The 47,798-nt window shown below is 72.3% G+C and carries 46 protein-coding genes; 23 read left to right on the plus strand and 23 right to left on the minus strand.

Translation table 11 applies throughout. The features are described 5' to 3' along the window. Positions 1-224, plus strand: a 224-nt coding sequence (locus VIB11_RS08960) for a DUF2784 family protein (RefSeq protein WP_332030428.1), incomplete at its 5' end; no start/stop codon positions are given. Here VIB11_RS08960 and VIB11_RS08965 read toward each other — a convergent pair. The 4 genes from VIB11_RS08965 to VIB11_RS08980 form a co-directional block, all read right to left on the minus strand. After that, entirely contained in the window at positions 148-1,506 is a 1,359-nt protein-coding gene (locus VIB11_RS08965; RefSeq protein WP_332030430.1) for an MATE family efflux transporter, read from the minus strand. The genes VIB11_RS08960 and VIB11_RS08965 overlap by 77 nt on opposite strands. 20 nt (positions 1,507-1,526) lie before the next feature. After that, positions 1,527-2,186 carry a TetR/AcrR family transcriptional regulator gene (locus tag VIB11_RS08970; protein WP_332030432.1) on the minus strand — a complete coding sequence of 220 codons (660 nt, stop codon included), beginning with the start codon at positions 2,184-2,186 and terminating at the stop codon, positions 1,527-1,529. A gap of 83 nt (positions 2,187-2,269) precedes the next feature. Beyond that, positions 2,270-4,768 (minus strand): glycoside hydrolase family 3 protein, encoded by a 2,499-nt coding sequence (locus VIB11_RS08975; protein ID WP_332030434.1) that lies wholly within the window; start codon positions 4,766-4,768, stop codon positions 2,270-2,272. Positions 4,769-4,770: 2 nt separating this feature from the next. Then, positions 4,771-6,069, minus strand: a complete 1,299-nt coding sequence (locus VIB11_RS08980; protein WP_332030436.1) for an MFS transporter — start codon at positions 6,067-6,069, stop codon at positions 4,771-4,773. Positions 6,070-6,238: 169 nt separating this feature from the next. Here VIB11_RS08980 and VIB11_RS08985 point away from each other — a divergent pair, with 169 nt between their 5' ends. Further along, entirely contained in the window at positions 6,239-7,036 is a 798-nt protein-coding gene (locus VIB11_RS08985) for a PIG-L deacetylase family protein (RefSeq protein ID WP_332030511.1), read from the plus strand. A 78-nt stretch (positions 7,037-7,114) separates the two neighbouring features. Here the strand turns inward: VIB11_RS08985 and VIB11_RS08990 are convergent, their stop codons facing one another. The 4 genes from VIB11_RS08990 to VIB11_RS09005 form a co-directional block, all read right to left on the minus strand. Beyond that, entirely contained in the window at positions 7,115-7,861 is a 747-nt protein-coding gene (locus tag VIB11_RS08990) for a cobalamin B12-binding domain-containing protein (RefSeq protein ID WP_332030438.1), read from the minus strand. A gap of 54 nt (positions 7,862-7,915) precedes the next feature. Continuing rightward, the gene (locus VIB11_RS08995; protein WP_332030440.1) at positions 7,916-8,608 is read right to left on the minus strand and encodes a DNA alkylation repair protein; all 693 of its coding nucleotides are present in this window, start codon (positions 8,606-8,608) and stop codon (positions 7,916-7,918) included. Positions 8,609-8,723: 115 nt separating this feature from the next. After that, on the minus strand, positions 8,724-9,332 hold the full coding sequence (locus VIB11_RS09000; RefSeq protein WP_332030442.1) for a DapH/DapD/GlmU-related protein: 609 nt from the start codon (positions 9,330-9,332) through the stop codon (positions 8,724-8,726). A gap of 60 nt (positions 9,333-9,392) precedes the next feature. Further along, the gene (locus tag VIB11_RS09005) at positions 9,393-9,665 is read right to left on the minus strand and encodes a DUF2277 domain-containing protein (RefSeq protein WP_332030444.1); all 273 of its coding nucleotides are present in this window, start codon (positions 9,663-9,665) and stop codon (positions 9,393-9,395) included. Between the two features lie 358 nt (positions 9,666-10,023). On the opposite strand from VIB11_RS09005, the gene dnaB reads away from it, so the two are divergent. From dnaB to VIB11_RS09025, 4 genes are all read left to right on the plus strand, one after another. Then, positions 10,024-11,391 (plus strand): replicative DNA helicase, encoded by a 1,368-nt coding sequence (gene dnaB / locus VIB11_RS09010; RefSeq protein ID WP_414695795.1) that lies wholly within the window; start codon positions 10,024-10,026, stop codon positions 11,389-11,391. Positions 11,392-11,671: 280 nt separating this feature from the next. Next, a complete protein-coding gene (locus VIB11_RS09015) occupies positions 11,672-12,157 on the plus strand; it encodes a hypothetical protein (RefSeq protein ID WP_332030446.1) in 486 nt (161 codons plus the stop codon). Next, positions 12,154-12,564, plus strand: coding sequence for a hypothetical protein (locus VIB11_RS09020; protein ID WP_332030448.1), 411 nt, complete (start codon positions 12,154-12,156; stop codon positions 12,562-12,564). Before VIB11_RS09015 ends, VIB11_RS09020 begins: the two co-directional genes overlap by 4 nt. Before the next feature lie 113 nt (positions 12,565-12,677). Further along, complete coding sequence (locus VIB11_RS09025) at positions 12,678-13,136, plus strand: PH domain-containing protein (protein ID WP_332030450.1); 459 nt, start codon at positions 12,678-12,680, stop codon at positions 13,134-13,136. Positions 13,137-13,304: 168 nt separating this feature from the next. On the opposite strand, the gene VIB11_RS09030 is transcribed toward VIB11_RS09025, so the two are convergent. From VIB11_RS09030 to VIB11_RS09045, 4 genes are all read right to left on the minus strand, one after another. Beyond that, positions 13,305-14,021: an MBL fold metallo-hydrolase gene (locus VIB11_RS09030; RefSeq protein WP_332030452.1), complete on the minus strand. Its 717-nt coding sequence runs from the start codon at positions 14,019-14,021 to the stop codon at positions 13,305-13,307. Positions 14,022-14,109: 88 nt separating this feature from the next. Then, positions 14,110-15,021 (minus strand): hypothetical protein, encoded by a 912-nt coding sequence (locus tag VIB11_RS09035; protein WP_332030453.1) that lies wholly within the window; start codon positions 15,019-15,021, stop codon positions 14,110-14,112. A gap of 129 nt (positions 15,022-15,150) precedes the next feature. Beyond that, complete coding sequence (locus VIB11_RS09040; RefSeq protein WP_332030455.1) at positions 15,151-16,131, minus strand: LCP family protein; 981 nt, start codon at positions 16,129-16,131, stop codon at positions 15,151-15,153. 67 nt (positions 16,132-16,198) lie between these two features. Then, positions 16,199-16,672, minus strand: a complete 474-nt coding sequence (locus tag VIB11_RS09045; RefSeq protein ID WP_332030457.1) for a VOC family protein — start codon at positions 16,670-16,672, stop codon at positions 16,199-16,201. 112 nt (positions 16,673-16,784) lie between these two features. On the opposite strand from VIB11_RS09045, the gene VIB11_RS09050 reads away from it, so the two are divergent. The 5 genes from VIB11_RS09050 to VIB11_RS09070 all read left to right on the plus strand — a co-directional run bounded on the left by VIB11_RS09050 (position 16,785) and on the right by VIB11_RS09070 (position 21,936). Then, positions 16,785-17,834: a GNAT family N-acetyltransferase gene (locus VIB11_RS09050; RefSeq protein WP_332030459.1), complete on the plus strand. Its 1,050-nt coding sequence runs from the start codon at positions 16,785-16,787 to the stop codon at positions 17,832-17,834. After that, positions 17,831-18,694 carry an SMP-30/gluconolactonase/LRE family protein gene (locus tag VIB11_RS09055; RefSeq protein ID WP_332030461.1) on the plus strand — a complete coding sequence of 288 codons (864 nt, stop codon included), beginning with the start codon at positions 17,831-17,833 and terminating at the stop codon, positions 18,692-18,694. Before VIB11_RS09050 ends, VIB11_RS09055 begins: the two co-directional genes overlap by 4 nt. 10 nt (positions 18,695-18,704) lie before the next feature. Beyond that, a complete protein-coding gene (locus tag VIB11_RS09060; RefSeq protein ID WP_332030463.1) occupies positions 18,705-19,652 on the plus strand; it encodes a hypothetical protein in 948 nt (315 codons plus the stop codon). Positions 19,653-19,699: 47 nt separating this feature from the next. Beyond that, positions 19,700-20,815 (plus strand): lysylphosphatidylglycerol synthase transmembrane domain-containing protein, encoded by a 1,116-nt coding sequence (locus VIB11_RS09065; protein WP_332030465.1) that lies wholly within the window; start codon positions 19,700-19,702, stop codon positions 20,813-20,815. Positions 20,816-20,901: 86 nt separating this feature from the next. Then, positions 20,902-21,936 carry a flippase-like domain-containing protein gene (locus VIB11_RS09070; protein ID WP_332030467.1) on the plus strand — a complete coding sequence of 345 codons (1,035 nt, stop codon included), beginning with the start codon at positions 20,902-20,904 and terminating at the stop codon, positions 21,934-21,936. A gap of 77 nt (positions 21,937-22,013) precedes the next feature. Here the strand turns inward: VIB11_RS09070 and VIB11_RS09075 are convergent, their stop codons facing one another. The 5 genes from VIB11_RS09075 to VIB11_RS09095 form a co-directional block, all read right to left on the minus strand. Beyond that, entirely contained in the window at positions 22,014-22,280 is a 267-nt protein-coding gene (locus VIB11_RS09075) for a metal-sensitive transcriptional regulator (RefSeq protein ID WP_332030469.1), read from the minus strand. A 49-nt stretch (positions 22,281-22,329) separates the two neighbouring features. Beyond that, positions 22,330-22,695 carry a thioredoxin gene (trxA, locus tag VIB11_RS09080; protein ID WP_332030471.1) on the minus strand — a complete coding sequence of 122 codons (366 nt, stop codon included), beginning with the start codon at positions 22,693-22,695 and terminating at the stop codon, positions 22,330-22,332. A 126-nt stretch (positions 22,696-22,821) separates the two neighbouring features. Further along, a complete protein-coding gene (locus tag VIB11_RS09085) occupies positions 22,822-23,394 on the minus strand; it encodes a rhodanese-like domain-containing protein (protein WP_332030473.1) in 573 nt (190 codons plus the stop codon). A gap of 81 nt (positions 23,395-23,475) precedes the next feature. After that, entirely contained in the window at positions 23,476-24,828 is a 1,353-nt protein-coding gene (locus VIB11_RS09090) for an MBL fold metallo-hydrolase (RefSeq protein WP_332030475.1), read from the minus strand. Between the two features lie 81 nt (positions 24,829-24,909). After that, on the minus strand, positions 24,910-25,230 hold the full coding sequence (locus VIB11_RS09095) for a rhodanese-like domain-containing protein (protein WP_332030477.1): 321 nt from the start codon (positions 25,228-25,230) through the stop codon (positions 24,910-24,912). A 158-nt stretch (positions 25,231-25,388) separates the two neighbouring features. On the opposite strand from VIB11_RS09095, the gene VIB11_RS09100 reads away from it, so the two are divergent. Beyond that, positions 25,389-25,559: a hypothetical protein gene (locus VIB11_RS09100; protein ID WP_332030478.1), complete on the plus strand. Its 171-nt coding sequence runs from the start codon at positions 25,389-25,391 to the stop codon at positions 25,557-25,559. A gap of 240 nt (positions 25,560-25,799) precedes the next feature. On the opposite strand, the gene VIB11_RS09105 is transcribed toward VIB11_RS09100, so the two are convergent. Beyond that, a complete protein-coding gene (locus VIB11_RS09105; RefSeq protein ID WP_332030480.1) occupies positions 25,800-27,077 on the minus strand; it encodes an FAD-dependent oxidoreductase in 1,278 nt (425 codons plus the stop codon). 130 nt (positions 27,078-27,207) lie between these two features. On the opposite strand from VIB11_RS09105, the gene VIB11_RS09110 reads away from it, so the two are divergent. From VIB11_RS09110 to VIB11_RS09160, 11 genes are all read left to right on the plus strand, one after another. Further along, a complete protein-coding gene (locus tag VIB11_RS09110; protein WP_332030482.1) occupies positions 27,208-28,887 on the plus strand; it encodes a PucR family transcriptional regulator in 1,680 nt (559 codons plus the stop codon). 95 nt (positions 28,888-28,982) lie between these two features. Continuing rightward, positions 28,983-30,020, plus strand: coding sequence for a LacI family DNA-binding transcriptional regulator (locus VIB11_RS09115; protein WP_332030484.1), 1,038 nt, complete (start codon positions 28,983-28,985; stop codon positions 30,018-30,020). A 73-nt stretch (positions 30,021-30,093) separates the two neighbouring features. Beyond that, complete coding sequence (locus tag VIB11_RS09120) at positions 30,094-31,374, plus strand: sugar ABC transporter substrate-binding protein (protein ID WP_332030486.1); 1,281 nt, start codon at positions 30,094-30,096, stop codon at positions 31,372-31,374. 3 nt (positions 31,375-31,377) lie between these two features. Beyond that, a complete protein-coding gene (locus VIB11_RS09125; RefSeq protein ID WP_332030488.1) occupies positions 31,378-32,334 on the plus strand; it encodes a sugar ABC transporter permease in 957 nt (318 codons plus the stop codon). Positions 32,335-32,343: 9 nt separating this feature from the next. Continuing rightward, positions 32,344-33,168 (plus strand): carbohydrate ABC transporter permease, encoded by an 825-nt coding sequence (locus VIB11_RS09130; protein ID WP_332030490.1) that lies wholly within the window; start codon positions 32,344-32,346, stop codon positions 33,166-33,168. 14 nt (positions 33,169-33,182) lie between these two features. Beyond that, entirely contained in the window at positions 33,183-34,814 is a 1,632-nt protein-coding gene (locus VIB11_RS09135) for a glucoamylase family protein (protein ID WP_414695794.1), read from the plus strand. Beyond that, a complete protein-coding gene (locus tag VIB11_RS09140; protein WP_332030494.1) occupies positions 34,814-36,661 on the plus strand; it encodes a glycoside hydrolase family 3 protein in 1,848 nt (615 codons plus the stop codon). Before VIB11_RS09135 ends, VIB11_RS09140 begins: the two co-directional genes overlap by 1 nt. 235 nt (positions 36,662-36,896) lie before the next feature. Continuing rightward, entirely contained in the window at positions 36,897-38,084 is a 1,188-nt protein-coding gene (locus tag VIB11_RS09145; RefSeq protein ID WP_332030496.1) for an ROK family transcriptional regulator, read from the plus strand. A 102-nt stretch (positions 38,085-38,186) separates the two neighbouring features. After that, positions 38,187-39,278 carry a substrate-binding domain-containing protein gene (locus VIB11_RS09150; RefSeq protein ID WP_332030497.1) on the plus strand — a complete coding sequence of 364 codons (1,092 nt, stop codon included), beginning with the start codon at positions 38,187-38,189 and terminating at the stop codon, positions 39,276-39,278. Between the two features lie 95 nt (positions 39,279-39,373). After that, entirely contained in the window at positions 39,374-40,174 is an 801-nt protein-coding gene (locus tag VIB11_RS09155) for an ATP-binding cassette domain-containing protein (RefSeq protein ID WP_332030499.1), read from the plus strand. After that, entirely contained in the window at positions 40,174-41,448 is a 1,275-nt protein-coding gene (locus VIB11_RS09160) for a sugar ABC transporter permease (RefSeq protein ID WP_332030501.1), read from the plus strand. The genes VIB11_RS09155 and VIB11_RS09160 overlap by 1 nt, the downstream gene beginning before the upstream one ends. A 77-nt stretch (positions 41,449-41,525) precedes the next feature. Here VIB11_RS09160 and VIB11_RS09165 read toward each other — a convergent pair whose 3' ends face one another. The 5 genes from VIB11_RS09165 to VIB11_RS09185 all read right to left on the minus strand — a co-directional run bounded on the left by VIB11_RS09165 (position 41,526) and on the right by VIB11_RS09185 (position 47,780). Beyond that, positions 41,526-42,935 (minus strand): xylulokinase, encoded by a 1,410-nt coding sequence (locus tag VIB11_RS09165; protein ID WP_332030503.1) that lies wholly within the window; start codon positions 42,933-42,935, stop codon positions 41,526-41,528. A 93-nt stretch (positions 42,936-43,028) separates the two neighbouring features. Further along, positions 43,029-44,534 (minus strand): mannitol dehydrogenase family protein, encoded by a 1,506-nt coding sequence (locus VIB11_RS09170; protein WP_332030505.1) that lies wholly within the window; start codon positions 44,532-44,534, stop codon positions 43,029-43,031. Positions 44,535-44,581: 47 nt separating this feature from the next. Next, positions 44,582-45,496: a carbohydrate ABC transporter permease gene (locus VIB11_RS09175; RefSeq protein WP_332030507.1), complete on the minus strand. Its 915-nt coding sequence runs from the start codon at positions 45,494-45,496 to the stop codon at positions 44,582-44,584. Further along, positions 45,493-46,419 carry a sugar ABC transporter permease gene (locus VIB11_RS09180; protein WP_332030509.1) on the minus strand — a complete coding sequence of 309 codons (927 nt, stop codon included), beginning with the start codon at positions 46,417-46,419 and terminating at the stop codon, positions 45,493-45,495. Before VIB11_RS09180 ends, VIB11_RS09175 begins: the two co-directional genes overlap by 4 nt. After that, positions 46,419-47,780 (minus strand): sugar ABC transporter substrate-binding protein, encoded by a 1,362-nt coding sequence (locus VIB11_RS09185; protein ID WP_332030515.1) that lies wholly within the window; start codon positions 47,778-47,780, stop codon positions 46,419-46,421. The genes VIB11_RS09180 and VIB11_RS09185 overlap by 1 nt, the downstream gene beginning before the upstream one ends. Positions 47,781-47,798: the final 18 nt, after the last annotated feature.

Consider the following 47,798-nt stretch of genomic DNA (forward strand, 5'->3'; position numbering starts at 1 on the left):
GCGGCGGCGAGCAGCCGCTGTCGGGCACCGGGTTCATCGACCACTACCTCGAGAACGTCGTCTACCCGGAGCGCTACACCCGCCAGATCCAGGTGCTCGCGGCGGTGGTCGTGGCGGCCTCGTGGGCTGGCGTGGTGGTGCGACGGACTAGCGCGAGGCGCCGGTCACGAGCCAGTGGTCGGAGCGGATCCGCCACCAGAACAGCGCGCCGCGGATCGCCATGAAGGCGGTGAAGGCCACCCACAGCGCAGCCAGGGCGACAACCTGACCGTCGGTGCCGCCGTCGCCGAGCAGGGTCTCGGCGGCGGCGTGCACGCCGAGCGCCAGCGGGAGGTAGAGCACCAGGGTGGCGACCATGGCCTTCGCCAGCCAGCGCCCGTCGCCGGCCCCGATCAGCACACCGTCGACGACGAAGACGTAGCCCGACAGCGGCTGCCCGAGGGCCACGACCACCAGTGCGGCGGCCAGTGCCGAGCGCACCGCCTCGTCGGTGGTGAACGCGGCCGGCAGCACCCGGTGGACCGCCAGCAGCAGCACGCCGAGCACCGCGCCGCCCCAGACGCCCCACCGCACCATCGTGGACGTGGCGGAGCGGGCCGCGACCACGTCACCGGCCCCGAGCGCCTTGCCGGTGAGTGCCTGGGCCGCGATGGCGAGGGCGTCGAGGGCGAAGACGAGGAAGGACCACACCGTCGCCGCGACCTGGTGCGCGGCCAGCGGCACGTCGCCGAGCCCGGCCGCGACCCAGGTGGTGACGAGCAGGATGGCGCGCAGCGCGAGCGTGCGCACGAGCAGCGGTATGCCGCTCACGGCCGCCCGCAGGACGCGTACGGGGTGCGGGTGGAGGCTGGCGGCGGCGCGCTCGGCGTGGCGGACCAGGACGACGACCAGACCGGTCGCCATGCCGGTCTGGGCGAGGACGGTGCCCCACGCCGACCCGGCGATGCCCCAGCCCAGGCCGTAGACGAACGCCACGTTGAGGGCGATGTTCGACGTGAAACCAGCCACCGAGGCGACCAGCGGGGTGCGGGTGTCCTGCAGGCCACGGAGCACGCCGGTCGCCGCGAGGGCGACGAGCATGGCGGGGATGCCGAGGGCGGAGATGCGCAGGTAGGTCGTGGCGTGGCCGAGGGCCGACGGCGACGCGCCGAAGACGCGGCACAGGGGTTCGGCGGCGAGGGCGACTGCGGCGGCCACGACCGCGCCGATGGCAACTGCCAGCCACGTGCCGTCGATGCCGGCCTCGAGGGCCCCGCGCTCCGAGCCGGCGCCGACCTGCCGGGCCACGATCGAGGTCGTCCCGTAGGCCAGGAAGACGAAGAGGTTCGCGGCCGTCAGGAGGGTGGCGCTCGCGACCCCGAGCCCGGCGAGCTGCGCGGTGCCGAGGTGGCCGATGATCGCCGAGTCCGCGAGCAGGAAGAGGGGCTCCGCGACCAGGGCCAGGAACGCGGGCACCGCCAGCCGCAGGATCTCCCGGCTCTGGGTGGTGGTCGCCGGGCTGCTCATCGACCTGTGCTCATCGACCGCTACCCGTCGACCCGGGCCGGCAGCTCCCAGCGCTCGCGGACCGTGCGCGCGAAGGCGGCGAAGTCCGCGGCCATGTCCTCGCCCTCGGGGTCCATCAGCCACTGGATCTGCAGGCCGTCCATGACGGCGAGGGTCACCCGGGCGATGCGCTCGACGGGCGCGTCAGGGGCGCAGGTCCCGTCGGCCTGCGCCTGGCGCAGCCCGGACACGAGCATCTCCGCGGCGGCACGGTGGTGCTGTCGCAGCCAGTCGTGCCCCGGGTGGTCGGCGTCGATGGCCTCGCCGGCCATCGCGGTGAAGAGGCGCACGAACGGCTCGCGCCCGGTGTTGTGCTCGACGAGTCGCACGAGGGCGTCGAGGACCTCCCAGCCCCTCGGCTCCCGGTCGTCGCCCAGGGCGGCCATGTCCTGCTCGTCCCGGCGGGCCAGCACCCCGGCCAGCAGCAGCTCCTTGGAGGGGAAGTGGTGGAGCAGCCCGGTCTGGCTCAACCCCGCCGCCTCGGCGACGCTGACCATCGAGGTCGCCCGGTAGCCGGTCTCGGCGAAGAGGTCGGCCGCCGCCGCGAGGATGCGCTCGCGGGTCTCCGCGGCGTCACTGCCACGGGGTCGCCCGCGTCCCCGGCGGGCGGGGCGCGGCTGCGGTTCGGTGGTGGTCGCCACGCGCTGAGGGTATGCCGCGGGCGGGCTCCCGCTCGAACCCGGGCGCGCGCGGCGGCGGCCCGGGCTCGAACGGGGTCCGGCCATCAGCCCAGTGGGAGCCGGTGGCGGACGTCGCCGAGGCCCCGGGCGACGATTAGCTCGCCGCCGTCGGCCAGCCGGGCCCAGCCGTCGGCCTCGGCGTCCCAGCGGCGCCACAGCCGGGCGTCGCAGTCGACCGAGGCGGTGGCGGAGCCGCCCGACGGGACGTCCACGGCGGCCCAGCCCACGAGCCGCACCGGCTGGTCGCCCTCGGCCGGCTGCAGGTAGACCTGCACGACCTCGCGGGAGTCACGGTCGGACGTGTTCCGCACCGTCACCTCGACCCGCGGTGCGCCGTCGTCGCCCGCGCCCGCGACCACTGCCTCGGGGTAGTCCCACGAGCCGTAGCCGAGGCCGTGCCCGAGCCACCAGGCCGGTGCCTTGGCGCGCCCGGCGTGGAAGCCGCGGTAGCCGACGAACGTCCCGTCGGTGTACTCGAGCTCCAGGTCGGTCGGCACGACGTCCCACGCCGGGGCCTCGCCGTCCGCGGCCGGGTAGGAGGTGACCAGGCGTCCGGCGGGCTCCCGCACGCCGAGCAGGGCGTCCGCCACGGCATAGCCGCCCTCCTGGCCCGGCAGCCCGACCACGACGATCGCGTCGACCTCGTCGGCCCACGGCATCAGGACCGGGGTGGCCGCGTTGACGACGACCACCGTGCGCTGCGCCGCGGCGGCAACGGCGGACACCAGGGCGTCCTGCGCCCCGGGCAGCGCCAGGGTGTGCTTGTCGACCGCCTCGGTCTCCTGCTCCTCGGTCAGTCCGACGACGACGACGGCCGTCCCGGCCGAGCGGGCCGCCTCCACTGCTGCGCTGATCGACTGCTCCGCGGGTGCAGGGGCCGGGTGTGCCACCAGGCTCTTCACGCCCATGCCGGAGGCGATGAGGTGCGACAGCTGGCCGATCCTGCCGTCGGGACCGGGCACCGGCTCGGAGCGGACGAGGGTGAGGGTTGCCTCGACGAGGGCACCGGCCGCGAGGTCGACCTGCTCGGTCCAGGCGGGCGGCTTGAGCATGGACTCGCCGGGGTCGTGGCCCTCGGCCACCAGCCTCGTGCCGGCCACCTCGGTCCCGTCGACGCTGATCCGCCACTCGCCGACGCCGAGGGCGCCGAGCCGGGTGGGGCCCCCCTCGCGAACGCGGGCCGCGAGCGTGACCCTGGCCGCCGGTCGAGGGAGCTCGTCGTCCCAGCCCACGCTGACGCTGGTGACGCTGCTGTGTTCCTGCGCCATGAGCTCGCCGTCCGCGTCGTAGTAGCTGACCCGTATCCCGGGCCTGCCCGTCTCCGGGTCGCTGACGAAGGCCGGGTCGGCGGCGACCGGCCGGTCGCGGACCTCGACGCCGTCGACGACGACGAGCCGGTCGCCGAGCACCTCACCGAGGCCGGCGGCGATGGAGACCTGGTGCGGCGGGTTGACCTGGGCGGATCCGCCCCCCATGCAGATGGTCTCGACGGCGTGGCGGCCGACGAGGGCGACGCTGCCGGAGGCTCCGCCCTCCCCTCCCGGAGCCAGGGGGAGCACGCCGTTGTTGGCCAGGACGACCATGCCGTCGGTGGCCAGCCGGCGCAGCTGGGCCCGCCGCTCGGGCGCGTCCGGGGCCGTGGAGGAGGCCGGCCACTGCCGGTGGTCCTCGGGGCCGCCGAGCGCGCCGACGCGCTCCGCGAGCCGGAGCAGGCGGCACACGTGCTCGTCGACGACCGACTCGGGCACGGCACCGGACTCGACGTCGGCCACGAGCGCCTCGCCCCACGGCCCGTCCGGGCCCGGCATGACGAGGTCGAGGCCGCCGAGGGCAGCCGGGGCGGAGGTCTTGGTGGCGAACCAGTCGCTCATGAGCAGGCCGTCCCAGCCCCACTCGCCCTTGACCACCTCGTTGTTGACGTGGCCCTGCTCGGTGGCGGCGACGCCGTTGACGTCGTTGTAGGCGGCCATGATCGACCAGGGGTTCGACTCCTCGACAGCGATCTCGAACGGCAGCAGGTAGACCTCGCGCAGCGCCTCCTCGGAGACCACGGAGTCCATGTAGTTGCGCTCCGTCTCGGACTCGTTCGCGACGAGGTGCTTCAGGCAGGCCCCGATCCCCTTGCCCTGCAGGCCCTGGACGTAGGCAGCGGCGAGCTTCCCGGTGAGCAGCGGGTCCTCGGAGTACTGCTCGAAGAGCCGCCCACCCAGGGGCGAGCGGTGCAGGTTGATCGTCGGGCCGAGCACGACGTGGATCTGCTGCCGCTCCGCCTCCTCCGCGAGCATGCCGCCGACCTCGCGGGCGGACTCCTCGCTCCAGGCCGAGGCGAGCACGGTGGCGTTGGGGAAGAGCGCCACCTCCGCCCCGCCGGTGAACTTCAGGCCACGAACGCCGGTCGGGCCGTCGGAGAAGGCCATCGGCGCCAGGCCGATCGAGTCCTCGCCCCACAGGGTGAAGGCGGTCTCGCCGGTGAGCAGGCGCACCTTGGTGCGCAGGTCGAGCTTCGCCACCAGCACGGCATACGGGTTGTTGAGGTGGTTCATCGTCACTTCACTTTCCGGATGGGGAGGACGACAGCGGCGCCGACGAGCGCGATCAGTGCCGCTGTCCACAGCATGAGGGTGTAGTTGGGGCCGGCGGAACCCACGCCGACGCCGAGGAGCAGCGAGCCCAGGAAGGGCGCCGCGGACTGCGGGATGGCGTTGGCCATGTTGAAGACGCCGAGGTCCTTGCCCGAGTCGTCGCGGTTCGGGAGCACCTCGAGCACGAGGGCCATGTCGACGCTCATGTAGATCCCGAACGCGAGGCCCATGATCGCCTCGACCCAGTAGAACCCGGAGACCGTGTCGGCGTGCGCGAGCAGGGCGACGCCGACGCCGAAGAGCAGCGTCGACGAGGCGACCAGCATCTTCCGCCGTCCGGTGCGGTCGGAGACCACGCCCGCAGCCCAGCCGGCGACGACGAGCACGGCGGTGTAGATGAGGATGCCCGTCGCGATCGCCTGCGCGGCCTCCGCCTCGGAGAGCTCCACCCGGTCGACGAGGAAGTTCAGCCGGAAGGTCGTGAACAGGAAGCTGCTGAGGAAGATGAGGAAGCGCGACCACCAGGCGAAGCCGAAGTCGGGGTGCCTGACGGGACTGACCCAGAAGGTCTCGGCGATGGTCCTGGCGTCCAGGCGCGGGGGTGGGGTCTCGAGCACCGGGTCGGGCAGGACGAGGGCGAACACCACCATGCCGAGGACGCCGATCGCCGCCGGCACCATGAACAGGCCGAGCATGTCGTCGGTCAGCCGCGTGGCGAGCTGGGCCGCGGCGAGGACGGCGACGTTCTGCATGATCCCCACCATCGCGGAGACCTTGGCGTGCTGCTTCTCGGGCAGCTGGTCGGCGAGGGTCGCGATGAACGGCGCGAAGGCGGCGTTGGCGCCGAGCTGGGCGATGAACCAGCCGAGGGCCAGGACGGGGACCGAGCCGGCCTGGGAGATGAGCAGCAGCGCCGCCGCCATGACCAGGACGCCGCCGACCAGCCAGGGCCTGCGGCGTCCGAAGCGGGAGGTCGTGCGGTCCGAGAGGCGGCCGAAGACGGCGTTGCCGAGGAAGGCCGCGACCGCGCCGACACCGAGGACCACTCCGAGGGCACTGGTGCGCCCGGTCGGGTCGGCGACCAGGGTGTTGACCTTGAGGGCCATGCTCACGATCACGGGGCCGAGCAGGGCCACGAAGAGGCCGAACTGCGCGAACCCGAGGGCGCCCACGAACAACGGGGACTTGGGTTCGGTGGGCTTCTCGCCGCACCGGAGCGGCCGCCGCTCGGCCGTCAGGGTGGTGTGGGTGGGAATGGTCATCGTCGACTCCGGTTCCGGGCCCGGCTTCCTTGTCGGGCGTCTGTTCCCAGAGCAGCAGGCTGCAGCAGATATTAAAATAGAGCCTATTAACTATTTATCATTTCGTGACCTTCTCGACCCCTTCCGGGTATGCCGCCCGGGCGCCCCGGCCGCGCGGCATCATGGCCGTGTGCCCACGATCGTGTACGTCCACGCCCACCCCGATGACGAGGCCTCCCAGACCTCTGGGTCGATGGCGCGTGCGGCGGCCGAGGGCCACCGGGTGGTCGTCGTCTTCGCGACCAACGGCGACCACGGCGAGCTCGCCCTCGACCTCGCCGACGGCGAGACGGTGGCCGACCGGCGCCGCCGCGAGGCCCAGGCCTCGGCGAACGTGCTCGGGGTGGCTCGGGTGGAGTGGTTGGGCTACGCCGACTCCGGCATGAACGGCTGGGAGCAGAACCACCACCCCGGGGCGTTCCTGCAGGCCGACCTCGACGAGGCGGCCCGTCGCCTCGCGCGCATCCTCGACGACGAGGCCGCCGACGTCGTGGTGGGCTACGACTGGCACGGCGGGTACGGCCACCCCGACCACGTCAAGGTGCACCAGCTCGTCCACCGGGCCACCTCGCTGTCGGTGGCGCGGGCCAGGGTGTTGGAGTCGACCTTCAACCGGGACGTGCTGCGACGCATGTACGACGCGGCTGTTGCGGCGGGCGAGGCCGCGGCCAACTGGGACCCCGACGCCCCGATGGACGACGGCAACCCGCTCGGCACCCCCGAGGCGGAGATCCACCTGCAGGTCGACGTGACCGACTACCTGCCCCAGCGCCGCGCGTCGATGGAGGCGCACCGCAGCCAGGCCACCGACATCGAGGGGTTCCTGGGCATGCCGGAGGACGTGTTCGCGGCGTTCTTCGGGACCGAGCACTACGTCGAGCCCGGCCGCGAGCCGGGCATGCGCCGGGGGTGGTTCTTCGACGACTGAGTCCGGTCGGGCGCGAGCGGCCCCGGCGCAGCGTCGTCGTGCCGTGAGAGGGATGCCGCTGCGATCCGGTGCGGTTCGTCAGCTGGCCTCGGACTGCATGCCGGGGGTGTCTGCGGAGGCCTGGGCCGCCATCTCGGCCTCCTCGCGCCGGCTCGCGGCGAGGTCCCTGGTCGCGACGTGGCTCGACGCGACCTGCTCGGCGGCACTCACCGGGTCGCCGGGCAGGTAGGTCGCGCCGATGGCCTCGGCGAAGGCCCAGCTGGCTCCCTCGCCGGCCACGGCCAGCGGTGCCACCCGGGAGAGCTGGGCCAGCTCCCACCGCCGAGAGCTCAGCCCCCGAGCCGTGGTCGACGCGAGCACCACGAGCTCGGGTGGGCTGACCTTGGCGAGGCCGATGAGGTCGTGCACCGGGGTGTGCGCCCCGAAGAAGCGGACCCGCCAGCCGCCGCGGTGCAGGGCGATCCCGAAGGGGAACAGCGGCAGGTCGTGCAGCTCGCCCGGCGGGCAGGCGAGCCAGACCATCGGGCCGAGGCCGCTGCTCCAGCCGCGCGAGAGTGCGGTGAGCCGCGCCCGCACCACCTGGGTGATGAAGTGCTCCTGGGCGACGGTGAGGATCCCCGTGGACCAGTCCTCGCCCACCTCGTGCATCAGCGGCATGACGACCTCGCGGAGCGCGTCCTCGACCCCCATGTCGGCGAGGCAGCAGTCGAGCAGCTCCTCCGCGGCCTCTTCGTCCAGGAGGCGGACCGCTTCGGCCAGGGTGGTGTGCCACAGGGCAGCGGGATTCCCGGAGGGGGCTGCGAGGGTGGCGGGAGTGTCGGACACCGACGCAGCATAACCGGCGTTTGTGCAGGTCAGGGGCTTAGGGTGCGCACTTTCTCAGAGGTGCTTGAGTGCCTCGCGGCGGGAGAGGCCCGAGAGGCGGTCCCCGTAGGCGGCGACGGTCTCGCGGACCCACTCCGGGTCGGTGCGGGCGTACTGCCGCAGGGCCCAGCCGATCGCCTTGCGGACCCAGAACGAGCCGTCGGCCAGGTTGGGCTCCACGCACGCGCGCAGCAGGGCGGTGTCGGTGTCGTGCCTGAACGTCAGCTGGCTGAGGATCGCGGTCCGGCGCACCCACAGGTCCGCGTCGGTCGACCAGGCCCGCACCACCGGCGCCACCGCGTCGTGGTGCGCCCGGAGGATGGGGCCGACCCGGTTGGACGCGACGGGGTCGACGAGGTCCCACCAGGCGCCGGTCCGCACGAGGTGCTCGTAGAGCGGAACGGCCTCGGGGTCCTGCCATGCGCGGTAGGCGCGGTGCCCCGTGAGCGCGATCGCGGCATACCGCTCCTCGCGGTGGGTGGCGGAGTCCCAGAGGTCCCGGACCGCGGCGTCCCACTCGCCCCGGGCGGCGATCCGGTGTGCCGGGTCGGCCAGGATCGGCCGCAGCAGCGCCGTGAGCTCCGCCGAGGAGATGCCGCGGAAGGGTATCTCGGACTTCATGTACCGCTGCTGGGCCACGGCCCGCTCGGGGTCGCCGGCCGCCGCCACGGCCCTGCGGATCGCCTGGACAACGTCGGACCCGGTCACCGGGCCAGCCTGTCAGCCCCGACCGACGCGCGCTCGGCCGTCCGGGTGCGCTGGCCAGAGGTCGGGAGCACGGCCCCCTCCGTTGCGCCAGCCACCGACAGCCGGGCCGGCTCGGTCAGCTCCCGGCTGGGGCTCCGCCGTCGCCGAGGCTCCGCACCACGCGGGCCGGGTTCCCGACGGCGACGACGTTCGCAGGCAGGTCGCGGGTCACCACGGCGCCGGCTCCCACCACGGTGTTCTCGCCGATGGTGACCCCGGGCAGCACGATCGCGCCCCCGCCGAGCCAGACGTTGTCGCCGATGACGATCGGCTTGGCGGCCTCCCACTTGTCCCGCCGGGGCCCGGGCTCGAGGGGGTGCGTCGGTGTGAGCAGCTGGACGTTCGGGCCGATCTGGACGTCGTCGCCGATGGTGATCGGGGCGACGTCGAGGGCCACGAGGCCGAAGTTGGCGAAGCAGCGCGCGCCGATCCGGATGTTGCTCCCGTAGTCCACATGGAGCGGCGGGCGGATGTGGGTGCCCTCGCCGATCGAGCCGAGCAGCTCCGCGAGGATGCGGTCGCGCAGGGGGCCCTGGCGGACGGAGGTGGCGTTGAAGGCTGCGGCGAGGTCGAGCGCGGCCGAGGCCGCCTCGAAGATGGCGGGGTCGTCGGCGATGTAGAGGTCGCCGGCGAGCATCCGCTCGTGCATCGTGCGCGTGTCGTCGGGGCTCGCAGGGTCCGTCATGGTGAGGACGCTAGGCCACCGGCATCCGGCCGTCGCGAGGGCGTGGGTGTGCCGCGCGGCTCAGGCCGTGGCATAGCGCGCCTGTGCGCGGGCCCGGGCCTTGGCGGCCTCGGTCTCGCGGTCCTTGGGTGGCGCGCTGGTGGTGAGGTGGTCGAGCAGGTGCTGGGTCGCGTGGGCCACCGCCTCCACCGCGGCGTCGAAGGCTGCCTGGTTGGCCTGGCTCGGGCGAGTGCTGCCGCTGACCTTGCGGACGTACTGCAGCGCTGCCGCGCGGACCTCGTCGGAGGTGGCCGGGGGCTCGAAGTTGTGGAGCTGACGGATGTTGCGGCACATGGGCCCAGCCTAGGTCGGCAGTGTGACCGGCGTCATGTGGACAAATTCGGGCATTCCGGCCGGAAGAAACTTTTCGTCCACAGGCGGTGGATGACGTTGTCGCAGGTCAGGACCGGTGCCGGGTGGTTGTCCCCTGGAAATCCACAGGGTTGTCCCAAGGCTGTGCACATCCGTGCCGCTGCTCGTGCACAGGTTGTCCACGAGTTGTGCACAGGCGTGGTTTGAGCCTGCCCGGCGCACCGCTCTACGGTGAGCCGAGCACGGGCACGCCGGGTGCAGATCCCTCGATCTGTCGGCGGCCGCTGGTCTACTGGATCGCACATCAGTTCGACATCGTTGTAGGGGTTTGCCTGTGTCCATTGCGGAGCTGAGCACCAGCGCCTTCGGGGCGGTCTCGGACGGTCCATCCGACGAGCGGGTGCCCCCGCAGGATGTCCACGCCGAGCAGTCGGTGCTGGGCGGCATGCTCCTCTCCAAGGACGCCATCGCCGACTGCGTCGAGGGCCTGCGCGGCACCGACTTCTACCGCCCGGCCCACGAGCTGATCTACGACGCGATCCTCGACCTCTACGGCCGGGGAGAGCCGGCCGACGCCATCACGGTGTCCGACGAGCTGTCCAAGCGCGGCGACCTGCAGCGCATCGGTGGCCAGGCCTACCTCCACCAGCTGATCCAGGCGGTGCCGACCGCCGCCAACGCGGGCTACTACGCACAGATCGTGGCCGAGCGCGCGGTGCTCCGCCGTCTCGTCGAGGCCGGCACCCGCATCGTGCAGCTCGGCTACCAGCAGGGCGGCGGCGACGTCGAGGACATCGTCAACGCGGCACAGGCCGAGGTCTACTCCGTCGCTGACAAGCGCGGCGGTGAGGACTACACCGCCCTCGGCGACGTGCTCGAGGAGACCCTGAACGAGATCGAGGTGGCCTCGGGCCGCACCGACGAGATGATCGGTGTGCCGACCGGCTTCATCGAGCTCGACGAGCTGACCCACGGCCTGCACCCCGGCCAGATGATCGTGATCGCGGCCCGTCCCGCGGTCGGCAAGTCGACGATCGGCCTCGACATCGCCAGGGCGGCCGCAATCCGGCACAAGCAGGCCACCGCCATCTTCTCCCTCGAGATGAGCCGCACCGAGATCACGATGCGCGTCCTGTCGGCGGAGGCGCAGATCCAGCTCCAGGACCTCCGCAAGGGCACCCTCGGCGACCCGGGCTGGCAGAAGCTGGCCCGGATCATGGGGCAGATCTCCGAGTCGCCACTGTTCATCGACGACTCGCCGAACATGTCGCTGATGGAGATCAGGGCCAAGTGCCGCCGGCTCAAGCAGCAGCACAACCTCAAGCTCGTCGTCATCGACTACCTGCAGCTGATGAGCTCGGGCAAGAAGGTCGAGTCCCGCCAGCAGGAGGTCTCGGAGTTCTCCCGTGCCCTCAAGCTGCTCGCCAAGGAGCTCGAGGTGCCCGTCATCGCGATCTCGCAGCTCAACCGTGGCCCCGAGCAGCGCACCGACAAGCGGCCGCAGATGTCCGACCTGCGCGAGTCGGGCTCGATCGAGCAGGACGCCGACATGGTCATCCTGCTCCACCGCGACAAGTCCGACCCGGCCCGCGAGGGGGAGGCCGACGTCATCGTGGCCAAGCACCGAAACGGCCCGACCAAGGACATCGTGCTGGCCTTCCAGGGCCACTACAGCCGCTTCGCGAACATGGCCAACGACTTCGGCTGATCGGTGTCCAGCGACATCTCGGTGTCACCATCCACGACGCGCCGAACGGGTCGCGTCAGGGCACGTCAGCTCGTGCTGCACCTCCGTCGAATGCGGGTGTCCCACCCCAGCAGGTTCGGTGACACTGCACGGCAGCGTCGTCGGTGACCCGGTGACCCGGTGACCCGGTGACCCGGTGACCCGGTGACCCGGTGACCCGGTGACCCGGTGACCCGGTTCTCCGTGTTTCCGGGTGGCAGGACAGCGCGGTCACCGATGGACAGGGCTGGGGGGAGCCAGGGTGGACGCAGGTCGCGACGTGGCGGGGACGTACCAGCCAACCGCAGAGTCCCTGAGGCGGCACCGGTGGCTGCTGGTCCTCTTCGCGCTGGCGGCCGTGGGGCAACTGGTGCGGGCGGGCTTGGCGTTGGCCGACGGCGCCTACGGTGCGGCCACGTGGCACCTCGGCATCCTCCTCGGGGGCGCCCTGCTGTTCTGGTGGGGCTGGACGCAGCGCACCGTCGTCTCCAGCGACGGGATCCGCGTCAAACGCGGCCGGACCTGGCGGACGCTGACCTGGGACGAGATCGCGTCCGTTCCCGAACCAGGCCGGTGGAGCAACACCAAGATGCTGTCGGTGACCACGACCGCAGGGGAACGGGTGGCCCTGCACGTCCCCGACTCGCTCTGGGAGCCGTTGGTGGCGTACGCCGATGCGCACCGCCAGCCTCATCCCGGCGAGCACGGGCCACGCCTGCGCGACACGCCCCCGCAGGACGCTCAATGACCCAGCGACAGCGCACCTTCTGGCGATGGGTCATTCGAGGCTGCCTGGCCCTCGGTGGGCTCAGCCTGCTCATCGGCGCGACGTTGGTGGTGATGGGCCTCGTGGGCGGCGAGACCGATCGAGCCGTGGCGGGTGTCGGTGCCGTGCTCGGCGGTTTCGTCCTCTTCGGCGCCGCGGCCGGGTTTCGCTGGATGGTCGCCGCCACCGACCGGGGTCGCGGCAAGGAAGCCGAGACCCGGATGTTCCGGTGGGGCAGCCTGTTCTTCGTCGTCCTCGCGGTGCTGACCCTGGTCATGGCGATCACGCGGCCCGACCAGGTGGTTCACCGGGTGAACGCCGCGCTCTTCCTCGGAGTCGCCGTGCTCTGGGCGCTCAGGGCGACGGGCAAGATCGGCAGGAGGTCGTGACTCAGTGCAGGTCGGTCGCGGTAGAGGCCGCGACGGGGCAGGCCCGGCTCGCGCGGCGAGCGCCGCGTGCTCGGGGGACGGCGAACATGCCAACACATGACAGGCGGCGGGACATGGCAGAAGGCGGCACGGCGGGTGGCGTCGCAGGGGAGCACCGGGTGGACCGGATGACGCTCTGGTGGCTGTGGGGGGCGATGGCGGCACTCTGGTCGGCCAGTGCCGTGTTCAACCTGCTCGGCGGGAGGGTCGTGCTCGGCGGCATCAACGCTGTCGCCGCGGCACTGGCAGTGTCTGTTGTGCTGACGTCCCGCTCCGAGCGGACGGTGGTCGGCCCGGACGGGATCCGGGTCAAGCGCGGGTACCGGTGGCGCACCGTGCGTTGGGACGACGTCGAGCAGGTGGCCGAGCCGGACCGGTGGACCTGGGACCGGACACTGCGGGTCACCACCACCGCGGGCGAGGACGTCAGACTGGACGTTCCTGGTGCGTTGCGCGCGCAGTTCATCGAGTACGGCCAGGCACACGGGCTCCGATGCGCGCCTCCCGAGGCGCCGCACCGCGACGCCGGGTGAGGCCGGGCACCGCGAACCGAGTGTGTCACCGGTAAGCCGCGACCTCATCGTCACCACCGCCGTGGAGAAGCGTCGACGAAGGGGACTCGATTCGCCCACGGTGTGAGTCACAACCGTGTCCGCTGGCGACGACCCGGGACGGGACCTGGCCCAGCGTGTCCCCCGGCCTCAGCCGGCGGGCGGGTGGTCGGCCAGGAAACGCCTGATCGCCTCGCGTGGCCGGTCGCGGATCTCCGGGCCGTGGGTGAAGGCCGCCACCGAGTAGTCGAGCTCGCCGAGTCGCCGCGCTGTCCGGGTGGTCAGGGCGAAGTTGGTGCAGAACGCGCGGACCGGCCAGCGGATCCCCCGCACGTTGAAGATCGCGTCTCCGGTGACGAGCAGCCCGCTCGGCTCGTGCAGCAGGGACACGTGGCCCGGCGAGTGGCCCGGGGTGTGGACGACCCGCAGCCCGCCGGCGATCGGGAGAAGCTGCCCGTCGGTGAAGGTCGCGCCCACCGGCGGGGCCTCGAAGCCACCTCCGGGCAGCCGGGCCATCAGCCGCCCCAGCAGCGTGGCACCGTCGCGTGGGGGGACCCTGCCGGCCGCGACCGCGGCCGCGTCGTCCTCGTGCACCTCGACAACCCGGCCCGTGCGGCGCGCCATCTCGGCGGCGCCCCCCGCGTGGTCGGGGTGGGCGTGCGTGAGGAGCAGCCGCGTGACGTCGGAGGCCCCTGCGCCGATGCGCGCCAGCGCGGCGTCGACCCTCCGCGGTGACCACTTCAGCCCGAAGTCGACGAGCGCGACCTGGCCGTCGTCGTCGCGCAGCACGAAGCCGTTGACGAGATCGCCGACCAGGCGCATCCGCCAGACGCCGGGCACGAGGGGAACCACCGGGGGAGCCGCCATTCCCGCACTGTATGCCGCGGGCAAGGCACGACCCCCGTCCCGCTGGGCGCGGGACGGGGGTCGTGTGGTGCTGGTTGCGCTCGGCGGGTCAGGCCCGGCGGCTCAGCCGGATGGCGGCGCCACCGGCGGCGATGAGCGCCAGCGCGATCGCGGTGAGCGGTGCGCCGTCGGAGCCGGTGTTGGCGAGCTCGGCGCGGGCTGCGGTCGTGCCCGTGCCCGTCGACGCCTGGCTCGGGACGGCGGAGCGGGCCGCGGCCGGGGTGATGGTGAACTCCTCGATGCCGAAGGCGCTCGGCATCAGCATGACGTCGGAGAGGGCGCGGATGCCGGAGTCGGCCAGCGGCGGCACCTCGGTCTCGCTGCCACAGACGACCATGCCGATCGCCGTGCCGGCCTCCGGGGCGACCGAGTCGCTCTTGGTGATCGGCACACGCACCGAGACCTTGCCGCCGGCGCCGGGGGTGAGCTCGCGGGTGAAGAACGGGTCCTCGGCCTCCTCGTTGCCGGCCAGGACGACCGCGTCCGTCGCGTCCTCGGGACACGTGGCCGAGACGGTGATCGTGCCGCCCAGCGCGACGGTGCGCGAGGAGAGGCCGACCTCGATCTCCTCGAACTCCAGGTCGAAGTCGATGACGAAGAGGTCGGTCGACGCGCTGGCGAGCGGCTTGGCGCTGCCGTACACGATGCAGTCGACGGTCGCCGTGCCCGGGCCGGCGACGGCGTCGGTCAGGTCGAGGGACGCCTCGAAGGACAGGTCCGGAGCCACGCCGACCGCGTCGAAGGCGGTCTCCTCACCGTCCTGGACCAGGGTGACGACCGCGGTCTCGGAGCCGGACGGGCAGGAGCCGCCGACGATGAGCGGCTCGTCGATGAACGCGACGTCGGACTCGACCTCGATGGTCGCGCCGGGCGCGGCATGCGCGGGCGCGGTGGCGGCGACCACGCCGCCCACGACCAGCAGGGTGGCGAGCGCGAGGCCGCGCGTGCGGGCAGACAGCATGAATTCACCTGTTCGTCAGTGGGGTCCCCTCGAGCGCGAACACTAGTGACCGGGACGAGCCGATCATGCCGGTTTGGCCCCGCTCGGGCAGAAATCGCCCGAACGGCTGATCTCCCACAGCGTCGGCGCCTAGGGCGCGGGCGCCTGGGGCGCGGGTGCCTGGGGTGCGGTGGTGCACGAGGGCGTCTGGAAGGGTGCCAGCGCCGCCCGGGTCTCCGCGGTCGCGAAGGCGACCGGCACCTCGGTGGACGTGCTCCGCGCCGGTGCCGTGCGGACCCGCCCCGCCGCCACCGCGGCACGCAGGTCCAGGGCGAGGGATGCCGTCGCCCGGACCCCCAGCCCGTCGTCGCGACGCAGCCGTGGCCCGAGCGCCCACAGGGCCCGGTGGGCCGCCACGGGGCCGTCGAGGCCTGCCGCAGCCTGCTCGAGGACGTCGACGGCGTGGCTGGTCCGCGTGCGGTCCGCGCCGGCGAGCGGCGTCCAACGGCCGTCACGCAGCACCTCGGGCTGGCGGGACCGCACCCAGGCCAGGGCCTGCTCGCCGCCCAGGCGGTGCCTTCCGGCCCGGGGGAGCGAGAGCCCGGCCTTGAGGTCGCGCAACGGTTCCCGCGTCGAGACCAGCACACCCCCGGTGCTGTCGACGAGGTCGATGAGACCGCGGAAGTCGAGGATCGCCACGTGGTCGACGCCGATACCCAGGTCGCGGCACAGGCTCGTCACCATCGTCTGGGCGCCGCCCTCCAGGGCGAGCCCCAGCCGGTGCGGGTCGCCCGCCCGTGCCCCCACGTAGAGGTCCCGGGGGATCGACAGCACCTCCGCCTCACCGGCGGCCGTCCGGCGGAGCACCAGCACCAGGTCTGCCCGCTCGCCGGTCGCCTGGGCGCGGTCGGCATACCGCTCTCGGTCGCCGGCAGGCAGCCGGTCCCGGGAGTCCGAGGCCAGGAGCAGGTATGCCGTGCCGTCACGCGACCCGGGCGGTGTCACCTCGACCGTGGGGATGCGGTGCACCAGCACCGCCGCGTCGACCGCGACGGCCGCCACGATCGCCACGACGGCAGCGCCTGCGGCGAGGAGCAGGCGCCGCCTGGCGGGGGAGGGCGTCGGGGGCACCGGAGCAGTGTCCCCCATCGCCGGTCCCCACCAGTGCGACCGTGTGGCCCGGGCTGGGCGCGCCGGGCTACCCGCCGTCGGCTGCCCGCTGGACGGCTGCGATGTCGATGCGCTTCATCGTGAGCATCGCCGCCATCGCCCGCTGTCCACGCTCCTCGTCGGGGTCCGCCAGGAGGTCGAGCAGCTGCCGCGGGACGACCTGCCAGGACAGGCCGAACCTGTCCTTGAGCCAGCCGCAGGGGCCCTCCTCGCCGCCCGCGCTGAGGGCATCCCAGTAGTAGTCGGTCTCCTCCTGGGAGTCGCAGTCGATCTGGAAGGACACGGCCTCGTCGAACGTGAACTGGGGGCCGCCGTTGAGCGCGACGTACGGCTGGCCGTCGAGCTCGAAGGCGACGACCATCACCTGCCCCTCCGGTCCAGGGCCGGCGGAGCCGTACCGCTGGACGTGCGTGATGCGGGAGTTCGGGAAGATCGAGGTGTAGAACCTCGCGGCGTCCTCACCCTGGGTGTCGAACCACAGGCACGGAGTCGTCTTCGGCATGGTCTTGCTCCTCTCGGCGGAGGCGGTGGTGTCCAGTCAACCCGCCCACCCCTACGGACCCCCACCCCTCGCCAGACTCATCGGTGGCGGCGCCGGCTGACACACTGGACCGGTGACTGACACGAGCCCGCTGCCGACCGTGCCGGACCTCCCGGCGGGATGGACGACCCGCATCCCCACCCTCGAGGACATCGGGTCCCTCGCCGATCTGGTTGCCGCGCACCAGGAGTCGGTCAAGGGGTCGAGCTCGGTGGACCCCGAGGCCGTCGCGGCCGCGGCCACCGGCACGGCCTCCTGGACCCGCCGTCAGGTGCTCGTCGAGGACGCCTCGGGGGCGGTCGTCGCGTGGGCGAGCGTCCACGACCGGGCCGCCGGCCGCAGCGTCGTCGACGTCACGGTGGCGCCATCGGCGGACGAGGCCGACCGCCTGGCCCGGGCCCTCTTCGCGTGGGCGGAGGCGACCGCCCTCGACATCGCCACGCTGCGCGACCTGCCCGGGACCCAGCTCGACGCCAGCGCGTATGCCGCCGACGAGCGGCAACGTGCGTGGCTCACCGATGCGGGCTACCGGCAGACCCGCACCTGGCTCCAGATGAGCCGTCAGGTCCCTGCGGAGGAGGGTGAGCCGGGTGCCCTCCCGGCGCCACGCGAAGGCGTCACGGTGCGACGGGTCGCCAAGCACGACGACGGCCTGCCGGTCGCCCAGGACCTCCAGACCGTGCACCAGATGCTCGAGGAGTCCTTCGCCGACCACTTCAACTCCTATCGGGAGAGCTTCCCGGAGTTCGTGCAGCGGCTGCGCGAGGACCCCGGGCACCGGTGGGACCACTGGTGGATCGCGGAGCTCGACGTCGATGGCGAGCAGGTCCCCGGCGGGGCGCTGGTCAGCTCGGTGCTGCGGCCGGACGGCGGGGGCGTCGAGGGCAGCTACGTCGACTACATCGGGGTGCACCGTCGCGCCCGGGGTCGCGGCGTCGCGAAGGCGCTGCTGCACACGGTCATCGCCGACACCGCGCGCCGCGGGCGCAACCGCGTCGGGCTCGAGGTCGATGCCGACTCGCCGACGGGCGCCGACGGGCTGTACACGTCCATGGGCTGGCAGACCGCGTACAAGACCGAGTCGTGGCACCGCGACGTCACCGTGGCCGGTGGCCACCGATGACCCGGGTGGACCAGCGCACCGACCCGGTCGCCCACCACGGCGAGGGCCCCGTGTGGTGGGAGCCCTGGGGCGGGCTGCGCTTCGTCGACATGCTGGCGGGCGACGTCCTCCACCTCGGCGCGGACGGGAGGGTCGGCCGCACCCACGTCGGGACGGTGGCCGCGGCCCTGCGCCCCAGGGCCGGCGGCGGCGCCGTGGTGGCGACCGAGCGCGCCTTCGCCCTGGCCTCCAGTGACGACCTGTCCGACCTCGCCACCCTGCCGGACACCTGGACCGACCCGTCGATCCGGTTCAACGACGGGGGCTGCGACCCGGACGGCCGGTTCTGGTGCGGGACGATGGCCTACGACGAGACGCCCGGCGCCGGGTCGATGTACCGGCTGTCCGCCACCGGAGACCAGGCCCCGTACGCCGTGGACCGGGTGTGGGGCGACGTCACCATCAGCAACGGGCTGGCCTGGAGCCCCGACGGGAACCGCGCGTACTACAACGACACGCCGCACGGTGCCGTCAGCGTCCTCGACTACGTCGACGGCGACCTCGTGGACCGCCGTGACTTCGCCCGCATCGACTCCGGCCATCCGGACGGGCTCTGCGTCGACGCGGAGGGCGGTGTCTGGGTGGCGCTCTGGGGCGGCTCGGCCGTCCGCCGCTACACCGCGGACGGGCGGCTCGACGAGGTCGTGGAGGTGCCGGCGAGCCGGGTGACGGCCTGCACCTTTGGCGGCCCCGGCCTGCGCGAGCTGTTCATCACCACCAGCGCCGAGGGCGCCGACCGCCAGGACGAGCCACTCGCCGGTGCGCTGTTCTCGGTCGAGCCCGGGGTGGCAGGCATGCCGGCCCTGCCCTTCACCGGGTGAGGCACCCGGGGTGACGTCCGTGGGGACCCTCGCCGAGGCGACCGCCCGGCTGTATGCCGTGGCGCCGGAGGAGTTCATCGCCACGCGCACACTGATGGTCGCCGACGCGAAGGCGGCCGGCGACCCCGGCCTGGCGCAGGAGATCGGTCGCCTCCGCAAGCCGACCGTCGCCGCCTGGGCCGTCAACCTCGCCGTGCGCGGGCACCCCGCGGAGCGCCGACGCCTCGTCGACGTGGGCCGTGAGCTGCGCGGAGCCCAGGCCAGGCTCGACGCCGCCGCCCTGCGCGACCTGCGGCCCCAGCGGGAGGACCTGCTCGCCCGGTTCGTGGCGGCGGCCGCCACGGCAGCGGGGAGCGCGGGGCGTCCGCTGGCGCCGGCGGTCCTGGAGGAGGTCCGTGGCACCGTCGTCGCGGCGCTCGCGAGCGAGGAGGCCACTGCTGCCGTGCTCTCCGGTGCCCTGGCCCGGGCGCTGGCCTACTCCGGTCTCGGGGAGGTCGACCTGACCGAGGCCGTGGCCCGCACCACGTCGGGCGCCGTGCTCACCGTCGTGCCCGGCGGGGCGGGTGCACCCGGCGCACCGGCCGCTGAGGGAGAGACGCAGCCGGATGAGGCCGCTGAGGGAGAGCCACAGCCGGGGCGCACCCCGGATGAGGCCGATGAGGAGGCCCAGGCACGGGCGGTGCAGGCCAGGGCAGAGCGGCTGCGGGAGGCCGAGTCGGCGCTTGCCGAGGCCGACGCGGGACTCGAGGAGGCCATCACCCGTGCCGACGACGCTCGGCAGCTCGCGCTCGAGGCCCGTCGGCGGGTCCACGAGGTGGAGGCCACCCTCACCCAGGCGCGGGCGGAGCAGCGGGCGGCCGAGGAGGCGGTCACCGACGCGGTCCGGGCCAGGGCCGCGGCCCAGGCCCGGCGGCATACGGCCGACCAGGCCCTGGCCAGGGCCCGGCGAGGTCACTAGGACCAAGGACCGATGGCGCGGGGCCGGCTCGCGCACAGACTGGTGCCATGGCCCTGCAGACGCGCAGACCGGGGGCTCCCATGACGTCGGCCCAGCGCGGGCGCACCAGCCCCAGGCGGCTGGTCGAGGCCGTCGCGTCCGGCGTCCTCGCCGCAGCGCTCCTCGTCTGGGGGCTGCCGCTCGTGGCGGGGGCCAGCTGGTCGGACATCGCGGGGGTGCTGGCCGACCTCACGCTGGCTCAGCTGGCCCTGCTCGCGGTCGTCTGGCAGCTCGGGCTGTGGGTCCACACCGTCGCCCTCGCGGCCGCCATGCCGGGGCTCAGCCACCCCCGCGCGTACTTCCTCAACCTCACCGGCAGTGCGGTCTCGAACGTCCTCCCGCTCGGCGGGGCCGCCGGGACGGCGCTGAACTACTCGACCTGCCGGGTCTGGGGCTTCAGCACCCCGGTCTTCCTGCGCTGGGCGATCGTCACGAACATCTGGGACACCCTCGGCAAGCTGGTCATCCCCGGCGTGGCGCTGCTCTGGCTGGCAGCCGACCGGACCCGCTCGCCGGGAGACCTCGTCAGCGCCGCCCTCGGCTCGGTCGTGCTCCTGGCCGTGCTCGTGCTGCTGACGTGGTACGCCATGCGCCACGACGCCATCGCGCGCTCGGTCGGCCGGGCGATGGACTGGGTGGTGTCGCACCTGCGGCCACGGCGGCGACGGCAGCGCACAGCCGAAGGGCGCCGGGGCAGCGGGTGGTATGCCGAGCAGGCGGAGGTGTTCCGCCGGGAGAGCGCCGCGCTCGTCGGCGCCGCGTGGTGGCGGCTGACCGTGGGGAAGGCGTCCTACGCGGCGTGCCAGGCGATGCTGCTCTGGCTCTGCCTGCGCGTCCTGGGCGCGGAGGTCTCGCCCGCGGTGGCCTTCGCGGCCTTCGCCGCGGAGCGCGTGCTGTCCCTCGCCGTGCTCACGCCTGGTGCGACCGGAGTGGTCGAGGTCGGGATGACCGGGATGCTGGTGGCCTTCGGGGTGGCCCCTGCCACCGCGGCGGCAAGTGTCCTGCTCTACCGTGCGTTCGTCGTGGGGCTGGAGATCCCGACGGGCGGCGCCGCGATGGCGTGGTGGCTGCTGCGGCAGCGGGCCAGTCGGGTCTCGGCGCCCCGGGGCAACATCTCGGGGTAAACCCTGAGGACTAGGGCGAATGGTGGGGGCGAAGATAGGTAGGAGCCCGGATGCCGCGGGCCCCGGGGATCTCCACACTCGGGGACATGGCTCGCGTCGCACGGCCGATCGGCCGCATCGCCAAGGTGGCACTGTCGCTTGCCCTGGCAGCGGCGATCCTCGTCTTCGCGGTGCCCCGGGCGGGCGGCGTGGGCTGGCCCGAGATCTGGACGGCGGTGGCCGCCCTCACCGTCTCCCAGGTCGTGGTCCTCGCAGGGGTCTGGTTCGCCGGTCTCTGGGTGCACACCCTGGCGCTGACCGCGGCGATGCCCGGCCTCAGCGCCCGGCGAGCCCTCCTGCTGAACCTCACCGGCAGCTCCGTGTCGAACCTGCTGCCCCTCGGCGGCGCGGCGGGCACGGTCGCCAACTACTCGATGAGCCGCTCCTGGGGCTTCACGCCGAGTGCCTTCGCGCGCTGGGCGCTGGTCACCAACATCTGGGACACCCTCGTCAAGCTCGCCCTCCCCGGTGTGGCGCTGTGTTGGCTGGCGGCCGCCGGAGTCGACGCCGACGCCGGGCTGGGCCGGATGGCGCTCGTGGGCGGGGGTCTGCTGCTGCTCGCGGTCCTCGCCGCCCACACGCTGGCGCGCGGCGAGCGTGGTGCCCGCAGCGTCGGCCGAGCGGTCGACTGGGTGGTCCGCAGCGTCGGCCGGCGACCCCCGGCCGACGGCGGGTATGCCGCCTGGGCGGTCCGGCTGCGCCGCGACAGCGCCGACCTCATCGCCACGTCGTGGGCGAGGCTGACCGTGGGGAAGGCAGCCTACGCACTGCTCCAGGCGGCCCTGCTCTGGCTCTGCCTGGCCAGTCTGGGCACCGCGCCCGCAGCCGTCGTCGTGTTCGCGGCCTTCGCGGTGGAGCGGCTCCTGTCGATGGCCGTGATCACCCCGGGTGCCACCGGCGTGGTCGAGGTCGGGATGACCGGGTTGCTCGTCGCACTGGGCACCGACCCGGTGACCGCGGCGGCCGGGGTGCTGGTCTACCGCGCCATCACGTTCGGGCTCGAGATCCCCGTGGGCGGGGTGGGCCTGCTGTGGTGGTCGCTGCGTCGACGGTCGACCCGCGAGCTGGCGCTCGCAGCCTGACGGTCCACCGGTCCGACCGCCTGACGGCGACTCGGCCTGTCGGGTGACCGGACCTGCCTCGGGCCGCTGCGTCGGGCTCAGGCCAGGGACATGAACAGGCGGCGCAGCTCGTCGAGGTCGACCTGCCGGGCCGGGTCGGGGTCGGCGAGGCACTCACGCATGTTGAGCGCGATGACGTCGAAGCCGGCCCGGCCGAGGGCCCGGTGCACCGCTGCGAGCTGGGTCACGACGTCCGCGCAGTCGCGCCCCTCCTCCATCATCCTGACGATCCCGCCGATCTGACCCTGCGCGCGCTTGAGCCGGTTGATCATCGAGCGGAGCTCGTCGGCGCTGACGGTGTCCATGCGGTCCTCCGGGTCGGTTGGGTGGTGCTGCGGTGTGCTGTGCCGGCCGTCAGCCGGCGGCGGCGGACTGGACCTGGCGGCGCACCTCGTCCATGTCGAGGGCGCGCACCTGGCGGATGACGTCGGCCAGCGCGGTCGCGGGCAGCGCCCCGGGCTGGGCGAAGACGAGGATGCCGTCGCGGAAGGCCATCAGCGTCGGGATCGAGGTGATCTGCAGGGCGGCGGCGATCTCGCGCTCGGCCTCGGTGTCGACCTTGGCGAACACGATGTCACCGTGCTCCTGCGAGGCCCGCTCGAAAACCGGGGCGAACATGCGGCACGGGCCGCACCACGCCGCCCAGAAGTCGACGAGGACGATGCCGCTCGCCGAGACGGTGGTGGCGAAGGTGTCCTTCGTCAGCTCACGGGTTGCCATGGGGGTTCCTCTCGGTCAGGTGGCGCGGTCCGCGCGGTTCACTGACAGCAACAGAATACCCGCAGGGGTATATTCCCTGCGGGTGTTCCGTCGATCCCGGGTCGGTGGCGGTGAGGCCCGCTTCGATCAGTCCGACAGCTCGCGCAGGACGGTCTGGAGGTCGCAGCTGGCGTCCTTGTTGTAGGGCAGCTTCGCGAGCAGCGAGCCCATGAGGCAGGAGTCGGTCAGGGCGGCCCCGACGAGCCCGCCGCCGATGGCCGCGGACAGCCACTTGGCTCCGGGCGCGACCACGCTGGCGAGGATGCCGGTCAGCACCAGACCGCCGGCGACGAGCCGCACCTGGCGCTCGAGCGCCCACTTCTGGGTGCCGCGGCGCAGCGGCGCGCCGGCCTTCTCCCAGGCCACGACCCCGCCCTCGAGGACGTGCAGGGTGGGGAGTCCGGCCGCGGCCAGGAGGGACTCGGCCTGGCCCGCGCGGTGGCCCGAGCGGCAGACGAGCACGACGTCCTGGTCGAGGTGCTGGCGCAGCTCGTCGCGGTGCTCCCTGAGCAGCTCGAGCGGCACGTTGTACGACCCGGGGATGTGCGCGGTGCCGAACTCGGCCGGGGTCCTGACGTCGAGCAGGCGCGGCGCGTCGGGCTGCGCCTGCCACTCGCGCAGGGTCGCGACGTCGAGGCGGGAGGGCATGGTGGTGGTCATGGTGTCCTTTCGGTGTGCCGCGTGGCGCGGCGGCGGGGAGTCTCGCCGACGGCGAGGGGTGTCGAGCCGGTGTGGATGGCCTCAGGCGCCGACGAGCGGGAGGCCCGAGGTGGCCGCGTGCTCGCTGAACGAGTCGTCGACCGCGACGACCCGGTGGCCGTTGGCGGCGAGCAGGCTTGCCACGACGGAGGCCCGGTAGCCGCCGGCGCAGTGCACCCAGACCTCACCGGCGGGCACCTCGTCGAGGCGCTGCAGCACCTCGTGGATGGGCACGTTGACGGCACCGTCGATGTGCGACTCCTTGTGCTCCTGGGCGCGGCGGACGTCGAGGATCTGCACCGGGCGGTGGTGACGCACCTGCGCGAGGTCGGCGAACGTCGCGCGCTCGAAGCGTGCCAGCGGCTCGTCGGTCCAGTCCTCCGGGGTGCCCGTGGCCGCGGCGGCCGGGTGGTCGATGCCGATGCGGGTCATCTCGCGTTGGGCCTCGGCGACCTGCTCCGGGGTGTCCCCCAGCAGCGTGACCGGCGTGCCCCACGGGATGAGCCAGCCCAGGTAGGTGGCGAACTGCCCGTCGATGCCGAAGTTCAGCGTGCCCGGGGCGTGCCCAGCCGCGAAGGCCGTGCGGCTGCGCAGGTCCACCAGCCACTCCCCGGCCTCGAGGCGCTGGCGCAGCTCCTCCTTGTCGGCCGACTTCGGCGCCGAGAGGTCGGCCCCGGAGGGGCCCTGGGCGTTCGTCGGGCCCATGTGCGCGTAGTAGGCGGGGAAGGCGTCGAGGCCGGCGAGGATCTCGTCGACATACGCCTGCTCGTCCTTCGTCAGGGCGGGGTTGCTGTGGCGCTCCTGGCCGATCGTCGAGGACGTGGACTCCGACTGCGTCGCGGAGCAGAACGAGCCGAAGCCGTGGGTCGGCATGACCTGGGTCTGGTCCGGGAGCAGGTCGGCGAGCCTGCGGGCCGAGGCGTGCTGGTGGCGGGCCAGGGTGTGCGTGTGGTCCGGGCCGAGCAGGTCCGGGCGGCCCGTCGAGCCGAACAGCAGGGAGCCTCCGGAGAACACCGCCGGGGTCTCGCCCTCGAGCACGTAGGACAGGTGGGTGAACGTGTGGCCGGGGGTGTGCACCACGCGCACGCGCATGCTCTTGCCCACCTCGATGACGTCGCCGTCGCGCACCGGGGTGTGCTCGAAGGCCACCTGGTCCTCGACGTTGACGTGGTAGGCCGCACCCGTCTCCTCGGCGAGTGCGAAGCCGCCGGTGACGTAGTCGTTGTGGATGTGGGTCTCGAAGACGTGCGTGATGCGCACGCCGCAGCTGGCGGCGAGCTCGAGCATGCGGTCGATGTCGCGTTGCGGGTCGACCGCGAAGGCGACCTCGCCGTCGTGGACGAGGTAGCTGCGGTCGCCGAGCGAGGGCGTCTCGACCGGGAGGATCGTGGGCATGTGGTGTCCTTCCTTCGACATCGTGGTCGGGAGTTCGGTGGGGTGCAAGGGTCGGTCGGTCCTGGTCGGCTGGTGACGTGCTCAGTGCGTGTCGCGACCGGTGACGACGGGCCGGCCGGAGCGCGCCCAGGCGTCGGTGCCGCCCGCCACGGAGTAGGCGTCGTAGCCGGCGCGCTCGAGGAAGTCGGCCATCGAGGCGCTGCGGTTCCCGCTGCGGCAGATCACGTGGACCGCTCGGTCCCGGGGGATGTCGGCCAGGTGCGACGACAACCGGGACATGGGGATGAGCACCGCGCCGGGGACATGCCCCTGGACGTACTCCATGCCCTCCCGGACGTCGAGGACGAAGGCCGATCCGTCGGCGTGGGACGTGGCGAACTGGTCGAGCGTGATCTCGCGCATGGCTCTCCGATCGGTGGTGCTGCGGGTGTCATCCGCGTCAACCATACATACCCCCATGGGTATTTCCAACCGGAGTGAAGGTGTTGGCACAATACCCGTGGGGGTATACCTTGAGAGAGCTCGCGTCGCAACGACGCAACGAGAGAAGGAGACCCGGGATGTGCCGTCCCGCAACCTGCCGCCAGTGCGGCAAGACCACCTGGGCCGGCTGCGGCCAGCACGTCGACCAGGTGATGAGCGGCGTGCCTCGCGCCCAGCAGTGCACCTGCACCCCTGAGGAGCGCGTCACTTCCAGCCGGTCGTTGTGGCAGGTCATCACCGGCCGCTGACGGGTCGCAGCGCGGAGTGCCAGCTCGTCGGAGCGGTGGCGACCGTGGTGGTGCGCCGGCCCGGGTGACGCCCGTGGGGTAGGGGTGAGACCGCCGGGCCCCACACGGGAGGCCGTGTGGCGGTCGGCGGGGAACACGACGCAGTCGATGGCGTGCTGCAGCCAGCGCTCGTCGTCGGTCACGCAGCCGTCATGTCCCGCGCGAGGCGGCCCGCGTGGGAGATGACGGCGACCTCGTGTCTCAGCGCATGGGGTCGAAGGGCGCCAGCTCGGCCACGCGCTTGCCGGTGACCATCTGCTCGGCGAGCAGCTGGCCCGTGACCGGGCCGAGCGTGATGCCCCACATGCCGTGGCCACCGGCCGCGAAGACACGCGGGTTGGCCGTCTGGCCGATGAGCGGCAGGCCGTCGACGGTGCACGGGCGCGAGCCGACCCACTCGTCGTGGCGGGTGTCGAGGTCGGCGCCGCGCAGCAGCGGGCGGGCCGCCTCGGCGATGGCCTGGATGCGCCGGGGGTCGAGAGCCGCCTCGGGCTTGCGGAACTCCATCATCCCGGCGACGCGCAGGCGGTCCCCGATCGGGGTGCACGCCACGCGCTGGGCGGGGAAGTAGACCGGGCCCGCGGGCACGTGGTCGATCTCGACGCTGAAGCTGTAGCCACGCCCTGCCTGCACGACGTTCTTCACGCCGAACCGCCGGGCGAGCTGGCCCAGCCAGGCGCCGGTGGCAAGGACGACGGCGTCGAACTCCTCGGTGCTGCCCTCGCCCGTCGTGACGGCGACGCCGCGCGCGGTGTCGCGGACGCCGGTGACGGTGGCGCCGCTCATGATCTTGCCGCCGCGCTCGAGGACGGAGTCGGCGAGGGCGTGCACGTAGGCGCCGGGGTTGATGAAGCGCTGGCCGTGCAGGCGGATCGCCGCGCCGATCTCGTCGGACAGCGAGGGCTCGATGGTGCGGGCCTCGTCGCCGCTGAGCACGTCGAAGGCGATGTCCTGGCCGGCGGAGTGGATGTGCTCGATCTCCTCGAGGAGGGTGGTGCGCTCCTGCTCCGTGCGGTACGCCGCGAGGAAGGACCGGGCCTCGTGGGTGTCCGCCTGGACGCCACCCGCCGTGAGGGTGTCGAAGGCGGCCAGCGAGAGGTCGTTGACCGGCACGAGCGCGCCCATGGCCTTCTTCCACGCCTTCATCGTGCTGTGACGGGTGAAGCCGGTGACGAACTTCAGGAACGTCGGGTTGGCGCTCGGCGGCACGTAGACGGGCGAGGACGGGCTCAGCACGGCACGGATGCCGTACTTGAGCACGGCCGGCTCGGGGAGCGGGGTTGCGATGCCCGGGGTCAGCCAGCCGGCGTTGCCCCACGAGGACCCTGCGGCGACGCCGTCACGGTCGAGCACGGTGACCTCGACGCCGCGCTCCTGGAGGTACCAGGCGGTGGACAGGCCGACCATGCCCGCGCCGACGATGGCGACGCGCTGGGGGACGGGAAGGCCGGAAGCGGTGACGGGGGCGACGGGAGCCATGACTGCCTTTGTTCTCAGGGGTGGTGTCCTTCGATGGTCCCGTGTCCCACGCCCACCGTCTTGAACTCTGCGCCACAAACTTCCGCGGCATCCTTGTGCCCAGAGCACAACCGTGCGAGACGATGCCCGTATGCCGCGCAGCACCTCCTCAGCGCCCCGCCCTCACCGGCCCGGTCCCACCCAGCCCGGTCCGACCCAGCCCGGTCGCGGTCACCGGGGTCCCGGCCTGCCGGCCACCGGTCCGGCCGGTCCTGCAGGGCGCGGCGTCGCGGTCCACGACCTCGCGGACGCCCTCGGGGGCGGCCTGCTGCGAGTGACGGTCACCGGCGGCGGCCACGGCATCGACGACCTCACGCTGGCCGAGCCGGCGCAGGGGGTGGTGGGTCAGCGGGGCGACCTCGTCCTCGGGGTCGCCGTCGACACCCCCGAGGCAGCGGCCGACCTCGTCGCGAGGGCGGGGTCGGCGGGCGCCGGTGGCGTGGTCCTGCGGCGTGGGCTGGCCCGGCGCCGGGTGGTCCGTGACCGCGCACGCCGGGCAGGGGTGGCCCTGGTCGAGCTCGCCGAGCACGCGTCGTGGGCCCACGTGGTCTGGTTGTTGCGCGGGGTGCTCGACCGCGCGGCCACCGACCCCGCGGCGCGACCCGGGGGCGCCGCGCACGACGACCTCTTCGGCCTGGCCGACGCCGCGGCCGCGCTGGTCGACGCCCCGGTGACGATCGAGGACGCGCACTCGCGGGTGCTGGCCTACTCGTCGCGGCAGGACGTCACCGACCCGGCTCGAGTGTCCACCATCGTCGGGCGCCGCGTGCCCGAGCCGGTGCTCGCCAGCTTTCGCTCGCGAGGTGTCTTCCGGCGGCTGGCGCGCTCGCCGGAGCCCTTCCTGGTGCCGGCCGACCCGGGCGGCACGGCGCTGCCGCGGTTCGTCGTGCCGGTCCGCGCCGGGGGGGAGTGGCTCGGCTCGATCTGGGTGGTCGTGGACGGCCGGCCGCCCGAGGGCGTCGTGGGCGAGCTGGTCCAGACCGCCTCCGTGGTGGCCCTGCACCTGCTGCGGCTGCGTGCCCGGGCCGACCTGGCCCGGCGGGTCTCCGCGGACCGGCTGCGGGCGGCGCTCACCGGCAGTGTGACGGGTGCCGAGGAGTGGCTGCCGACGGGGCCGTGGCGGGTCGTCTGCCTTGGTGAGGGGGCACCGCTCGACCTGTGGGAGTCGGTGTGCCGCCGGCGGGCGTGGCACCAGCCGCTGCTCGCCGAGCTCGACGGCCGGGCGTATGCCGTGGTGCGGGATGCCGGGGACGCGGGGGACGCTGCTCCCGGGAGCTGGGCCTGGCTGCGAGGGCTGGTCGGCGCGGCGGTCGCCGAGGACCTCACCCTCTCGGCGGCGGCCGGGGGCCCGGCGCACGCCCCCGCTGAGCTCGAGCGCTCCCGCGCCGAGGCGCTGGAGGCCGAGCGCGTCCGCGGGGAGCAGGTGACGGCCGCGATCGAGGAGCTGTGGGCGGCGGTCACGGTCGAGCGGGCGGCCGCGGTCCTGCGGGGAGGCGCCACCCTCGGCCCGCTCGACGCCCTCAGCGCGTCGGACGAGCAGCGTGGCACGGACTACCTCGCCACGCTGGCGGCCTGGCTGGACCACGCGGGGGAGCCGTCGCGGGCGGCCCGGGCCCTGCACGTGCACCCGAACACGCTGCGCTACCGCATGAACCGCATCGCCGAGCTCACCGACGTCGACCTCGACGAACCCCAGGTGCGGCTGGCGCTGCGACTGCAGGTCGCCGCGCTCACCTCGCCAGGCGTGAGCGCCCCCGCTCCCCCCACCTGACGAGAAAGTTCGCGACAGGGGGTTGCCATCGGGGGCGAGATGTGGGCAGACTCGGTGTCGTTGTTGTAAGCGCTTTCAACGAGGAAGGCGGCCCGATGGCTGGCTCGCACCGAGGTGGGCAGGGGGCGACGATCTACTCCGTCGCCGAGCTCGCCGGCGTCTCCATCGCCTCCGTGTCCAGGGTCCTCCAGGGCTCCACCGCCGTTTCCGAGCGCACCCGCGAGAAGGTCCTCGCCGCCGTCGAGCAGCTCAACTACGTGCCGCTGAGCGCCGCCCGCAGTCTTGCCGTCCGCCACCACGAGGCGCACGGGCTCGTCCTCCCGGAGCTGACCGGTCCCTACTACGCCGAGCTCCTCCTCGGGTTCGAGACCCGCGCGGCGGAGCACGGCCACAGCGTCGTGCTGCTGCTCGCCGAGGGCAAGAAGGACCTCGGCAGGTCCGTCCGCCAGCTCGCCACCCGGGTCGACGGGCTCGCCATGCTGGGGTCGGCCTCCATCCCCGAGGACGTCGTGATGTCGCTGCACGGCAGCAAGCCCGTCGTCCTGATCGCCGGTGACGCGCACCTCGGGGTCGAGGCGATCGGCGCCGAGAACGCCCACAGCGCCCAGGAGATCGCGGCGCACCTGATCGGCCACGGCCGGCAGCGGCTGCTCTTCGTGGGCGACCCGGGCGCCTCGCCCGACGTCCGCGACCGCTACCACGGCTTCGTCCTCGCCCACGAGGCGGCCGGCCGCGCGGCCGCCGAGCCGGCCCGGATCGCCTTCCGCGAGAGCGACGGCACGGCCTTCGCCGACGAGCTGCTCAGCGCCGGGGACCGGCCGGACGCCCTGGTCTGCGCCAACGACGAGCTGGCCCTGGCGATCATGCACCGCCTCCAGGACCGCGGCCTCGACGTGCCCGGCGATGTCGCCATCGTGGGCTGGGACGACGTCATGACCGCCCGCTACGTGCGGCCGGGCCTGACGACGGTGCGCCAGCCCGTCCACGAGCTCGGCGCGCTCGCCGCGGAGCGCCTGCACGAGCGGGTGAGTGGCGGCGAGCCCCACGAGGGCCTGCAGGTCCTGCCCACCTCGGTCGTCCTGCGCGAGTCCTGCGGCTGCGCACCGCGGGCCACCCGGCATACGGACCACTGACCGCACACCACCCACCCGCCCTGTCCAGAACGAACCCCAGCCCCCGCCCCGCACCGAAAGAGAGAGACCAGTCATGAGACGCACCTCGGCCATCGTGGTCGCCACGCTGACCACCACAGCCCTCGCGCTGTCCGCCTGCGGACGCGACAGCGCCTCCGGCGGCGAAGCCGGCGCCACGGCGAAGGACGTGAGCTCGGGCAAGGCCACCGGCACCATCACGGTGTGGGCGATGGGAGCCGAGGGCGAGAAGCTACCGGCACTGGCCAAGGAGTTCGAGGCCGCCAACCCCGGCGCGAAGGTCAACGTCACCGCGATCCCGTGGGATGCCGCCCACGACAAGTTCACGACCGCCATCACCGCCGGGAAGACGCCGGACGCCGCGATGGTCGGCACGACCTGGATGGGTGAGTTCGCCGGCCTCGACGCCCTCGACCCGACACCGCCGTCGATCGACAAGTCCGCGTTCTTCGAGGGCGCGCAGAAGACCACCGAGGTGGACGGCACGTCCTACGGGATCCCGTGGTACGTCGAGACCCGCCTGGTCTACTACCGCACCGACCTGGCCAAGAAGGCCGGCTTCACCGAGCCGCCGAAGGACTGGGAGGGCCTGAAGGCCATGGCCAAGGCCATGCAGACCAAGGCCGGCGCGAAGTGGGGCATCGGCCTCCAGGCCGGCGGCACCGGCTCCTGGCAGACCGTCATGCCGTTCGCCTGGTCCAACGGGGCGAACCTCACCAAGGACGACGGCAAGGCGTACAACTTCGACACCCCGGAGATCAAGGAGGCGGTGGACTACTACCAGAGCTACTTCACCGAGGGCATCTCCGACAAGGCCGCGCCCGCCACGCCGACGACCGAGCCCGACTTCGCCAGCGGCAAGGTCCCGATGTTCATCTCCGGGCCGTGGATGATGTCGGCCGTCGAGAAGGTCGGCGGCGAGGGCTTCAAGGACAAGTACGCCGTGGCCCCGATGCCGACCAAGAAGTCGTCCTCGTCGTTCGTCGGCGGCTCGGACTTCGTGGTGTTCAAGAACTCCAAGCAGCGCGACACCGCGTGGAAGTTCGTCCAGTTCCTGGCCGACCCCAAGACCCAGGTCAAGTGGTACCAGCAGTCCACCGACCTGCCCTCGGTGAAGTCGGCCTGGCAGGACCCGGCCATCAGCTCCGACACGAAGCTCGCGGTGTTCGGCGAGCAGCTCAAGACCGCCCAGGCCCCGCCCTCGTTCCCGACGTGGGAGCAGGTCGTCGCGCAGTTCGACACCGAGCTCGAGAAGGTCACCAAGCAGGGCGCCGACCCCGCCGCCGCGCTCAAGGCCGTGCAGCAGCAGGCCGAGTCCATCGGGACCGGCCAGTAAGCCATGAGCATCACCGAGCGCGTTACCTCCCGCGGGACGACCCGCCCGGCCGGCGACCCCCAGGGTCGCCGGTCCCCGGGCCGGGCCGTCCTGCGGGAGGGGCGGGCCGCCTGGGTCCTCGCCCTCCCGTTCTGCCTGCTGTTCCTCACCTTCACGGTGTGGCCGGTGGTCCAGTCGCTCTTCATGAGCTTCACCGACACCCGGGCGCGCGACCTGCGGTCGCCGTTCGCGGTGAACATCGTCGGGCTGGACAACTTCAGCAAGGCGCTGAGCGACCCGGTGTTCCTGAAGTCCGCGGCAAACACCGCCTACTTCGTGCTGGTCGGGGTCCCGCTGACGCTGGGCCTCGCCCTCGCGGCGGCGGTGGCGCTCGACCGCGGCATCACCCGCTTCCGGGCGGTCTTCCGTCTCGGGTTCTACCTGCCGGTCATCACCTCGATCGTGGCGGTGGCCGTGGTCTGGCGCTTCCTGCTCCAGGACGAGTACGGCCTGATCAACACCGCGCTCAGCTGGGTGGGGGTCGACGGACCGAACTGGCTGGGTGACCCGAACTGGTCGATGCCGGCGATGATCTGGATGGCCAGCTGGCGCAACTTCGGCACCGCCATGATCATCTTCCTCGCCGGGCTGCAGGCCGTGCCGTGGAGCCTGCACGAGGCAGCGGCGATCGACGGTGCCGGCGCCTGGCAGCGGTTCCGCCACATCACGCTGCCCCTGCTCCGGCCGACCATCCTCTTCGTGTCCGTCACCACCGGCATCGGCTACCTGCAGTTCTTCGAGGAGCCGTTCGTCATGACCAACGGCGGTCCGCTCAACAGCACCGTCTCGATGTCGATGTACACCTACCGCCAGTTCGGCTTCGGCAACTACGGCTACGCCGCGTCGATCAGCTACATCATCTTCGTCGTCATCGCCGTCGTGACCGCCATCCAGTTCCGCCTGTTGCGCGAGAAGGACTGAGGGAGAGACATGCTCGCGAAATCCCAAGGCCGCTGGTGGCTCTACGCCATCCTCAGCGTCTGCCTCGTCGCCGTCGCCGCTCCCTTCGTGTGGATGGTCCTCGGCAGCTTCAAGAGCGAGGGCGAGCTGCGCAAGGCGCCCCCGACCTGGTGGCCGGAGACCGCGTCGCTGGACAACTACACCCAGCTGTTCTCGCGCCTGGACTTCGGGACCTACTTCACCAACTCGATCGTCGTCGCCGTCGTCGTGACCGCCGGCAACCTGCTGTTCTGCTCGATGCTCGGCTACGCACTGGCGATGCTGGAGTTCCCCGGCAAGCGGGCCCTCTTCGTCGTGGTCATGGCGACCCTGATGATCCCCGGCGTCGTGACGTTCGTGCCGCTGTTCGTGCTGGTCGCCAACGCGGGGCTCATCGACAGCCTGCCGGGCCTGATCCTGCCGTTCCTGGTGAGCCCGTTCGGCGTCTTCCTCATGCGCCAGTTCATCCTGGGCCTGCCGCGCGACCTGCTCGACGCCGGCCGCGTCGACGGCGCCGGCGAGCTGCGGATCTTCGCCCGCATCATCCTGCCGTTGTGCGGCCCGGCCCTGGCGACGCTCGGCATCCTGACCTTCCTGGGCAGCTGGAACAACTTCCTGTGGCCCCTGGTCGTCGCCCAGACCGAGGACACCTACACCCTGCCGGTGGCCCTGGCGCTCTACTCCAAGGGTCAGAACAGCACCAACTACGGCCTCCTGCTCGCGGGCGCCACCGTCGTGCTGCTGCCCGTCCTGGCCGTCTTCCTGGCCTTCCAGCGCCGCGTCATCGAGGGCATCGCCACCACCGGCATCAAGTGATTGGACACCACCGAATGACCTCCACCCTGCCCGTCCCCACCCGCCGCCAGGTCCTGCTCGGCGGCGCGGCCGGAGCCGCCGCCACCGTCCTGACCGCGCAGCCTGCGCACGCGGCTGCGCCGTCCGCCCCGCCTGTCGCGAGGAGTGCTCCCATGACCCCAGGCATGAGCCGGGCCACGACCCCGTATGCCGTGGACGCCGCCCGCGTGCGTGGGTGGGCCGCCGACACGTGGCACTCCCTCGTGCGCATGACCGACGAGAGGACCGGCCTGCCCGCGGACAACATCACCGGCGACCTGGGCACGCGGAGCGGCTACACGTCGCCCACGAACATCGGCGGCTACCTGTGGTCGGCTGTCGTGGCCCGCGAGCTGGGACTGATCACCCCCGGCGAGTGCCAGCGCCGCGTGCTGCAGACGCTGCGCACGCTGTCGACCATGGAGCACCACGAGCCCAGTGGGATGTTCGCCAACTGGTACGACGAGAGCACCGGGGCGATGCTGCGGAAGTTCCCCGGCTCGGGCGACCCGATCGCCCCGTTCATGTCCAGCGTCGACAACGGCTGGCTGGGCGCGGCGCTGCACGTCGTCAGGAACGCCGTGCCCGGGGCCTCGCGCCTGGCGGACCAGCTCTTCTCGCGCATGCGCTGGGACGCCTTCTACAACCCCGGTGACCAGCCGGGCCACCCCGGCGTGAGGCCGGGAGGCCTCATCCACGGCGGCTTCTTCCCGTGGGAGCACGACCGTCCCGGAGGCGTCTACCGCGGCACCCACATCGACGCGCCCGACGTGTGGCTCACCAACCACCACTACGACACCACCGTGTCGGAGACGCGCATCACCACCTACCTCGGCATCATCACCGGCCAGGTGCCGGCGAAGCAGTACTTCGCGATGTGGCGCACCTTCCCGGCGAGCTGTGACTGGTCGTGGCACGAGATGCAGCCCGTGGGCGAGAGCCGGACCTACCTCGGCATCGAGGTCTTCGAGGGGGCCTACACCTACCGCGGCATGCACATCGTCCCGGGCTGGGGCGGCAGCATGTTCGAGGAGCTCATGCCCGACGTCTTCGTCCCCGAGGCCAGCTGGGCCCCGCGGTCCTGGGGCGTCAACCACCCGCTGCACGTCCGTGCCCAGCGAGAGCACGGCCTCGCCGAGGCGGACTACGGCTACTGGGGCTTCTCGCCCGCGAGCGACCCCTTCGCCAGCTACCGCGAGTACGGCGTCGACGCGCTCGGCCTCAACCCGGACGGCTACTTCTCGGACAGGGAGAAGACCGGCTACGACGCCGGGTTCGGGGAGTGCCGCGAGGCGAAGAATGCTGCTCCGACCTTTGGCGACGGTGTCGTCACCCCCCACGCGGCCTTCCTCGCGATGATGTACGAGCCGCAGCAGGCCTACACCAACCTGGTGAGGATCGAGAAGGAGCTCGGCGCCTATGGGGACGGTGGCTTCTTCGACGCCGTCGCCGTGCGCTCAGGCACGGTCGCCCGCCGCTACCTCTCGCTGGACCAGGCCATGATCATGGGCGCGCTCGGAAACGTGCTGGGCGACAACGTGATCCGTCGTGCCTTCGCCACCCGTGACGTCGAGCGCCGCCTTCGGCCGGTCATCGGGATGGAGGAGTTCGGGGCCGGGGTCGCCTGATGGAACCGGTCAAGCTCACCAGCCCCGAGGGCGTGGAGTTCCGCGACCTCAACAAGAACGGACGGATGGACCCGTTCGAGGACCCCCGCCTGACCGTGGAGGAGCGGGTCGACGACCTGCTCGCGCGGCTGTCGCTGCCTGAGAAGGTCGGCCTGATGTTCCAGACCGTCATCGAGGCGGGGGAGGACGGCACCGTCCTCGAGCACCCGGGCAGGATCAGCAAGTCAGCGACGTCGGTCGTCGTGCTCGACAAGCACCTGACGCACTTCAACGTCCACGCCCTCGACGACCCGCGCATGGCTGCGCGCTGGCACAACGCCCTCCAGGCCCTCGCCGAGCAGGCCCCGCACGGCATACCCGTCACCGTGTCGACCGACCCACGGCACGCCTTCATGGAGAACGCCGGCGTCTCCTTCACCGCCAGGGCGTTCTCGCAGTGGCCCGAGCCGCTCGGGCTCGCGGCCCTGCGCGATGCCGACGCGGTGCGGCGCTTCGCCGACATCGCTCGGCAGGAGTACACCGCGGTCGGCATCCGGGCGGCCCTGCACCCGACTCTCGACCTGGCCACGGAGCCGCGCTGGGCGCGCCAGGCAGGCACCTTCGGCCAGGATCCCGACGTCGTGACGGAGCTGGGGGTGGCCTACCTCAAGGGCTTCCAGCAGGACGAGCTCGGCCCGGGCAGCGTGGCCTGCACCAGCAAGCACTTCCCCGGGGGTGGCCCGCAGAAGGACGGCGAGGACGCGCACTTCCCCTACGGCCGCGAGCAGGTCTACCCGGGCGAGCGGTTCGGCGACCACCTCAAGCCGTTCCCGCCGGTCATCGAGGCGGGCACCGCCGGGATCATGCCGTACTACGGGATGCCCGTCGGCCTCGAGATCGACGGCGAGAAGATCGAGGAGGTCGGCTTCGGCTACAACCGCCAGGTGGTGACCGGCCTGCTGCGGGAGAAGCTCGGCTACGACGGCGTGGTCGTCACCGACTGGGAGCTCGTCAACGACAACCACGTCGGCGACCAGGTGCTCCCGGCCCGAGCGTGGGGCGTCGAGCACCTCGACCCGCACGGCCGGATGGAGCTGATCCTGCACGCCGGCGCCGACCAGTTCGGCGGCGAGGAGTGCGTCGAGATCCTGCTCGACCTGGTCGCGCAGGGGCGGGTCAGCGAGGAGCGCGTCGACGAGTCCGCCCGGCGCATCCTCGCCGTGAAGTTCCGGCTCGGGCTGTTCGACAACCCCTACGTGGACGAGGACCTCGCCGCGCAGACCGTGGGCCGCCAGGACTTCCGTGACGAGGGGTATGCCGCGCAGGCGGCGTCGGTGACCGTCCTCACCAACGGCGGAGAGCGGCACGACCCGGTGCTGCCGTTGCGGGCGGGGCTGAGGGTCTACGCCGAGAACGTCTCGGACGAGGCGGTGGCCCGGCTGGGTACGCGGGTCGAGCGCCCGGAGGACGCCGATGCCGCGCTGGTGCGGCTGATGGCGCCGTTCGAGCCCCGCTCCGACCTCTTCCTGGAGTCGTGGTTCCACCAGGGCTCGCTCGACTTCCCACCGGGACTGGTCGCGCGCCTGGCCCGGGTCGCCCAGCACTGCCCGCTCGTCATCGACGTCGTGCTCGACCGGCCGGCGGTCCTCACACCGCTGGTCCCGCTCGCGGCCGCGGTGGTGGGCAGCTACGGGACGTGCGACGACGCCCTGGTCGACGCGCTGACCGGCCGCATCCCGCCGCGCGGCCGGCTGCCGTTCGACCTGCCCCGGTCGATGGAGGACGTCCGCCGGCACGGCGAGGACATCCCGGGTTTCGGCAACCCTCTCTTCCGATGTGGTGACGGGATGGCCCTGCATCCCTCATGATGGGCGGTGTCGGGGCATACCCCCCGCCGTACCCAGACCCGCCAGGCCCCGGCTGACCCCCTGCTCGCCGGGGCCTGGTGCTGCCCGGGCCCGGCGGCTGCCGGGGGGCGGTGCTGGTCCTGCGACCCCCGTCCCGGGGGCGACGGCCAAAGGCGGACAAAACGGGCGGAAGGGAGACGGAAACCCGCCAGCTCCAGGGTCGCCACAGCGTGCGGTCACCCTTTATCTTTAGGCCGTGAACTCAGTGCAGCCGGCGCCGGGCTCGCAGGCGTCCCTGCGGGAGTCCAACCGCCTGCGCGTTCTCGACGCGCTGCGCACCCAGGGCGCCATGACCCAGGTGGAGATCGCGGGGCAGACCGGCCTCAGCCCGGCCACGGTGAGCAACATGGTCAAGGAGCTCGACGCGGCGGGTGCGGTCGAGCTGTCGCCGAGCATCCGCAACGGCCGGCGCGCCGTGCTGGTCTCGCTCTCCACGGGGAACACCCTGCTCGCGGGTGTCGCGTTCGGCGACCGCGACATCCGGGTGGCGATCGGCACCAGCCCCCGCGACATCGTGGGCCGCCAGCGCATGCCGCTGCCTGCCGACCACCGCGCCGACGAGGGGATGGACCGCGCGGCCCGCCTCGTGCTCGACCTCGTCGAGAAGGCCGGCAAGACGATGCCCGACATCAAGGCCGTGGGCGTCGGCCTGCCCGCGCCGGTCGACAGCGTCTCGGGGGAGGTGGGCTCCGAGGGGATCCTGCCCGGCTGGCGGGGCGTCGCGGTGGCCGACGAGATGGAGGGGCGCCTCCGGGCCCCGGTGGTGCTCGACAACACCGCCAACCTCGCCGCCCTGGGTGAGCTGAAATGCGGTGCGCTGCAAGGTGTCCAGCACGGGTGCTACATCAAGCTCTCGCACGGCGTCGGTGCCGGGATCATCGTGAACGGTGAGCTCTTCCGGGGGGCCGCCGGCACGGCGGGGGAGATCGGCCACCTCACCATCGACGAGAACGGCCCGGTGTGCCGGTGTGGGAACCGCGGCTGTCTCGAGACCTATGTCGGGAGCCAGGCGCTGCGGGAGGCACTGGCAGGCTCGCACGGTGCCATGGGGCTGCGCGACGTCATCAACCGGGCCCTCGAAGGCGACCCGGGCTGCCGGCGAGTGCTCCACGACGCCGGCCGCCACCTCGGCGTCGCGATCGCGGGCCTGGTCAACCTCATCAACCCCGAGGTCATCATCATCGGAGGACAGCTGTCGAGGGTCGGGCGGATCATCACCGACCCACTGCAGGCCTCGCTCGAGCGCTGCGCGATCCCGAGCGCGGCCGCGACGGTCACCCTGCGTGAGGGGGAGCTCGACGCGGATGCCGATGTCATCGGTGCCCTGGCCGTCGCCGAGACCCGGCACGCCGAGGCCGAGGGGCTCTTGGTCTCGGTTGGGTAAATCCCTTGAATTCAAGTCTTGACGTCAAGGGATCGGCGGCGCAAGACTCAGCGAAGGCCGCACCAAAGGGGTTGCCGGCGCAGACACTGAGGGAGCCTCAGCATGAACACTCGACTGACCCGTCTGGCCGGCGTCGCCCTCGCGGCCGGCCTCGGCATCTCCTCCCTGGCCGCCTGTGGGGGTGGCGACCAGACGAGCGGTGGCGGTGGCGACACCGGCGGTGGTGGCGGTGGTGCCAAGAAGATCGCCCTCCTCCTGCCCGAGTCGAAGACGACCCGCTACGAGAGCAAGGACCGGCCGCTCTTCACCGCCGCGATCAAGGCGGCCTGTGCCGACTGCGAGATCATCTACAGCAACGCCGACCAGGACGCCGCGAAGCAGCAGCAGCAGGCCGAGGCCGCCCTGACCCAGGGCGCGAACGTGCTCGTGCTCGACCCGGTCGACGGCAAGGCGGCCGCGTCGGTGGTCGCCAACGCCAAGAGCCAGGGCGTGCCGGTCGTGGCCTACGACCGCTTCATCGCGGGGGCCGACTACTACGTCTCGTTCGACAACGAGACGGTCGGCAAGCTGCAGGGCGAGACCCTGGTCGACATCCTCAAGAAGAGCGGCAAGACCTCGGGCAACCTGGTCATGGTCAACGGTGCACCCACCGACCCGAACGCCGCGGACTTCAAGAAGGGCGCACACAGCGTCCTCGACGGCAGCGGCTACAAGATCGTCGCGGAGTACGACACCCCTGACTGGAGCCCCGACAAGGCGCAGCAGTGGATGGAGAGCCAGATCACCGCGGTGAAGTCCGGCCTCGTCGGCGTCTACGCCGCCAACGACGGCACCGCCGGAGGCGCCATCACCGCCCTCAAGGGTGGCGGCGTGACCCCGCTGCCGCCGGTCACCGGCCAGGACGCCGAGCTCGCCGCCATCCAGCGGATCATCGCAGGCGACCAGGCCATGACGATCTACAAGCCGATCAAGCCCGAGGCGGAGGCCGCCGCGAAGGCCGCCCTGGCGCTCGCGAACAAGCAGAAGCCCGAGTCGACCAAGGACGTCGACGGCGTGCCCTCCACGATCCTCGACCCGATCGCCGTCGTGAAGGCCAACGTCAAGGACACCATCGTCAAGGACGCGGTCTTCAAGATCGAAGAGATCTGCACGGGCACTTTCGCCGCGGCCTGCGCGGCTGCAGGCTTGAGCTGACCAGCTGAGTAGCTGACAACCGACGCCCCCGCGGGCGGGTGGACCCACCCGCCCGCGGGGCACCGGCACACCGGACCGCAGACCGAAGGACTCAGATGACCGCCACCGAAGCCCCTCCGACCACAGCCGTGCTGTCGCTGCAGGGGGTCTCCAAGCGCTTCGGCGCCGTGCAGGCCCTCAAGGACATCGACTTCGACGTCAACGCCGGAGAGGTGGTGGCGCTCGTCGGTGACAACGGCGCCGGCAAGTCCACCCTCGTCAAGGCCATCGCCGGTGTGTACACGCCGGACGAGGGGACCATGACCTTCGACGGCAAGCCCACCCGGGTGACCAGCCCGGCCGAGGCCCAGCACCTCGGGATCGCCACGGTCTTCCAGGACCTCGCCCTCTGCGACAACCTCGACGTCGTGGCCAACCTCTACCTCGGCCGTGAGCTCTACCGCGGCCGTGCCCTCGACGAGGTCACCATGGAGCAGGAGTCCTGGCGCCTGCTGCGGCAGCTGAGCGCCAAGATCCCTTCGGTGCGCATCCCGGTCGCCAGCCTGTCCGGTGGCCAGCGGCAGACCGTCGCGATCGCCCGCTCGCTGCTCGGTGACCCCAAGGTCGTGATGCTCGACGAGCCGACCGCCGCGCTCGGCGTCGCCCAGACCGCCGAGGTGCTCAACCTCGTCGAGCGGCTCCGCGAGAACGGGCACGGCGTGATCCTCATCAGCCACAACATGTCCGACGTCATGGCGGTCGCCGACCGCGTGAGCGTGCTCCGGCTCGGCCGCAACAACGGCACGTTCCACGTGAGCCAGACGAGCACGCAGGAGATCATCGCGGCCATCACGGGCGCGACCACCAACGCCGTCTCCGAGCGGGCTGCCCGCCGCGTCCAGAAGGAAGACCAGTGATGAGCGCCGCCACTCCCACCCCCGACCTGCAGCCCGACACCACGGCCGCCCTGCCGGCCGACCTCCAGGACGAGCGGCTCATCGCCTCCCAGGGCGTCAGTGGCTGGGTCAAGGCGTTCACCTCCCGGCTCAAGAGCGGCGACCTCGGCTCCCTCCCGGTGGTGATCGGGCTCATCATCATCTGGGGCGTCTTCCAGCTCCTCAACGACTCGTTCCTCTCCAGCCGGAACCTGGTCAACCTGACCCTGCAGAGCGCGGCGGTGGGGACGATCGCCATCGGGATCGTGCTGGTCCTCCTGCTGGGCGAGATCGACCTGTCGGTCGGCTCGGTCAGCGGTCTCTCCGCCGCCATCCTGGCGGTGGGGATGGTCAACCAGGGCTGGCCGGACCTGCTCGCCATCGTGGCCGGGCTCGTGGCCGGCGTCGTGATCGGGCTGTCCTACGGAGCACTGTTCACACGGTTCGGCGTGCCGAGCTTCGTCATCACCCTCGCCGGGCTGCTCGGCATCCTCGGCCTCCAGCTGTACGTCCTCGGCAAGGAGGGGACGATCAACATCCCGTTCGAGTCGGGCATCGTGAAGTTCGCGCAGCAGACCTTCCTGCCCATCGCGGTGTCGTACGTCCTCGTCGTCCTGGTCGTCGCCGCCTTCGCCGGCGCCCGGCTGCGCACCAACATGCAGCGCAAGGCGGCCGGGCTCTCGACGACGCCGAACGCCATGATCGCCGTACGCGCCGCGCTGCTCGCGGTTGTCCTGCTCGTCCCGACCTACGTGCTCAACCGCGACCGCGGTGTGTCGGTGATGTTCCTGCTCTTCGTCGGCCTCGTCGTCGTCATGGACTTCGCGATCCGCCGCACCCGCTGGGGCCGCTCGGTCATGGCGGTCGGCGGGAACGTCGAGGCCGCCCGCCGTGCGGGCATCAACGTCAAGGGCATCTACCTGTCGGTCTTCGCGCTGTGCTCGACGTTCGCCGCGCTGGGCGGCATCCTCGCGGCCGGGCGCCTCGCCGCGGCCAACCAGAGCAGCGGCGGCGGCGACACCAACCTCAACGCGATCGCGGCGGCCGTCATCGGCGGCACCAGCCTCTTCGGCGGTCGCGGCTCGGCCTACTCCGCGCTCCTCGGGATCATCGTCATCCAGTCGATCTCCAGCGGCCTGAGCCTGCTCAACCTCGACTCCTCGATCCGCTACATGGTCACCGGCGCCGTGCTCCTCCTGGCGGTCACCGTCGACAGCCTGAGCCGCCGCAGCCGCGCGGCGCACGGCCGGGCCTGACCGCCGTATGCCGGTCCGGCACTGCGCTGCCGGACCGGCACCGCGCTGCCGGGCCGGCACTGCGGTGGCCGGCGGGGTCAGCGGCCGTGGACGGTCCGCAGCAGCGCGGCATACCGGTTGGTGACCTGCGAGCCCTCCGGCCCGGTGGGCGGCTCGACCTCGGTGTCGGTGCGCACCGGCCAGGCGGGCGGTGCCTCACCACCGAGCAGCGCCCAGGCAGCCTGGCGGGCAGCGCCCACCGCGACGTACTCGCCCGGGCTCGGGACGGCGACCGGCACGCCGAAGAGCATCGGTGCGACGGCCCGGACCGCTGACGAGGCCGACGCGCCACCGATGAGCAGCACCCGTCGGGCCTGGATGCCGAGCCGGGTGAGCGAGCCGACGCCGGAGACGAGGTTGCACAGCATCCCCTCGACCGCGGCGCGGGCGAGGTTCTCCGGTGTCGCGTTGGACCGGGTCAGCCCACCCAGGGTGCCGGTGGCGTCCGGCAGGTTGGGCGTGCGCTCCCCGTCGAGGTAGGGCAGCAGCGTCAGGCCGCCTGCTCCCGGCTCGGCCGCGAGGGCCAGCGCGTCGAGACCGGTGTGGTCGGTGTCGAGGATGCGGGCCGCGGCGGCGAGGACGCGGGCGGCGTTGAGGGTGCACATCAGGGGCAGGTGGGCGCCGGAGGCGCTGGCGAAGCTCGCCACGTCGCCGCCGTCGTCGAGCACGGGCCGGTCGTGCTCGGCGAAGACCGCGCCGCTGGTGCCGAGGGAGACCACGACGTCGCCCGCCGTGACGCCGAGGCCCAGTGCCGCGGCCATGTTGTCGCCCGTGCCGGCCGCGACGAGCAGACCCGTGTCCGTCTCGCCGACCACCTCGGAGGGCCCGGCGACCCGGGGGGTGCCGACCACCCTGCCGAAGGCCTTCTCCAGCAGGTCGGGTCGGTACGACTCGGTGACGGCTGACCAGTAGCCGGTGCCCGACGCGTCGCCCCGGTCGGTGGTCCACTCGCGGAAGCCGTTGCCCTGCTTGAGGATCTGGCCGGTGATCCAGTCGTGGGGGAGGACGACGTCATGGACGCGTGTGGCGCTCTCCGGCTCGTGCTCCGCGAGCCACCGCAGCTTCGTGACGGTGAAGCTGGCCACAGGCACCAGCCCCACGGCCTCCACCCAGGCGCGGGGCCCGCCGAGCTCGTCGACGAGGTCGGCGGCTGCACCGGCCGAGCGGGTGTCGTTCCACAGCAGGGCATCCCGGACGACCTCGCCGCTCTCGTCGAGCGCGCACAGGCCGTGCTGCTGGCCTCCGACGGCGATGGCGGCCACGCCGTCCAGCAGCCCGTTCGCGGTCGCTGACCGGTAGGCGTCCCACCAGCGCGAGGGAGGCGTCTCGGTGCCGTCGGGGTGCGGGGACCTGCCGGTGCGCACGACCTCGCCGGTCTCCGCGTCGCACACCACGACCTTGGTGGACTGGGTGGAGGAGTCCACGCCGGCCACGAGCTTCCTGGCCATGTCAGTCCTCCCGGACGATGCAGTCGCTGCCGGAGTCACCGGTGTCTGCCACACGGCAGCCCCCGCCGGGTCGGTTCGGCACAGCGGCCCGCATCAGCCCTCCTTTGTCAGGGCCTCCAGCGTGGCCCGTGCGCCCCGGGTGTGCAACGCGTGCAGCGCCGGGGTGTAGGCCGCCACGAAGCGTTCGTCGTCGGCCAGGCCGCCGAACAGGTCGCGGTCACGGATGAACGCGAGCGGGTCCTCGTCCTGTCGCGCGGCCGCTGAAATGACGCGGTCCTTGAGCCGGTCGACGACCTCGATGGGCTGGCCCCGCTCGTCGATGCCCTCGGCGTAGCGGGCCCACGATGCGACGACGAGCGCCGAGCGCTCGATCTCGCCACCGGCCTCGAGGTTGGCGCGGATCACCGGGACGAGCCACTTGGGGATCCGGTCCGAGCTCTCGGCGCAGAGGCGGGCCAGCGTGTCGCGCACCTCGGGGTTGGCGAAGCGCTCGATGAGCTGGTGGCGGTAGCGGTCGAGGTCGACGCCCGGCACCTCAGGGAGGGTGGGCGAGCCCTCGCGCTCCATGTACGCGAGCAGGAACTCCGCGAAGAGCGGGTCCCGGCACACCTCGTGCGCGTAGCGGTAGCCGGCGAGGTGGCCGAGGTAGCACAGCGCCTGGTGGCTGGCGTTGAGCAGCCGCAGCTTCATGAGCTCGTAGGGCACGACGTCGTCGACCATCTGCACGCCAGCCTCCTCGAACGGCGGCCGGCCCTGCCCGAAGTGGTCCTCGAGCACCCACTGCGTGAACGGCTCGCAGACCACGGGCCAGCCGTCACGGACGCCGAACTCGTCGGCCAGGCGCTCGACGTCGGGCTCTGCGGTGACCGGGGTGATCCGGTCGACCATGCAGTTGGGGAAGGCGACCTCGGCCTCCATCCAGTCGGCGAGGGCGGGGTCCTTCAGCCGGGCGAAGGCGCACAGCATGCGCCGTGCGACGTCGCCGTTGTCGGGCAGGTTGTCGCACGACATCACCGTGAAGGGCGCCTCGCCACGCTCCCGCCGCAGGGCCAGGGCCGCGGTGAGGTAGCCGAACACCGTGGAGGGTGTGGCGTCGTCGGCCAGGTCGGCCTGGATGGACGGGTCGTCGGCAGCGAACTCGCCGGTGACCTGGTTGACGAGGTATCCGCCCTCGGTGATGGTCAGCGACACGATGCGCGTGGCGGGGTCGGCCAGGCGCACCACGACCGCCTGAGGGTCGTCCGGCGCGAACATCGTCTCGACGACCGAGCCGATGACCCGCGGCTCGAGGCGGCCGTCCGGGTGCTTGACGACGAGGGTGTAGAGACCGTCCTGGCCGCTCAGCGTCTCGATGATCCGGCGGTCGTGGGGGAGCGCCCCGACCCCGCAGATCCCCCAGTCGAGGGCACGGCCGTCGTTCATGAGGCGGTCGAGGTACATCGCCTCGTGCGCCCGGTGGAAGCCCCCGACGCCGAAGTGGACGATGCCGGCGGTGACGGCAGAGCGGTCGTAGGCCGGCCGGGCCACCCTCGGGTCGAGGTCGGCGAGGGTGGCCTGGGACAGCGGGATGGTCCTGCGCGCGGACCCCGACGAGGGCAACGGCGCCGACGGGGGGGGGGGCGGGGGGGGGGGGGCAGGGGTGGCGGTCACCGGACCGCCCCCATCGACAGGCCCTGCACCAGCTTGTCCTGGGCGGCGAAGCCCGCGGCCAGGACCGGCAGCGAGACGACCAGGGAGGCCGCGCACACCTTCGCCAGGAAGAGCCCCTGGCTGGTGACGAAGCCGGTGAGGAAGACCGGTGCGGTGGCGGCGACCGTGCTGGTCAGGACCCGGGCCAGCAGCAGCTCGTTCCAGCTGAAGATGAAGCAGATCAGCGCCGCCGACGCGATGCCCGGCATGACGACGGGGGCGATGACGTCGCGCAGCGTCCGGGGGAGGCTTGCGCCGTCGACCTGGGCGGCCTCGAGCATCTCCACCGGCACCTCGGCCAGGAACGAGCGCAGCATCCACACGGCGATCGGCAGGTTCATCGAGGTGTACAGGACGATGAGCCACCAGATGTTGTCGAGCAGGTGGGCCCTCTGGGCGAACAGGTAGAGCGGCAGGATGCCCGCCACGACCGGGAGCATCTTCGTCGAGAGGAAGAAGAAGAGCACGTCCGTCCACTTCCTCACCGGCCTGATCGAGAGGGCATAGGCGGCGGGGAACGCGAGCACCAGCACCAGCACCGTCGACAGGACACTGGCGGTCAGCGAGTTGAGCAGCGGCGGCCAGGGGTTGGCGTCGAAGAACGTGCGGTAGCCCTCGAGGCTGAGCGGGGCGAACACGCTCGGGGGGTTGGTCGCCGCATCCGTCTCGCTGTGGAAGGACGTCAGTGCCATCCACAGCACGGGGAGGGCGAAGAGCAGCCCCACGACCCAGGCCAGGAGGGTGAGCAGCATGCCCGAGCGGGGTGGCTTGCGATGGGTGAAGGTCCGGCCTGCGGTCGGCCCGACCTGCCCGCTGCCCGGGGCCCGGCTCGGCCCCTGCGGCACAGACGTGGGCTTGGTCGTGGTGCTCATCGGGTCTCCTCCCTGAACAGGCTGAACGCGGTGCGCAGCGCAGCCGTGGCGATGGCGATGGTCCCGACGACCACCACGACCCCGGCGGCGGAGGCGCGGCCGTAGTCCTGTGCCGTGTAGAAGGTCTGGTAGATGAAGTACGGCAGGTTGGCGGTGCCGAGCCCGCCCGAGGTGATGGTGAAGACGTGGTCGAAGTTCTGCACCACGTAGATGGCGCCCAGCAGGCCCGCGAGCTCGATGTACTGCCGCAGGTGCGGGAGCGTCATGTTGGTGAAGATCTGCCACGTGCTCGCCCCGTCGATACGGGCTGCCTCGACGACGTCGAGCGGACGGCTCTGCAGCCCGGCGAGCAGGATCAGCATCATGAAGGGGGTCCACTGCCAGACGATGGCGACGATGATCGCCAGGAGCGGGTTGTTGCTGATCCAGTCGGGCTGCGGTGCGTCCTCTCCGAAGACCCAGGTGAGCATGCCGTTGAGCAGGCCGTACTCCGGGTTGTAGAGGGCGTGCTTCCACAGCAGCGCCGCCGCCACGGGGACGATGAGGAACGGGGTGATCATCATGGTCCGCACGGCACTGCGCCCGCGGAACTTGCGGTCGAGCAGGAGGGCGATCCCCAGCCCGAGCGCCAGGCTGATGAGCACGACCGAGACCGTGAGGACGATGGTCACCATGACGGCACTGCGGGCGTTGGTGTCGGTGAAGACCGCGACGTAGTTGTCGAAGCCGGTGAAGCCGCGCTCGTCGGGGTAGTAGGCGTTCCAGTTCATGAACGAGATGACGATGGTCGCCAGGAAGGGCAGCTGCGTCATCGCGATCACGAAGATGAGCGCGGGAAGGAGCGGCGCGCGCCGGGCCCACTCGCCAGCCTTGCGCATCGCCGCGCCGTTCCCCGTGGGCGCGGTCGTGGTTGCGGAGGCCATCACTGCTCCCTTGCCTGGTAGCGCTCGGCCACGTCCTGGGCGAGCTGCTGGCCCTTGTCGAGGGCTTCCTCGACGCTGGTCTGCCCCGCGATCGCGGCGCTGATGTCCTGGCTCACCTGGGTGCCGAGGTTGGGGAACTCCGGGATGTCGACGAACTGGATTCCGATGGCCGGGCGGGGCTGCACACCCGGGTTCTCGGGGTCGGCGGCCTCGATCGCGTTCTTGGTCGGCACGGCGAAGGCCTTGGCGACCTCGAGGTAGTCGGGGTTCTCGTAGGTGGAGGAGCGCTTGCCCGCGGGGACCTTCGACCAGCCGAGCTTCCCGCCCACGAGCTGCTCGTACTCCTTGCCGCTGGCCCAGGAGATGAACTTCCAGGCGTTCTCCTGCTTCGTGCTGGCCTGCTGGATGCTCCACGACCAGGCGTACAGCCAGCCGGAGCTGTCGGTCTTCACCACCGGCGCGGCGACGTAGCCGAGCTTGCCCTTCACCGGCGAGTCGTCCGCCTCGAGCGAGCCCGCCGCCGAGGTGGCGTCGTACCACATGGCCGCGTTGCCCTGGGTGAGGTTGTTCAGGCACTCGGTGAAGCCCGCCTGCGGCGCGCCGCGCTCGCCGTGCTCACGGACCAGGTCGACGTAGAACCTCACGGCCTCCGTGAACTCCGGCGCGTTGACCTTGGGCGTCCAGTCCTTCTCGAACCATGTGCCGCCGAAGGTGTTGACCACCGTGGTCAGGGGGGCGAAGACCTGCCCCCACCCGGGCTGGCCACGCAGGCAGATGCCGGCCATGCCGGGCTCGGCCTCGTCGACCGCGGCGGCGATCTCGGCGACCTGCTGCCACGTGGGCCGGTCCGGCATGGTGACGCCCTTGGCCGCGAGGATGTCCTTGCGGTACATGAGGAACGAGGACTCGCCGTAGAACGGCTGGCCGTAGACCTTCCCCTCGCTGGAGAGGGAGGTCGTCATCGGCGCCAGGATGTCGTCCTGGTCGAACTCCGGGTCCTTGGCGATGAAGTCGTCCATCGGCGCGATCCACCCTGCCTTGGCGTAGATCGGGATCTCGAAGTTGCTCAGCGACGCCACGTCGTACTGCCCCGCCTGGCTGGTGAACTCCTGGCTGATCTTGTCGCGGACGTCGTTCTCGGGGAGCACCGTGTAGTTGACCGTGATGCCGGTCTGCTTCGTGAAGTTGTCGGCCGTGAGTTTCTGCAGGTCTTCCATCTGCGGGTTGTTGACCATGAGCACGGAGATGCTGTTCGCGTCGCCGCCACCGGCGCCGCCGCCGCCACCGGCGCCAGCACATCCCGTGCTGGCCAGCACCAGTCCGAGCGCGAGCACGAACCCGCGCTTGCCCCACCGCTTCATCGCGTCCTCCTGGGAGTG

The sequence above is a fragment of the Pedococcus sp. genome (genome assembly GCF_036554925.1).
Classification (GTDB): Bacteria; Actinomycetota; Actinomycetes; order Actinomycetales; family Dermatophilaceae; genus Pedococcus_A.

Bases quoted from the DNA above. Each gene is read 5' to 3' on its own strand.
- VIB11_RS09150 (WP_332030497.1), top strand. From the start codon at position 38,187: ATGAACACTCGACTGACCCGTCTGGCCGGCGTCGCCCTCGCGGCCGGC.
- VIB11_RS09120 (WP_332030486.1), top strand. From the start codon at position 30,094: ATGAGACGCACCTCGGCCATCGTGGTCGCCACGCTGACCACCACAGCC.
- VIB11_RS09000 (WP_332030442.1), bottom strand. From the start codon at position 9,332: ATGACGGACCCTGCGAGCCCCGACGACACGCGCACGATGCACGAGCGG.
- VIB11_RS09180 (WP_332030509.1), bottom strand. From the start codon at position 46,419: ATGGCCTCCGCAACCACGACCGCGCCCACGGGGAACGGCGCGGCGATG.
- VIB11_RS08965 (WP_332030430.1), bottom strand. From the start codon at position 1,506: ATGAGCAGCCCGGCGACCACCACCCAGAGCCGGGAGATCCTGCGGCTG.
- VIB11_RS09140 (WP_332030494.1), top strand. From the start codon at position 34,814: ATGGAACCGGTCAAGCTCACCAGCCCCGAGGGCGTGGAGTTCCGCGAC.
- VIB11_RS09065 (WP_332030465.1), top strand. From the start codon at position 19,700: ATGGCCCTGCAGACGCGCAGACCGGGGGCTCCCATGACGTCGGCCCAG.
- VIB11_RS09030 (WP_332030452.1), bottom strand. From the start codon at position 14,021: ATGGCGGCTCCCCCGGTGGTTCCCCTCGTGCCCGGCGTCTGGCGGATG.
- VIB11_RS09165 (WP_332030503.1), bottom strand. From the start codon at position 42,935: ATGGCCAGGAAGCTCGTGGCCGGCGTGGACTCCTCCACCCAGTCCACC.
- VIB11_RS09135 (WP_414695794.1), top strand. From the start codon at position 33,183: ATGACCTCCACCCTGCCCGTCCCCACCCGCCGCCAGGTCCTGCTCGGC.
- VIB11_RS09160 (WP_332030501.1), top strand. From the start codon at position 40,174: ATGAGCGCCGCCACTCCCACCCCCGACCTGCAGCCCGACACCACGGCC.
- VIB11_RS09070 (WP_332030467.1), top strand. From the start codon at position 20,902: ATGGCTCGCGTCGCACGGCCGATCGGCCGCATCGCCAAGGTGGCACTG.
- VIB11_RS09100 (WP_332030478.1), top strand. From the start codon at position 25,389: ATGTGCCGTCCCGCAACCTGCCGCCAGTGCGGCAAGACCACCTGGGCC.
- VIB11_RS09115 (WP_332030484.1), top strand. From the start codon at position 28,983: ATGGCTGGCTCGCACCGAGGTGGGCAGGGGGCGACGATCTACTCCGTC.
- VIB11_RS09185 (WP_332030515.1), bottom strand. From the start codon at position 47,780: ATGAAGCGGTGGGGCAAGCGCGGGTTCGTGCTCGCGCTCGGACTGGTG.
- VIB11_RS09055 (WP_332030461.1), top strand. From the start codon at position 17,831: ATGACCCGGGTGGACCAGCGCACCGACCCGGTCGCCCACCACGGCGAG.
- VIB11_RS09175 (WP_332030507.1), bottom strand. From the start codon at position 45,496: ATGAGCACCACGACCAAGCCCACGTCTGTGCCGCAGGGGCCGAGCCGG.
- VIB11_RS09025 (WP_332030450.1), top strand. From the start codon at position 12,678: ATGGCAGAAGGCGGCACGGCGGGTGGCGTCGCAGGGGAGCACCGGGTG.
- VIB11_RS09020 (WP_332030448.1), top strand. From the start codon at position 12,154: ATGACCCAGCGACAGCGCACCTTCTGGCGATGGGTCATTCGAGGCTGC.
- VIB11_RS09155 (WP_332030499.1), top strand. From the start codon at position 39,374: ATGACCGCCACCGAAGCCCCTCCGACCACAGCCGTGCTGTCGCTGCAG.
- VIB11_RS08975 (WP_332030434.1), bottom strand. From the start codon at position 4,768: ATGAACCACCTCAACAACCCGTATGCCGTGCTGGTGGCGAAGCTCGAC.
- VIB11_RS08980 (WP_332030436.1), bottom strand. From the start codon at position 6,069: ATGACCATTCCCACCCACACCACCCTGACGGCCGAGCGGCGGCCGCTC.
- VIB11_RS09105 (WP_332030480.1), bottom strand. From the start codon at position 27,077: ATGGCTCCCGTCGCCCCCGTCACCGCTTCCGGCCTTCCCGTCCCCCAG.
- VIB11_RS09130 (WP_332030490.1), top strand. From the start codon at position 32,344: ATGCTCGCGAAATCCCAAGGCCGCTGGTGGCTCTACGCCATCCTCAGC.
- VIB11_RS09090 (WP_332030475.1), bottom strand. From the start codon at position 24,828: ATGCCCACGATCCTCCCGGTCGAGACGCCCTCGCTCGGCGACCGCAGC.
- VIB11_RS09095 (WP_332030477.1), bottom strand. From the start codon at position 25,230: ATGCGCGAGATCACGCTCGACCAGTTCGCCACGTCCCACGCCGACGGA.
- VIB11_RS09085 (WP_332030473.1), bottom strand. From the start codon at position 23,394: ATGACCACCACCATGCCCTCCCGCCTCGACGTCGCGACCCTGCGCGAG.
- VIB11_RS09110 (WP_332030482.1), top strand. From the start codon at position 27,208: ATGCCGCGCAGCACCTCCTCAGCGCCCCGCCCTCACCGGCCCGGTCCC.
- VIB11_RS09045 (WP_332030457.1), bottom strand. From the start codon at position 16,672: ATGCCGAAGACGACTCCGTGCCTGTGGTTCGACACCCAGGGTGAGGAC.
- VIB11_RS09035 (WP_332030453.1), bottom strand. From the start codon at position 15,021: ATGCTGTCTGCCCGCACGCGCGGCCTCGCGCTCGCCACCCTGCTGGTC.
- trxA (WP_332030471.1), bottom strand. From the start codon at position 22,695: ATGGCAACCCGTGAGCTGACGAAGGACACCTTCGCCACCACCGTCTCG.
- VIB11_RS09125 (WP_332030488.1), top strand. From the start codon at position 31,378: ATGAGCATCACCGAGCGCGTTACCTCCCGCGGGACGACCCGCCCGGCC.
- VIB11_RS09075 (WP_332030469.1), bottom strand. From the start codon at position 22,280: ATGGACACCGTCAGCGCCGACGAGCTCCGCTCGATGATCAACCGGCTC.
- VIB11_RS09005 (WP_332030444.1), bottom strand. From the start codon at position 9,665: ATGTGCCGCAACATCCGTCAGCTCCACAACTTCGAGCCCCCGGCCACC.